The 56,140-nt window shown below is 72.2% G+C and carries 52 protein-coding genes (2 of these 52 running past the window's edge); 23 read left to right on the top strand and 29 right to left on the bottom strand.

The window, feature by feature from the left end; translation table 11 throughout:
- The 3 genes from ACLBYG_RS17285 to ACLBYG_RS17275 all read left to right on the top strand — a co-directional run.
- On the top strand, positions 1-87 hold the end of the coding sequence (locus tag ACLBYG_RS17285; protein ID WP_447682192.1) for a hydroxyacid dehydrogenase. 894 nt of this gene lie to the left of the window's left edge; the window shows 87 of its 981 coding nt (coding positions 895-981); its start codon lies beyond the left edge, outside the window; the stop codon is at positions 85-87.
- 298 nt (positions 88-385) lie between these two features.
- Positions 386-2,731 (top strand): Orn/Lys/Arg family decarboxylase, encoded by a 2,346-nt coding sequence (locus tag ACLBYG_RS17280; RefSeq protein WP_447682191.1) that lies wholly within the window; start codon positions 386-388, stop codon positions 2,729-2,731.
- On the top strand, positions 2,731-3,309 hold the full coding sequence (locus ACLBYG_RS17275; RefSeq protein ID WP_020093947.1) for a GNAT family N-acetyltransferase: 579 nt from the start codon (positions 2,731-2,733) through the stop codon (positions 3,307-3,309). The genes ACLBYG_RS17280 and ACLBYG_RS17275 overlap by 1 nt, the downstream gene beginning before the upstream one ends.
- A gap of 164 nt (positions 3,310-3,473) precedes the next feature.
- Here the strand turns inward: ACLBYG_RS17275 and ACLBYG_RS17270 are convergent, their stop codons facing one another.
- From ACLBYG_RS17270 to ACLBYG_RS17260, 3 genes are read right to left on the bottom strand one after another with little or no spacing between them, the layout of a single operon-like run.
- Positions 3,474-4,046 carry a YceI family protein gene (locus ACLBYG_RS17270; protein WP_447682190.1) on the bottom strand — a complete coding sequence of 191 codons (573 nt, stop codon included), beginning with the start codon at positions 4,044-4,046 and terminating at the stop codon, positions 3,474-3,476.
- Positions 4,043-4,648, bottom strand: a complete 606-nt coding sequence (locus ACLBYG_RS17265) for a cytochrome b (protein ID WP_447682189.1) — start codon at positions 4,646-4,648, stop codon at positions 4,043-4,045. Before ACLBYG_RS17265 ends, ACLBYG_RS17270 begins: the two co-directional genes overlap by 4 nt.
- 16 nt (positions 4,649-4,664) lie before the next feature.
- Positions 4,665-5,285, bottom strand: a complete 621-nt coding sequence (locus ACLBYG_RS17260) for a YceI family protein (RefSeq protein ID WP_447682188.1) — start codon at positions 5,283-5,285, stop codon at positions 4,665-4,667.
- 101 nt (positions 5,286-5,386) lie between these two features.
- On the opposite strand from ACLBYG_RS17260, the gene ACLBYG_RS17255 reads away from it, so the two are divergent.
- Positions 5,387-6,343: a LysR family transcriptional regulator gene (locus ACLBYG_RS17255; RefSeq protein WP_447682187.1), complete on the top strand. Its 957-nt coding sequence runs from the start codon at positions 5,387-5,389 to the stop codon at positions 6,341-6,343.
- Positions 6,344-6,519: 176 nt separating this feature from the next.
- Entirely contained in the window at positions 6,520-6,882 is a 363-nt protein-coding gene (locus tag ACLBYG_RS17250; protein WP_447682186.1) for a hypothetical protein, read from the top strand.
- A 15-nt stretch (positions 6,883-6,897) separates the two neighbouring features.
- Here the strand turns inward: ACLBYG_RS17250 and ACLBYG_RS17245 are convergent, their stop codons facing one another.
- The 3 genes from ACLBYG_RS17245 to ACLBYG_RS17235 all read right to left on the bottom strand — a co-directional run bounded on the left by ACLBYG_RS17245 (position 6,898) and on the right by ACLBYG_RS17235 (position 8,905).
- The gene (locus tag ACLBYG_RS17245; protein WP_244526969.1) at positions 6,898-7,317 is read right to left on the bottom strand and encodes a hypothetical protein; all 420 of its coding nucleotides are present in this window, start codon (positions 7,315-7,317) and stop codon (positions 6,898-6,900) included.
- 485 nt (positions 7,318-7,802) lie between these two features.
- On the bottom strand, positions 7,803-8,009 hold the full coding sequence (locus ACLBYG_RS17240) for a hypothetical protein (RefSeq protein ID WP_042670101.1): 207 nt from the start codon (positions 8,007-8,009) through the stop codon (positions 7,803-7,805).
- A 98-nt stretch (positions 8,010-8,107) separates the two neighbouring features.
- Positions 8,108-8,905, bottom strand: coding sequence for a spermidine synthase (locus ACLBYG_RS17235; protein ID WP_447682185.1), 798 nt, complete (start codon positions 8,903-8,905; stop codon positions 8,108-8,110).
- A gap of 152 nt (positions 8,906-9,057) precedes the next feature.
- Here ACLBYG_RS17235 and ACLBYG_RS17230 point away from each other — a divergent pair, with 152 nt between their 5' ends.
- Entirely contained in the window at positions 9,058-9,309 is a 252-nt protein-coding gene (locus tag ACLBYG_RS17230; RefSeq protein WP_020093955.1) for a hypothetical protein, read from the top strand.
- A 50-nt stretch (positions 9,310-9,359) separates the two neighbouring features.
- Here ACLBYG_RS17230 and ACLBYG_RS17225 read toward each other — a convergent pair whose 3' ends face one another.
- From ACLBYG_RS17225 to ACLBYG_RS17215, 3 genes are all read right to left on the bottom strand, one after another.
- Entirely contained in the window at positions 9,360-9,815 is a 456-nt protein-coding gene (locus ACLBYG_RS17225; RefSeq protein ID WP_447682184.1) for an SRPBCC family protein, read from the bottom strand.
- A gap of 128 nt (positions 9,816-9,943) precedes the next feature.
- Complete coding sequence (locus tag ACLBYG_RS17220) at positions 9,944-10,237, bottom strand: hypothetical protein (protein WP_020093957.1); 294 nt, start codon at positions 10,235-10,237, stop codon at positions 9,944-9,946.
- A 42-nt stretch (positions 10,238-10,279) separates the two neighbouring features.
- Complete coding sequence (locus ACLBYG_RS17215; protein WP_042670095.1) at positions 10,280-11,566, bottom strand: Zn-dependent hydrolase; 1,287 nt, start codon at positions 11,564-11,566, stop codon at positions 10,280-10,282.
- A 471-nt stretch (positions 11,567-12,037) separates the two neighbouring features.
- Between ACLBYG_RS17215 and ACLBYG_RS17210 the strand changes: the two genes are divergently transcribed.
- Positions 12,038-12,628: a PAS domain-containing protein gene (locus ACLBYG_RS17210; RefSeq protein ID WP_056533759.1), complete on the top strand. Its 591-nt coding sequence runs from the start codon at positions 12,038-12,040 to the stop codon at positions 12,626-12,628.
- A 54-nt stretch (positions 12,629-12,682) separates the two neighbouring features.
- On the opposite strand, the gene ACLBYG_RS17205 is transcribed toward ACLBYG_RS17210, so the two are convergent.
- Both ACLBYG_RS17205 and ACLBYG_RS17200 read right to left on the bottom strand, forming a co-directional pair.
- Complete coding sequence (locus tag ACLBYG_RS17205; RefSeq protein WP_020093960.1) at positions 12,683-13,117, bottom strand: GlcG/HbpS family heme-binding protein; 435 nt, start codon at positions 13,115-13,117, stop codon at positions 12,683-12,685.
- Between the two features lie 112 nt (positions 13,118-13,229).
- Positions 13,230-16,535, bottom strand: coding sequence for a DEAD/DEAH box helicase (locus tag ACLBYG_RS17200; protein ID WP_447682183.1), 3,306 nt, complete (start codon positions 16,533-16,535; stop codon positions 13,230-13,232).
- A 321-nt stretch (positions 16,536-16,856) separates the two neighbouring features.
- Here ACLBYG_RS17200 and ACLBYG_RS17195 point away from each other — a divergent pair, with 321 nt between their 5' ends.
- Positions 16,857-19,715 carry a PAS domain-containing protein gene (locus ACLBYG_RS17195; RefSeq protein ID WP_447682182.1) on the top strand — a complete coding sequence of 953 codons (2,859 nt, stop codon included), beginning with the start codon at positions 16,857-16,859 and terminating at the stop codon, positions 19,713-19,715.
- Positions 19,716-19,815: 100 nt separating this feature from the next.
- Positions 19,816-20,121 carry a hypothetical protein gene (locus ACLBYG_RS17190; protein WP_091681020.1) on the top strand — a complete coding sequence of 102 codons (306 nt, stop codon included), beginning with the start codon at positions 19,816-19,818 and terminating at the stop codon, positions 20,119-20,121.
- A gap of 171 nt (positions 20,122-20,292) precedes the next feature.
- Here ACLBYG_RS17190 and ACLBYG_RS17185 read toward each other — a convergent pair whose 3' ends face one another.
- Positions 20,293-21,366 carry a DUF2891 domain-containing protein gene (locus ACLBYG_RS17185; RefSeq protein WP_447682199.1) on the bottom strand — a complete coding sequence of 358 codons (1,074 nt, stop codon included), beginning with the start codon at positions 21,364-21,366 and terminating at the stop codon, positions 20,293-20,295.
- Between the two features lie 159 nt (positions 21,367-21,525).
- Between ACLBYG_RS17185 and ACLBYG_RS17180 the strand changes: the two genes are divergently transcribed.
- Positions 21,526-22,293, top strand: coding sequence for a CDP-diacylglycerol diphosphatase (locus ACLBYG_RS17180; RefSeq protein WP_447682181.1), 768 nt, complete (start codon positions 21,526-21,528; stop codon positions 22,291-22,293).
- 29 nt (positions 22,294-22,322) lie between these two features.
- Here the strand turns inward: ACLBYG_RS17180 and ACLBYG_RS17175 are convergent, their stop codons facing one another.
- Entirely contained in the window at positions 22,323-23,225 is a 903-nt protein-coding gene (locus tag ACLBYG_RS17175) for a LysR family transcriptional regulator (protein WP_091927007.1), read from the bottom strand.
- A 170-nt stretch (positions 23,226-23,395) separates the two neighbouring features.
- Here ACLBYG_RS17175 and ACLBYG_RS17170 point away from each other — a divergent pair, with 170 nt between their 5' ends.
- From ACLBYG_RS17170 to ACLBYG_RS17145, 6 genes are all read left to right on the top strand, one after another.
- The gene (locus ACLBYG_RS17170) at positions 23,396-24,928 is read left to right on the top strand and encodes an ABC transporter substrate-binding protein (protein WP_056533748.1); all 1,533 of its coding nucleotides are present in this window, start codon (positions 23,396-23,398) and stop codon (positions 24,926-24,928) included.
- Between the two features lie 224 nt (positions 24,929-25,152).
- Positions 25,153-26,070: an ABC transporter permease gene (locus ACLBYG_RS17165; protein WP_042669601.1), complete on the top strand. Its 918-nt coding sequence runs from the start codon at positions 25,153-25,155 to the stop codon at positions 26,068-26,070.
- A 10-nt stretch (positions 26,071-26,080) separates the two neighbouring features.
- Positions 26,081-27,016, top strand: a complete 936-nt coding sequence (locus tag ACLBYG_RS17160) for an ABC transporter permease (protein WP_447682180.1) — start codon at positions 26,081-26,083, stop codon at positions 27,014-27,016.
- 155 nt (positions 27,017-27,171) lie between these two features.
- A complete protein-coding gene (locus ACLBYG_RS17155) occupies positions 27,172-28,593 on the top strand; it encodes a M20 family metallopeptidase (RefSeq protein WP_447682179.1) in 1,422 nt (473 codons plus the stop codon).
- Positions 28,594-28,597: 4 nt separating this feature from the next.
- The gene (locus ACLBYG_RS17150) at positions 28,598-30,202 is read left to right on the top strand and encodes an ABC transporter ATP-binding protein (protein ID WP_447682178.1); all 1,605 of its coding nucleotides are present in this window, start codon (positions 28,598-28,600) and stop codon (positions 30,200-30,202) included.
- 188 nt (positions 30,203-30,390) lie between these two features.
- A complete protein-coding gene (locus ACLBYG_RS17145; protein ID WP_447682177.1) occupies positions 30,391-30,735 on the top strand; it encodes a hypothetical protein in 345 nt (114 codons plus the stop codon).
- On the opposite strand, the gene ACLBYG_RS17140 is transcribed toward ACLBYG_RS17145, so the two are convergent.
- From ACLBYG_RS17140 to ACLBYG_RS17090, 11 genes are all read right to left on the bottom strand, one after another.
- Positions 30,708-31,160: a MucR family transcriptional regulator gene (locus ACLBYG_RS17140; protein WP_026605051.1), complete on the bottom strand. Its 453-nt coding sequence runs from the start codon at positions 31,158-31,160 to the stop codon at positions 30,708-30,710. The genes ACLBYG_RS17145 and ACLBYG_RS17140 overlap by 28 nt on opposite strands.
- Before the next feature lie 227 nt (positions 31,161-31,387).
- Complete coding sequence (locus tag ACLBYG_RS17135; RefSeq protein WP_447682176.1) at positions 31,388-32,476, bottom strand: YeiH family protein; 1,089 nt, start codon at positions 32,474-32,476, stop codon at positions 31,388-31,390.
- Positions 32,477-32,644: 168 nt separating this feature from the next.
- Positions 32,645-33,577, bottom strand: coding sequence for an ABC transporter permease (locus ACLBYG_RS17130; protein WP_447682175.1), 933 nt, complete (start codon positions 33,575-33,577; stop codon positions 32,645-32,647).
- Complete coding sequence (locus tag ACLBYG_RS17125; protein WP_447682174.1) at positions 33,570-34,340, bottom strand: ABC transporter ATP-binding protein; 771 nt, start codon at positions 34,338-34,340, stop codon at positions 33,570-33,572. Before ACLBYG_RS17125 ends, ACLBYG_RS17130 begins: the two co-directional genes overlap by 8 nt.
- 155 nt (positions 34,341-34,495) lie before the next feature.
- Complete coding sequence (locus tag ACLBYG_RS17120) at positions 34,496-35,635, bottom strand: amidohydrolase/deacetylase family metallohydrolase (protein ID WP_447682173.1); 1,140 nt, start codon at positions 35,633-35,635, stop codon at positions 34,496-34,498.
- Positions 35,636-35,766: 131 nt separating this feature from the next.
- Complete coding sequence (locus ACLBYG_RS17115; protein WP_447682172.1) at positions 35,767-36,783, bottom strand: ABC transporter ATP-binding protein; 1,017 nt, start codon at positions 36,781-36,783, stop codon at positions 35,767-35,769.
- Positions 36,780-37,793 carry an ABC transporter ATP-binding protein gene (locus ACLBYG_RS17110; protein WP_020093980.1) on the bottom strand — a complete coding sequence of 338 codons (1,014 nt, stop codon included), beginning with the start codon at positions 37,791-37,793 and terminating at the stop codon, positions 36,780-36,782. Before ACLBYG_RS17110 ends, ACLBYG_RS17115 begins: the two co-directional genes overlap by 4 nt.
- Entirely contained in the window at positions 37,793-38,767 is a 975-nt protein-coding gene (locus ACLBYG_RS17105) for an ABC transporter permease (RefSeq protein WP_082558120.1), read from the bottom strand. The genes ACLBYG_RS17110 and ACLBYG_RS17105 overlap by 1 nt, the downstream gene beginning before the upstream one ends.
- Positions 38,764-39,705 (bottom strand): ABC transporter permease, encoded by a 942-nt coding sequence (locus ACLBYG_RS17100; protein WP_020093982.1) that lies wholly within the window; start codon positions 39,703-39,705, stop codon positions 38,764-38,766. Before ACLBYG_RS17100 ends, ACLBYG_RS17105 begins: the two co-directional genes overlap by 4 nt.
- A 290-nt stretch (positions 39,706-39,995) precedes the next feature.
- Entirely contained in the window at positions 39,996-41,582 is a 1,587-nt protein-coding gene (locus ACLBYG_RS17095; RefSeq protein WP_091681066.1) for an ABC transporter substrate-binding protein, read from the bottom strand.
- A 479-nt stretch (positions 41,583-42,061) separates the two neighbouring features.
- Positions 42,062-43,339, bottom strand: a complete 1,278-nt coding sequence (locus ACLBYG_RS17090; protein WP_020093984.1) for a polyhydroxyalkanoate depolymerase — start codon at positions 43,337-43,339, stop codon at positions 42,062-42,064.
- Between the two features lie 282 nt (positions 43,340-43,621).
- Here ACLBYG_RS17090 and ACLBYG_RS17085 point away from each other — a divergent pair, with 282 nt between their 5' ends.
- From ACLBYG_RS17085 to purQ, 5 genes are all read left to right on the top strand, one after another.
- Complete coding sequence (locus ACLBYG_RS17085) at positions 43,622-45,013, top strand: ActS/PrrB/RegB family redox-sensitive histidine kinase (protein WP_020093985.1); 1,392 nt, start codon at positions 43,622-43,624, stop codon at positions 45,011-45,013.
- A gap of 46 nt (positions 45,014-45,059) precedes the next feature.
- The gene (locus ACLBYG_RS17080; RefSeq protein WP_012321283.1) at positions 45,060-45,659 is read left to right on the top strand and encodes an ActR/PrrA/RegA family redox response regulator transcription factor; all 600 of its coding nucleotides are present in this window, start codon (positions 45,060-45,062) and stop codon (positions 45,657-45,659) included.
- A gap of 114 nt (positions 45,660-45,773) precedes the next feature.
- Positions 45,774-46,013: a hypothetical protein gene (locus tag ACLBYG_RS17075; protein ID WP_012321282.1), complete on the top strand. Its 240-nt coding sequence runs from the start codon at positions 45,774-45,776 to the stop codon at positions 46,011-46,013.
- 176 nt (positions 46,014-46,189) lie between these two features.
- Positions 46,190-46,429, top strand: coding sequence for a phosphoribosylformylglycinamidine synthase subunit PurS (gene purS, locus ACLBYG_RS17070; protein ID WP_020093986.1), 240 nt, complete (start codon positions 46,190-46,192; stop codon positions 46,427-46,429).
- Positions 46,429-47,109 (top strand): phosphoribosylformylglycinamidine synthase subunit PurQ, encoded by a 681-nt coding sequence (purQ, locus tag ACLBYG_RS17065; protein WP_447682171.1) that lies wholly within the window; start codon positions 46,429-46,431, stop codon positions 47,107-47,109. The genes purS and purQ overlap by 1 nt, the downstream gene beginning before the upstream one ends.
- 448 nt (positions 47,110-47,557) lie before the next feature.
- On the opposite strand, the gene ACLBYG_RS17060 is transcribed toward purQ, so the two are convergent.
- The 5 genes from ACLBYG_RS17060 to ACLBYG_RS17040 form a co-directional block, all read right to left on the bottom strand.
- Positions 47,558-49,993, bottom strand: a complete 2,436-nt coding sequence (locus ACLBYG_RS17060) for a penicillin-binding protein 1A (protein ID WP_056533724.1) — start codon at positions 49,991-49,993, stop codon at positions 47,558-47,560.
- A gap of 170 nt (positions 49,994-50,163) precedes the next feature.
- The gene (locus ACLBYG_RS17055; RefSeq protein WP_132368571.1) at positions 50,164-51,423 is read right to left on the bottom strand and encodes an N-acetylmuramoyl-L-alanine amidase; all 1,260 of its coding nucleotides are present in this window, start codon (positions 51,421-51,423) and stop codon (positions 50,164-50,166) included.
- Positions 51,424-51,559: 136 nt separating this feature from the next.
- On the bottom strand, positions 51,560-52,012 hold the full coding sequence (locus ACLBYG_RS17050) for a hypothetical protein (RefSeq protein WP_447682170.1): 453 nt from the start codon (positions 52,010-52,012) through the stop codon (positions 51,560-51,562).
- A 397-nt stretch (positions 52,013-52,409) separates the two neighbouring features.
- A complete protein-coding gene (locus ACLBYG_RS17045) occupies positions 52,410-52,766 on the bottom strand; it encodes a phasin (protein ID WP_447682169.1) in 357 nt (118 codons plus the stop codon).
- 330 nt (positions 52,767-53,096) lie between these two features.
- Entirely contained in the window at positions 53,097-54,368 is a 1,272-nt protein-coding gene (locus ACLBYG_RS17040) for a glycosyltransferase (protein ID WP_447682168.1), read from the bottom strand.
- 124 nt (positions 54,369-54,492) lie between these two features.
- On the opposite strand from ACLBYG_RS17040, the gene ACLBYG_RS17035 reads away from it, so the two are divergent.
- On the top strand, positions 54,493-55,758 hold the full coding sequence (locus tag ACLBYG_RS17035) for a glycosyltransferase family 4 protein (protein WP_447682167.1): 1,266 nt from the start codon (positions 54,493-54,495) through the stop codon (positions 55,756-55,758).
- Between the two features lie 211 nt (positions 55,759-55,969).
- Positions 55,970-56,140, top strand: the 5' portion of a protein-coding gene (locus tag ACLBYG_RS17030) for a hypothetical protein (RefSeq protein WP_165923182.1). The gene runs 6 nt beyond the window's last position; the window shows 171 of its 177 coding nt (coding positions 1-171); the start codon lies at positions 55,970-55,972; its stop codon lies beyond the right edge, outside the window.

Genomic DNA, 56,140 nt, shown 5'->3' with positions numbered 1-56,140 from the left:
GCGACCCGCGTGGTCGACGTCCTCGCCGGCCGGCGGCCGGGCGGGCTGGTCAACCCGGCCGTTTGGGAGCGGCGCCGCGGGGTGTGATGGTCCCCCCTCTCCCCGTGCGGGAGAGGGTTGGGGTGAGGGACGAGAGGCTTCGGGATCAAGCACCCGATCGACGCGATTCGAGGGGGAGCCTCATCCGGTGAGGTCTCACCCCTCACCCTGTCCCTCTCCCGCACGGGAGCGGGACCCGCGGCCGATCCTGACGGCGCGGCGGTCGTGGCCGGCCCGGTTCACGGTGTTTCGTCCGGACCGCGACCGCCCGCCGCGCGCCGTGTCATGCAATCGTCGCAGACGGGCCGGAAAGCCACCCGCTGCATCCGAGGCCAGAGAGGGCTCCATGGACTTCCACCGTCGCTTCACGGTCCTGATGTGCGCCCCGGCCTTCGACCCGGACGATCTCGAGGGCGCGCGCGTCAACCAGATCGTGGCGGCCGTGGAGCAGCGCGGATTCGAGGTGGTGCGCGCCCGGCGCGTCGAGGATGCGGCCATCGCGGTCCAGACCGACGCCGCGGTCGGCTGCCTCGTGGTCGACTGGGGCAAGCGCGGCCTCGACGGCAAGGCCGCCGCCCTCATCGACATGATGCGCCGGCGCGGCCTGGAGATGCCGATCGTCATCATGGTCCGCCGCAAGCGGCTGGAGGACATCCCGGTCGAGCTCCTCGACTTCATCGACGGCTACATCTTCCTCGCCGAGGAGACGCCGGAATTCATCGCCCGCGGCCTCGTCAGCCGGGTCACGCAGTACGCCGAGACCCTCAAGACCCCGTTCTTCGGCGCGCTCGTCGACTACGCCGAGAAGGGCAACCAGCTCTGGACCTGCCCGGGCCACAACGGCGGCATCTTCTACAACCGGTCGCCGATCGGCCGGATCTTCGTGGAGCACCTCGGCGAGGCGATCTTCCGCGACGACCTCGACAACTCGGTCCTCGATCTCGGCGACCTGCTGACCCACGAGGGCCCGGCGCTCAAGGCCCAGAAGGAGGCCGCCAAGATCTTCGGGGCGGAGAAGACCTACTTCGTCCTCAACGGCACCTCGGCCTCCAACAAGATCGTCCTGTCCTCCCTGGTGGCCGAGGACGACCTCGTCCTGTTCGACCGCAACAACCACAAGGCGGCCCATCACGGCGCCCTGTTCCTGGGCGGCGGCATCCCGATCTTCCTGGAGACCGACCGCAACGCCTACGGCCTGATCGGGCCGATCTTCCACGAGGCCCTGGACGAGACCCGGATCCGGGAGAAGATCCGCCGCAACCCGCTGGTGACCGACCCGGAGGCGTGGCGCCGGGAGCGGCCGTTCCGCGTCGCGGTGATCGAGCAGTGCACCTACGACGGCACGATCTACGACGCCCAGGAGATCCTGGAGAAGATCGGCCACCTCTGCGACTACATCCTGTTCGACGAGGCCTGGGCGGGCTTCATGAAGTTCCACCCGCTCTACGCAAGGCGCTTCGCCATGGGGCTGACCGGCCTCGACGAGACCTCGCCCGGCATCGTCGCCACGCAATCGACCCACAAGCAGCTCGCGAGCTTCTCCCAGGCCTCGCAGATCCACACCCGCGACGGCCACATCCGCGGCCAGACCCGGCGGGTCGAGCACAAGCGGCTCAACGAGAGCTTCCTCGTCCACGCCTCGACCTCGCCCTTCTACCCGCTCTTCGCCTCCCTCGACGTCGGCGCCCAGATGATGAAGGGCCGCTCGGGCATGATCCTGTGGGACGACACGATCCGGCTCGGGATCGAGTGGCGCAAGAAGGTCCGGGCGATCCGGCGCGAGTTCGAGGAGAACGAGCGCGATCCCGCGCGGCGCTGGTTCTTCGACCCCTTCGTGCCGGACGTGACGGTGAACGTCGACGGCGCGGAGGTGCCGTGGGAGAGCGTGCCGACGGACGAGCTCGCCGCGACGCCGCGCCACTGGGAGCTGAAGCCGGGCGCGCGCTGGCACGGCTTCACCCACGTGGCGCCGGGCTACGCCATCACCGACCCGAACAAGCTCACCGTGCTGACCCCCGGCTTCGACCGGCACACGGGGGCCTACGCCCAGCACGGCGTGCCGGCGCCGATCGTGGCGCAATACCTGCGTGAGAACCGGATCGTCGCCGAGAAGAACGACCTGAACTCGCTGCTCTTCCTGCTGACCCCGGGGGTGGAATCCTCCAAGGCCGGCACGCTGATCTCGGGCCTCGTCGCCTTCAAGCGGCTCCACGACGACAACGTCCCGCTGGAGGAGGCCATGCCGGAATTCGTCAACCGCCGGCCGAACCGCTACCGGGGCGTGCGCCTGCGCGACCTCTGCGGCGAGTTCCACGCCTTCCACCGGGAGGCCGGCACCTCGACGCTGCAGCGGCGGCAATTCGCCCCCGAGCACCTGCCCGAGATGGTGATGCCGCCCAAGCGCGCCGCCCAGCTACTGACCCGCAACAAGGTCGACTACGTGCCGATCGCCGAGGCCGAGGGGCGGATCGCCACCACGCTGATGCTGGTCTATCCCCCGGGCATCGGCACGGTGCTGCCCGGCGAGCGCTTGGACGACCGGGCCAAGCCCATGCTCGACTATTTCAAGATGTTCGAGGCCTCGGCCAACCTGTTCCCGGGCTTCGAGGCCGAGATCCAGGGCGTCTACCGCGAGGTCGACCCGGGCGGGCGGATCCGCTTCCACACCTACGTGGCGCGGGAGGGCGCCTGATGGAGATCGAGGCCGAGACGCCCGGCCTGCTCCCGGCCCGGTCCTGCCCCGACATCGTCATCCGCGCCTCCTCGGACGCCGATGTCGAGGCGATGGTGGCGATCTACGAGCACCATATCGGCAAGGGCGTGACCGATGTCAGCGTCGCCGAGGAGGACCGGCTGCTCCCCGACGACCTGAAGCGGCGGCGCAAGACCATGCGCAAGAAGCGCCTGCCGCACCTCGTGGCCGACCGGGACGGCGCGGTGGCGGGCTACGCCTACGCGGTGCCGTTCCGGAAGCGGCCGGCCTACCGCTACACCCTCAAGCACTCGATCTACGTGCATCCCGACCACCTGCACGCGGGGATCGGCCGGCGGCTGCTGCCGGCCCTGATCGAGGCCTGCGCGGCGGGCGGCTACCGCCAGATGATCGGCTACATCGACGCCGAGAACGCGGCCTCCCTGCGGCTCCACGAGGCCTGCGGGTTCGAGCGGGTCGGCTACCTGCGGGCGGTGGGCTTCAAGTACGGCCACTGGTCGGACAGCGTCATGGTCCAGCGGGCGCTGGGGACCGGGTCGGAGGACCGGCCGGGGTAGCGGGCCGGGACCGGGCGGCCTCCGACGCCCGGCCGCCGTCATCGCGAGCGCAGCGAAGCGATCCAGTCGCGCCACGCTCACGGAGGGCGCGCTGCCCTGGGTCGCTTCGCTGCGCTCGCGATGACGGAGCGCGTGACGTCCGAAGGATCCGACCCGAGCCAACCTCAGTGGCCGGCCTCCGGGTTCGGCGTGGCGACGAGGTCGACCTCGACGCCGACCTCGAGCGCCACCCACTGGCCCGAGGCCCAGGCCCCCTGCCCGACGCCGAACTCGGTGCGGACCAGGCCGACGCGCCCCGCGGCGTGCGCCGCGCCGCCCTCGAGGGTCAGGTGGAACGGCAGCGTCACGGGCCGGCTCGTGCCGCGGATCGTCAGCGTCCCGACCGCCGCGTAGTCGCCCTGCCCCTTGTCGACGAAGCGGGTCGCCTCGAAGCGCGCCTCGCTTCCCGCCTTGATGTCGAACCAGTCCTTCTGCGGAAGGGCCTCGTCGCGCTGGACGTCCCCGGTCCGCGCGCTGGCGAGGTCGACCAACACGAGCGCGTGCCCCGTCTCGGGCTTGGCGGGGTCGAAATCGATGTCGGCCTTGAACCGCTCGAACCGCCCGGTGAACGGGACGCCGACCTGCACGCCGGAGAACCGGATCGCGCTCCTGGCCGGATCCACCGCCCAATCGGCGGCGGCGGCCGGCAGGGTGACGGCCTGGAGAGCCGCCAGCAGGCAGAGGTGACGCGCGTTCATCGGGTCGGCTCCACGGTCGGGGTGGGTAACCACCGACGCCCCGGCAGCATGCGGCGCAGCACGTCGTCGCGCAGGAGGAGGTGGTGGCGCAGGGCCGCCGCCACGTGGACGGCGAGCAGGGCCGCCAGGAACCACGCCCCCAGGGCGTGGACCCGCTTCAGGACGGCCTCGGCGGCGCCCGGGTCGGGGACGAGGGCCGCCAGCGGCATGTGCGGCCAGGGCACGATCCCGTACAGCACCGTCGGGATGTTGAACGGCGACAGCGAGACCACGGCCCAGCCGGTCAGGGGCAGGCCGACGAGCAGCAGGTACAGCAGGTGATGGGCCGCCGCGGCCGCCCGGCGCTCCCGCGCCGGCATCCCGGCCGGGTGCGGCGGCGGCCGGTGGGTCAGGCGCCAGAGGACCCGCAGGGCCGTCAGTGCCAGCACGGTGATCCCGACCGACTTGTGCCACTGGTAGAGCTGGAACTGGCGCAGCGGCGCCAGGGCCGCGTGCGTCATCGTCAGGCCGAGGCCGATCAGGACGAGCACGCCCAGCGCGCTCGCCCAGTGCAGCAGGATCGCCACGGCGGAGTACCGCCGCGCGGAAACCCCTCGCGCCATGGCGGATCCTCCCAGGTCAGTCCTGCTTCTCGAAGGCGCCCGCGATGGTGAGGTGCAGTTCGTCGCCGATCAGCGGCACGTAGGTCTTCACCCCGAACTCGGAGCGCTTGAGCGTGCCGGTGGCCTCGAAGCCGACCGTGTACTTCTTGCTCAGCGGGTTCACGCCGGCGCCGACCAGGGTGACGTCGAGGGTCACCGGCTTGGTCACGCCGTGGAGCGTCAGTTCGCCCGTCACCTTCGCGTGGTCCTTGCCGGCCGGCACGACCTTGGTGGACACGAAGGTCATGTCGGGGAACTTGGCGGCGTCGAGCCACTGGTCGCCCTTGAGCTCGTCGGTGAGCTTGGCGCTGGTCGTCGTCACCGAGGCGACCGGGATCTTCACCGAGAGCTTGGCGGCGGCCGGGCTCTTCGGCTGCAGCTCCAGCGTGCCGGACACGTCCGAGAAGCCGCCGGCGTAGTTCGAGAAGCCCATGTGGGAGACGCGCCAGCCGACCTGGGTGTGGCCGGGATCGACCGCGTAGGTGCCGGCCTGGATCTGCGCCGGGTCGCGGGTCGGTGGGGTCTGGGCCAGCGCGGGGGTGGCGACCGGGGCGGCGACCAGCAGGGCCAGCAGGCCGGAGGCGAGAATCGACTTCAAGGGTGTCTCCTGCAGAGCAGACGGCCGAGCGCGATTCGCTGCGCCGCAGCCGCCGTGTAGACCCGTTCACGGCACCGGTTGAGCCTGCTATCCGGAACCCCATGGTTGCGAGAACGGAAACCTTCCGGGGCGGGCTCGACGACGTGCGGGCCTTCTGCGCCGTCGTGGATCTCGGCACGGTGACGGCCGCGGCCGCGACGCTGCAGGAGACCAAGGGCAGCGTCAGCCGTCGGATCTCCCGCTTGGAGCGGGCTCTGGGCGTCCGGCTGATGGCCCGGACCTCCCGGGCGGTCTCGCCGACCGCCGAGGGCCTCGCCTTCTACGCCAAGGCCCAGGAGAGCCTGACGCTCCTCGACGAGGCGACCGAGACCGCCCGCGACGCCCGCACGGTGCCGGCCGGGCACCTGCGGATCACGACCTCGATCGATTTCGGGATCGAGGTGATGCCCGAGATCGTCGCGAGCTTCCGGGCCGCCTACCCGCAGATCACCGTGGAGATGCTTAACACCGACGCGCGCCTCGACCTCGCGGCCAACCGGATCGACCTCGCCCTGCGGCTGGGCGGCGCGGAGGAGACCGGCTACCGCGCGATGGTCCTCGCGACCCTGGCGCTCGCCCTCTACGCCGCCCCCGCCTACCTGGAGCGCCGCCCGGCCCCGGCAGACCTCGCGGGCCTGCGCGACCACGACCTGATCCTCGCCCGGGAACGGATCGGCACGGCCGGGCTCACCCTCTCCGACGGGCAGGGCCGCACGGAGCCGCTCTCGCTGAGCCCGGCGATCCGGGTCAGCGACTTCGCGACCGCGCTCCGCCTCACCCTCGCGGGCGCCGGGATCGGCCATCTCCCGAGCCTCGTGGCCGCCCGGGCCGTGGAGGCCGGGCAGATCGTGCGCGTGCTCGGGCCCTGGGCGACCCGCAGCAGCACCTTGCGCGCCGTCACCCTGGCCGGGCGCGAGCTGCCGGCCCGCGTCCAGGTCTTCCGCGAGCATGTCCGGACCGTCCTGGCCTCGCGTGGATGCCCCCGCGACAGCGCAGGATCAGACGGCGAATACAGATAAATAGATTTCTTTATCTGTATATGCGCTCTACAGCGGCCCAACTCGATAAATTTTTACCGGATATCGTAGCGCCCGGTTGAGAGGCTGCGCGCATGCTGCGACGCGGCGGCAAGCTCGGCCGCACGGCCAGGGCCCCGAGGGTCCGGCCCGCAGCGCGTCACGTCTGGATCTCGGTCATGTCCCTCCGCAGCCGGTGCCTGCGCGCCCTCGTGTTCGCCGGGATCCTGGCGCTGATCGGGACAACCATCGGTCTCGGGACGGCCCGGGCCTCGCTGCCGGCCACGACGCGGATCGTGCTGCAGAAGGCGGGCCGGTACATGCCGACCGACCTGTACCTGCGCCGCGGCGACACCGTCGCCCTGCGCAACGGCGACGCGCGCCTGACCCACCACGCCTTCATCGAGGCGGACCGGTTCTCGTTCGACGCCGGCACTCAGGAGCCCGGCACCGAGACGCGATTGACCCTGGCCGAGCCGGGCGATTTCGTCATCCAGTGCGGCATTCATCCGAAGATGAAGCTCACCCTCCACGTCGAGTAGGCCTTCGGGAGCCCTTCAGCCGTCGCGGCCGAACCCGAGACCGCGGATGATGTCGCCGATGGGATCGATCTTCTGCGACGGTGCGGCCGCCGGCGCGGGCTGCGGCGCCGCGGCGGTGACGGTCGGCCGGTCGGATTCGGCGGTGCGGACGAGGGCGGCGTGGCGGAGGCGGGCCGCCCGGTGGACGCCGCGCTCCGTCCCCTTCGCGCGGTGCGCCGCGGTCCTGCGCGGCGGCCCGGCCGGGCGCGCCATCTCGGCGGGGAGCGGGGCAGCCGGCATCGCAGTGTCCGGGACCGTCGCCGCGACCCGCGGCGCCGGGGCGGCTGCCAGGGCACCCGTGGTCTCCGGCGCGGCGAGCTTGGCCGGCGGGTCGACCCAGGCGCTCCGCGTGACCGGTGCGGCGGCCGGCTTCGAGACCGGCGCGGCGTCCGTCACGGCAGGACGCGCGGGACGCGTCTGCACCTCGTAATTGCCCGGATGCAGAATATGCGCGGCCGCCACCAGCCCGAATACGGCAACGGCAGTCGTCCCAAGTGTGGAGCGATAGTGTTCCATGGCGGAAAAACGTACCGCCAAGCTCCGGGTTCCGCGCGGTCGAGACGTCGGGGCGCGGTCCGCGCGGCGGGTCGGCCGGCGGAAAGAAAAAAGGCCACTCCCGAAGGAGCGGCCCGAAGTCTAGGGAGGAAACGCCCAAGAAGGGCAGCGGGATCGCGACGCCATCGCCATCCCGCAGCGCAAAGATAGGATACCGCATTGCGGCATGCAACGGATCGGGCGCCGCGGAGGCATGCATATGTACCCGGGTCAGACCGCACACCCATGCGAGCTACGCATGGCGCCGCGCCGGCCCACGAGCGGGCCAGGATCACGGGACGCGATACCCTTCGGGCGGACCTGAAACCGGGTCCCGCGCGGCGGGTCTAGGCGCCGCCGGACCGGCCGTCCTGGCCGATCAGGCGCTCGACCTCGGCTTCCGCGACGGCGCGCGCCGCGTGCTCGGAGGTGTGCGGGCGGTACGACCCCCGGACCAGCTTGCCGCGGTCGCGGATCGCCCAGGTGAAGTGACCGGGATCATGCCGGCTCGGCCTGACCTCGACCGTGTAGAGATGCCCGCCCGTCGCACCCATGCCGGGAATGTGCGGAGGCGTCCCGCGCCGGGACAGGGGGTGCGACCGTGCGCGGCAGCCCCGTCCTCCGGACCGCCGCAGCCCGCGCTGAAGCCGCCCTAGCGTCCCGGCCGGCGCCGGCCCTGGGCCGGTCCGCGCGGTCTCGGGCCGCTCGCCACCCGGTCGTCGCCCGGCCTCCCGTCGCTCTGACCCGGGCCCTCGACCCGGCCCTCGACCCGGCCCTCGGTCCGGGTCCCGAGCCAGACCACGTGCTTCGGGCCGCTGCCCCGGCCGCTCGCGTGGACGCGCTGCTCGTCGACCGCGAAGCCGGAGCGCTGCAGGCGGCTCTTGAACTTCCGGTCCGGGGCGCCCGACCAGACGCCCAGGATGCCGCCCGGCCGCAGGGCCCAGCGGGCGCGCTTCAGCCCCCAATTGTCGTAGAGCCGGTCGTTCGCCTTGCGCATCAGCCCCTCCGGGCCGTTGTCGACGTCGAGCAGGATCGCGTCGTAGCGCTCCGGTCCGGCCTGGATCAGGCGGTTGACGTCGGCCTCCTGCAGGTCGACCCGCGGATCGTCCAGGCAGCCGGCGAAGACGTGGGCGAGCGGCCCCCGGGCCCAGGCGACCACGGCGGGCACCAGCTCGGCGACCACCACCTGCGCCTGCGGCCCGAGGCCCTCGAGCGCCGCCCGCAGGGTGAAGCCCATGCCGAGGCCGCCGATCAGGACCCGGGCGCGGGGCCGGTCCTGGAGCCGCGCGCAGGTCATCGCCGCGAGCGCCACCTCCGAGCCGCTGCGCCGGTTGTTCATCAGCTCGATCGTATCGGCCATGATGGCGAACTCGTCGCCGCGCCGCATCAGGCGCAGGTCGGTGCCGCCGCCGGGCACGGATCCGGTATCGAGATGAACCCAGGGTATCACGCGCGCGTCCTCGTTTGCCGGCGCCCTGTCGTGCGGGCGGCGGAGGGATCGCGGCGGGGGCGGGGCGGCGCGCGGGCCCGGCCGTGCGCGCCGCGCACCCCCGCCCGGCACCGCGCCTTGCCGCGACCGATTCCGGCGGCGTATCAGCACCTATGGCCAAGCGCATCAAGTCGAGACCGCAGGAGCGGGGCTCCGTTCTGTTCGATATCGTCTTCGCGGACGGGTCCCGGGCCTCGAACCGGCGCGTGCCGGCCGAGATCCTCGGCGGCCTCGACGGCGACGAGCCTGCCCGACAGCTCATCGCCGAGCAGGAGGAGGAGATCGCCCGCAAGGCCGGGCGGCCGGGGCGCGCGATCGAGAGCCTGACCCGCTCGCCGATCGTCAAGCCGAAGCCGGTCGCCTGACCGGCGGCCCGGTGCAGGCCGGAGTGGTCCGGAACGGCCGAGACCGGCCCTCAGGCGCTCTCGGCCAGCCGGCGCGCGACCTCCTCGCGCAGGGCCTCGTTCATCGCGGTGAAGCGGGCCTGCATGCGCGTCCGCAGCCACGGGAACAGGCCGGGGGCGAGCAGGCCCGCGACGGTCTCGGCCTGGACGAGGCGGACGCCGTCGGCGGTCTCGGTGATCCGGATCTCGTGCTCGCCGACGAGCAGGGGCGGGATTGGGAGGCCGCCGCGCCACGTGAGCCGCCGGCCGGGCTCCCAGCAGGTCACCGTCACCTGGCGCGCCCGGTAGGCGCGGCCGTTCAGGGTCCGCTCCAGGCGCCAGCGCGCGCCCTCGCGCAGGCGGCCCTCGGCCTTGCGGATGTACGGGTTCCAGGCCGGGTAGGAATCGAGGTCCGTCAGCACGGACCAGACCAGTCCGGCCCGCGCGGGGATCGCGATCTCCGTGCTGCTGATCCGAGCGCCCGTCATCCGTCCCTCCCGGCGATCCGGCGACCGTTCGCGCCGGCCGCTCCCGCTCTCCGAGAACGCGCACCGCCCGCTCCGCGGTCCAGACCGCGGCGCAGACCGCGGTTCAGCCGGCGAATCCAGCGCGCGGCTCAGACCGCGCCCTCGACCACCTCCAGCGCCCGCAGGATGGCGAAGCCGATCCGCTCGGCCTCGGCCTCCGCGTCGGCGGGGAGCAGCGCCACGGTCTCGACCCCCGGCTCGTCCTCGGGCCCGACCACGATGCGGATGACGTCGCCCTCGACCGCCGACGGGTCGTGGATCAGGCCGACCCGGTGGCCGGCCCCCGTGCCGAAGACGCGCAGGGGCGCCTGGGCCGGATCGGGCTCCGGCGCCGGGTTGCGGGGGACGCCGAAGGCGGGGCGGATGACGTTGTCGTCGGACATGCGGGAACCCGGTCTCCGTTCGTGCGCGTCCGGCGGCGCGGCTCATTCCGGCCCGGTCCGGGGACCGGCGAGGCCCGCCGTCGCCAGCACGGCGTCGGCCAGAACCTCCAGGCCGGCCCCGGCCCAGGCCGGCGTGATGCTCTCGGCCTCGTTGTGGCTGATCCCGCCGTGGCAGGGGCAGAACACCAGGGCCGCCGGCACCGCGCGGGCGCAGTAGACGGCGTCGTGGTAGATCGCGGTCGGCATCCGCGTCCAGGCATGGCCCCGCGCCTCGGCCGCCGCCTGGACACGGTCCACCAAGACCGGGTCGAACGGGGTCGGGGGCGCGCGCCAGAACTCCGCGACCTGGACGGTGACGCCGCGCTCCGCCGCCAGGGCGTCGGCCCGGGCCCGGATCCGCGCCCCCATCGCCTCCAGCTGCGCGGTGTCGCCGTGGCGGGTGTCGAGGCTGAACCAGACCCGGCCGGGCGTGATGTTGCGGCTCGCCGGCTCCGCGCGCAGCACGCCGACGGTGGCGCGGCCGCGCTCCCCGCCCGCGCCGACCGCCGCCTCCGCGATGCCCTCGAGCGACGCGATCAGCGCCGCCGCGGCCATCATCGCGTCGCGCCGGCCCGCCATGGGGCTGCCGGCATGGGCCTCCTCGCCCAGCACGGTGATCTCGTACCAGATCTGGGCGAGGGCCCGGTCGACCACTCCGACGGTGAGCCCGGCCTCCTCCAGGCGCTTGCCCTGCTCGATGTGAAGCTCGAAATAGGCGCCGATCTCCCGCAGGGCGGCCGGGTCCGCCGTCCCCTGCCAGCCGATGCGCCGCAGCTCGTCGCCGAAGGCGTGGCCCGCGAGGTCCCGGGTCGCCAGGATGTCGGCCTCCGGGACGATGCCCATGGCGACGCCGCTGCCGCTCATCGGCGGCGCGAAGCGCGCGCCCTCCTCGTTGCACCAGTTGATCAGCAGGAGCGGCGCCTCGGTCTCGATCCCGGCCTCCTGCAGGGCGCGCATGATCTCCAGCCCGGCGAGGACGCCCAGCGGCCCGTCGAACTTGCCCCCGGTGGGCTGGGTGTCGAGGTGGCTGCCGACGGCGACCGGCTTCCGGCCCGGATCGCGCCCGGGCCGGTGGAAGACCATGGTGCCGACCCGGTCCACGGTGAGCGTCAGCCCCGCCGCCTCGCCCCAGCGCTGGAACAGGGCGCGCCCCTCGGCGTCGCGGTCGGTCAGCGCCTGCCGGTCGTTGCCGCCGTTGGGCAGCGCGCCGATCCGGGCGAGCTCCATCAGGCTGTCCCAGAGCCGCTCCCGCGAGAGCGGGAGGTTGGTGCGGTTCACCGTGCGGTCCATGGCGTCTCTGCTGCTGGCCTCCCGGCGGGATTCCTACCGGAAGGTGCAGGTTACGGCGCAGCGGCAACCCGCACCAGGGCGGGCCCGGCGCGAGCCACGGGCTTCGCGGGCCGGCGGCGCCCGATGGCACCCGATGGCGCCCGACGGTGGAGCGATCCACGGGCCGAAGTGCGGATTCCCGCCGGATCGCGGCGTCTACCGATCATTTGTGATCGAACTGTCCGCGCGGCGGCGCTGTGAATCCGGTCTTTGCGCCGCGCCTGAGCGGCCCTGCATTATCGAGAACGGGATTGTCCGGAACCGAAGTCTTGATCATCCGCAATGCAACCCGGTGGCGGGGGGCCGCGACGCCGTGTCAAAAGCCGTTCGCGCAGCCGATACTGGACTTCGGGCTCGCGGACAGCATGTGTTGCGGATCAGTCTGTCCGCCATCGTACAATCGTCGATTGTAGCCAGTTCGGAGGGGATTCCATGGTGCTGGCTTCCACGACAGCCTCGGCCCTGCAGGCCGCCGGATTCATCGGGATCTGGGACACGGACGTCCGGGCCGGCCGGTCGATGCTGGATTCGGGCGCGGCCTCGCTGATGGCGGGGGATCCGGGGCTCGCCGGGACGCCGCTGCCGCTGGACGCGGCCCTCGGCCGGATCCACCCGGCCGACCGGGACTGGGTGTTCGGCCGGATCCGCCACGTCCGCCAGACCGGCGGCCCGGTCTCCCTCGAGTTCCGCGTCGTGACCGGGGCGGGCGAGATCCGCTGGATCCTCAACCGCGGCTGCCTGACGCCCGATTCGGACGGCCTGCTGCGCGGGCGCGGCGCCTACATCGACGTCACGGACCTCCACCGGCACGGGATCCAGTCCGGGGCCATGAACGGAGCCGTGAACAGCCCTATGAACGGCGTCACGCACGGCACCACCGACGGGGCGGACCTGAACGCCGCGGCCGACCACGGCATCCAGATCCACGCGGCGCTGGAGCGCCACGGCGACCCCTATCTCCGCTCGGTCTCGGGGATGCTGCTCCACGGGATCGGCCGCGCGCTGGCGCGGCGCGACCCCTGACGCGCCGCCTGGGAAGAGGCCCTGGGAAGAGCTCCCGGGAAGAGCCCCGGCCGCTCAGGTCCGCCAGGGATGGGCCGGCAGCTCGGTCCGGCCGATGGCCTTGGCGCCGGCCTCCGCGACGGTGTGGTCGTTCTCGACCGTCGAGCCGCTGACCCCGATGGCGCCCGACATGACGCCGTCGGCGTCGACGATCGGGATCCCGCCCGGGAAGGTGATCAGCCCGTCGTTGGAGTGCTCGATCCCGTAGAGCGGCCCGCCCGGCTGCGACAGCTGGCCGATCTGGCCGGTCATCATGCCGAAGAACACCGAGGTCTTGGCCTTCTTCTGGGCGATGTCGATCGACCCGACCCAGGCATCGTCCATGCGGTGGAACGCCTTGAGGTTCCCGCCGGAATCGACCACCGCGATGCACATCTGGGTGCCGAGCTCCACGGCCTTGGCGCGGGCGGCCGCGATCGCCTTCTCGGCCTGCTCGATCGTCACGTGCATGGGACACTCCCGTTCGCGTTGTTGGCGCGACAGCCTGTGGCGGTTTGAAGCGGTCGATGCAAGATCAACCGCAGATCGGCATCACGCTCGACTGGCGCGCTCGGGCCTTTGCTCAGGCCTCACGTTCCCGGGCGGCGCGGATCCGCTCCAAGAGGTCGGTCGCGAGCGCCGCGCGGGCGGCGGCATCCGGGCAGGGCCGCTTCCACACCACCCGCCCGTCGCGGAGCACGATCCCCGCCTCGGCGGCCATCGCGGTCAGCGGCCGGTCGGGCCGCAGGTCGGCCGCGACGCCCTGCGGCCCGCCCCGGAGCCGGGCGACGCCCAGCGCGCAGCAGGACGCGCGCAGCCGCGCGAGGTCGAACAGGGCGAGCACCGGCGCGGGGGCCGCGCCGAACCGGTCCTCGACCTCGCCGGCGAGCGCCTCGATCGCCTCGGGCTCGCGGAGGCGCAGCAGGCGCGTGTAGAGGCTGAGGCGGATCTCGGGCTCCGGAACGTAGTCCTCGGGGATCCGGCTCGGCAGGCCGAGCTCGATCTCGGGGCTCCAGTCCTCGGCGCGCTCGCCCTTGGCGGCGGTGAGCGCCAGCTGCAGCAGGTGCTGGTAGAGGCCGAGCCCGACGAGCTTGGCGTGCCCCGCCTGATCCTCGCCGACGAGGTCGCCGGCGCCGCGCAGGTCGAGGTCCCGGGCGCTGACCGCGAAGCCGGCGCCGAGGCGGTCGAGGGCCTCCAGGGCGCGCAGGCGCTGCAGCGCCGCCGCCAGCGGGGGCGCGGCCGGGTCGCTAAGCAGGTGGACGGTGCCGCGGCGCTGGCCGCGGCCGACGCGGCCCCGGAGCTGGTGGAGCTGTGCCAGCCCGAACCGGGCGGCCTCCCAGACCAGCATGGTGTTGGCCCGCGGCACGTCGAGGCCGCTCTCCACGATCGCGGTGGCGAGCAGGACGTCGCCATCGCCCTCCGCGAACCGGACCATGACCTCGTCCATGGCGGAGGGCTTGAGGTCCCCGTGCGCCACCAGGATGTCGAGGCCCGGCACGAGGGCGCGCAGGCGCTCGGCCATGGGGCCGATGTCCTCGATCCGCGGGCAGACCACGAAGCTCTGGCCGCCTCGGCGGTGCTCGCGGACGAGGGCCTCGCGGACCGCCTCGGCGTCGAAGGGCGCCACCACGGTCCGGACCGGCTGGCGCAGAGCCGGCGGCGTGGCGAGCACGCTGAGACTCTGGAGGCCGACGAGGGCCGCCTGGAGGGTGCGGGGGATCGGCGTCGCGGTGAGCGTCAGCACGTGGCCGCCATCCGCGAGGCGGCGCAGGTCGGCCTTCATCTTCGCGCCGAAGCGCTGCTCCTCGTCGATCACGGTCAGGCCGAGATCCGCGAACGCCACCCCGCTGCCGGCGAGCGCGTGGGTGCCGACCACCAGCCGGATCGAGCCGTCCGCGAGCCCCGCCTTGACGCGCTTGGCCTCGGCCGGCGCCACGAGGCGCGAGAGCTGCGCCACCTCGACGCCGAACCGGCCGAAGCGGCGGCGCAGCGTCTCGGCGTGCTGGCGCGCCAGCACGGTGGTGGGGGCGATCAGCGCCGCCTGCCGGCCGGAGAAGATCGCGGCCGCGAGGGCCCGGAGCGCCACCTCGGTCTTGCCGAAGCCGACATCGCCGCAGACCAAGCGGTCCATCGGCCGGCCGGAGGCGAGGTCGGCCATCAGCGCGTCGACCGCCGCCCCCTGGTCGGGGGTCGGGGCGAAGCCGAAGCCGGCGGCGAACCGCTCCATCTCGCGGGCCGGCGGCGCCAGGACCGGCGCCTCGGTCTCCCGGCGGGCCCGGGCGGCCTCCAGCATCAGGCGGGCGGTCCGCGCCATGGTGGCCTCGGCCTCCAGGCGGCGCCGCGGCCACGTGCCGCCGTCGAGCTTGTCTAGGGTGACGGCGTCGGGCTCCGACCCGTAGCGCCAGATCCGGTCGGCCTGCGTGACCGGCACCATCAGGATCGCGTCGCCGGCGAAGCGCAGGCGCAAGGCCTCGGAGGGCTCCCCGTCCTGCGCGGCACCCGGCGCGGAGACCGGCTCCAGCCCCTCGAACACGCACAGGCCGTGGTCCCGGTCGACCGCCACGTCGCCGGGGCGCAGGTCGACCTCGCCCATCGGCAGGATCGCACGGGCGGCCCCGGTCACGGCGGCCTCCGGGCCGAACAGGTCGGCCGCCGCGATCACGGTGGCGCCCTGCTCGGGCACCCGGAAGCCGGCCGCCAGCGGGGCCTCCAGGGCGAGGACGTCGCCGGGCGCCGCCTCGGCGACGTCGGCCCAGGCGTCGATCAGGCGGATCGGGCGCTCGGCGATCTTGCCCGCCTGGCGCACGAGGCGTCGGAGCGGCCGGACCGAGCCGGCGAGCACGACGACGTCGCCGGCCTTCAGACGGGCGCGCAGGACCTTGGCGAAGGCCGTGCCGGGCCGGCGCTCCCCGGCGAAGCGCGGCATGGCGCGGGGTTCGCCGGCCGCCTCGGTGGCGGCGAGCCGGCCGCGATCCGCCACGACGGCGCGCCACGCCTCCGGCGTCAGGTAGAGGCCGGTGCCGGGCCCCGCCGGCGCGTCGCGGGTCTTCAGCCGGCCCCGGGCCTCGTCCATCTGCTCGAAGAAGGCGTCGATCCGGGCCTGCGTGCCGTCCTCGACCGCGAGGCGCGCCTCGGGCACGTAGTCGAGGAGCGTGACGAGGCGCGGGTAGTAGCGGTCCAGGCGGTGCTCCTGGCCGGTGAACGGCTCGAAGCTCTGGCCGGAGCCGGGCTCCAGGACGATCTCGGTGGCCGGGTCGATGACGAGTTCGTCGGCCTCCGCCACCGAGCGCTGCGAGATCGGGTCGTAGGAGCGGATCGCGGTGACGCGGCCCGCCGCGTGCTCGATCCGGCAGGGAAGCGGCGCGGCGGCGGGGAACACCTCCACGGTGCGCCCGCGGACGGCGATCTCGCCGGGCTCGTCGACCCGCTCGTCGAGGATGTAGCCGAGGCGCTTGAGGTCGGCGGTCGCGGCCGCGACGTCGAGGGGATCGCCGACCCGGAGCGTCACGCGGGCCGAGGCCCAGGTTTCCGGCGGCGGCACGCGCTGCACGAGGGCGGGGGCGGTCGTCAGCACGAAGTCCGGCAGCGCGTCCCGGTCGGTCAGCCAGCGCATCACGGCGGCCCGGGCGCCCATCGTGGCCCGCGACGGCGAGGCGTGGTCGAAGGGCAGGCAGTCCCACTCGGGATAGACCGCGACCCGCGCGTCGGGATCGAGCGCCCGCAGGGTCGCGGCGAGGTCCTCGAGGCGGCGGGCGTCCCGAGCGACGTGCACCACCGGCCCGGGCCCCTCGGCGAAGGCCAGGAGCGCCACCGCCAGGGCGCCGGTGGGCATCAGCGGCGCGTCCTCCTGCCCCTGCCGGGCGCCCGCCTTCGTCCTGCGCTTGGCCATGCCTGATCCGAATCCATCCCCCGTGAGCCGGCAACGCCGCACCGGCCCCGCGGGCTCCCGGCCGCGGCGATCCGATCCACAGCCGCCGCGCGCGGCCCGCCCGAGCTCTTCGCGGAGCCCGCGACGGGCGAGGCAGGAAGAGATCCCGGCGGGCGCCCGAAGCCCGGTCGGCCGGACCAGCAAGACTTGAACGGCGCGCGTGAAATCGTACCCCCACCGATGATCCGGCGGGACTGTCTAGTCTTGAACGATCGCGGAATGCTTGCCCTGGTCCCGCCGCCGGACGCGCGATGCAGAGTTTCACTAGGGAGAAGCGAAAGCTTGAGCTATGACGGCTCCGTGTCGCCGAACGAGACAGTATCCCGACCGTCGGGTTTCGAGCCCCAGCATCCCCAGCGGCTCGCCGCCTTGCGCGCCTACGCGATCCTCGACACGCCGCCCGAGCGCGCGTTCGACGAGATCGCCGAGATGGCCGCCCAGGCCTGCGGCACGCCGATGGCCCACATCAACTTCGTCGACGCCGACCGGCAGTGGATCAAGGCCGCGTTCGGCCACGCCGCGCGGGCGATGCCGCTCGCGTTCGGCTTCTGCACCGAGGCCATGCGCGCGGACGGCGCCCTCGTGCTGCCCGACCTGACCGCGGAGCCGGAGAGCGCCGCCAACCCCCTCGTGACCGGCGACCCGCACCTGCGCTTCTACGCCGGCGTGCCCCTGGTGACGCCGGACGGCTGGGCCATCGGGACGCTCTGCGTCCTCGACCGCGTCCCGCGCACGCTGACCGACCAGCAGCTCTTCATCCTGAAGGCGCTCGCCCGGACGGTGATGACGCAGCTGGAATCCCGGAACGCCGAGGCGGCCCTGCGCCGGAACGAGGAGCGCTACCGCTCGCTGTTCACCTTCATCGATGCCGGCTTCTGCCTGATCGAGATGGAGTTCGCCGACGGCGACCGGCCCGTCGACTACCGCTTCCTGGAGGTCAACCCCGCCTTCGAGCGACAGACCGGCCTGCGGGCCCCGGTGGGCCGCCGGATGCGGGACCTCGCCCCCGACCTCGAGCAGCACTGGTTCGACCTATACGGCCGGGTCGCCCTGACCGGCGAGCCGGTCCGATTCGAGCAGGCCGCCGCGGCGCTGGGCCGCTGGTACGACGTGCACGCCTACCGGGTGGACGGGCCGGCGCGGAACCGCGTCGCGATCCTGTTCAACGACATCACCGAGCGCCGCCGGAGCGAGAACGCGCTCCGGGCCCGGGAGGCGGAACTCCGGCTGGTCGCGGACGCGATGCCGGTCCTGATCGCCTTCATCGACCGCGACCTGACCTACCGGTTCGCGAACGCCGCCTACGAGACCTGGACCGGCCAGGCGCCCGACGCCGTCGTCGGGCGGACCGTCGGCGACCTCCTCGGCCCCGGCGCGTTCGAGGCCCGGCGCGCCGGCATCGAGCGGGCGCTCGCCGGTCAGGAGGTCCGCGAGGAATGGGCCTGGACCTTCCCGAACGGCCAGGCCCGGATCGCCGACACCCGCTACCTCCCGCGCCGCGGCCCGGACGGACGCGTCGACGGGTTCTACGTCTTCGCCCACGACGTCTCCGAGCGGAAGCGGAACGAGGTCCTGCTCCAGTCCCGGGCGGAGCATCTGGAGGCGCAGGTCGCCGCCCAGACCCGCGACCGCGACCGGGTCTGGACGCTGTCGCCGGTGCTGAAGCTCGTCTCGGACCGGACCGGGCGGGTCCAGTTGGTGAACCCCTCGTGGAGCCGGGCGCTGGGCTGGTCGGAGGCCGAGACGGTCGGCCGACCGGCCCTGGACTTCCTCGCCCCCACCGAGCGCGCGGCGGCCGAGGCGGCGCTGCGCCCGCTCTGCGCGGACAGCCGGGTCGAGGATATCGAACTGGCCTGCCTGACCCGCGCCGGCGACCGGCGGCGGGTGCTCTGGACCGTCGTTCCGGAGGACGGGCTGTTCTACGGCTTCGGGCGCGACATCACCGAGCAGCGCCAGGCCGAGGAGGCGCTGCGCCAGTCGCAGAAGCTCGAGGCCATCGGCCAGCTCACCGGCGGGGTGGCGCACGACTTCAACAACCTCCTGACCATCATCCGGTCGTCCGTGGAGTTCCTGCGCCGGCCGGACCTGGCCGAGACGCGCCGGCGCCGCTACCTCGACGCCGTCTCCGACACCGTCGACCGGGCGGCCAGGCTCACCGGCCAGCTCCTCGCCTTCGCCCGGCGCCAAGCGCTGAAACCCCAGGTGTTCGACATCGGCGCGCGCCTGCGCAGCATCGCCGACATGCTCGATTCGGTCACCGGCGCGCGCATCCGCGTGGCCATCGACCTGCCGGCGACGCCCCGCTACGTGCGCGCCGACCAGAGCCAGTTCGAGACCGCGCTGATCAACATGGCGGTCAACGCCCGCGATGCCATGGACGGGGAAGGCAGCCTGACCCTGCGGCTGGAGGGCGATAGCCCGATGCCGCCGATCCGCGGGCATGCCGGCGCGAAGGGACCGTTCGTGGCCGTGCGGGTCTCCGATACCGGCGCCGGCATCCCGGACGCGGATCTGGGACGGATCTTCGAGCCGTTCTTCACCACCAAGGAGGTCGGCAAGGGTACCGGCCTCGGCCTCAGCCAGGTCATCGGCTTCGCCAAGCAGTCGGGCGGCGACATCGACGTGGCGAGCGCGCTCGGCCACGGCACGACCTTCTCGCTCTACCTGCCGCAGGTCGCCGCGCCCGCCGCCGTGTCCGAGGCCGACCGCGAGGCCCGCCCGGAGGCGGAGCCGCGGCGGGGCCTATGCATCCTCGTCGTGGAGGACAATCTCGGGGTCGGGCGCTTCTGCACCCAGATCCTGGAGGATCTGGGCCACGCGCCGGTCTGGGCGAAATCCGCCGAGGAGGCGCTGGCCGAACTCGACCGGGCGCCGGACCGGTTCGACGCGGTCTTCTCCGACGTGGTCATGCCGGGGATGGGCGGCTTCGCCCTCGCCCGGCAGCTCCGGACCCGCCGCCCCGACCTGCCGGTGGTGCTGACCTCGGGCTACAGCCACGTCCTGGCCGAGGACGACGCCCACGGTTTCGCCCTCCTGCGCAAGCCCTACTCGGCCGAGCAGCTCGCCCAGGTCCTCTCCGAGGCGGCGCGGCGGGGCGGGCAGCCGGACGCCCGCGCACGGCCGGAACCCGCTTCCGATTAACAGTCTTCGCCAGAATTCATCGGCGCATCATCCGGAAATCTTCACGCAGACGGGATCCGGATGTAGTCTATCCCCATCCACCACCGGGGCCTCGACCGCCATGCCGCTGACCGGACGTTTCTGGTTCCGCCGGACCTGGACCGGCAAGCTGGTCCTGCTCGTCGAGGAGGAGCGCGGGCGCTGGTTCCGGCGCCGCCTCGGCCGCACCTTGCGCTGGCGCGACGCGCGGCTCCTCGATCTGGCCGAGGGGCCCCTGCGGGGGCTCATGACGCTGGAGCGGACCTACCGCGCCGAGTTCGGCCCCGGCGAGCCGCGCCGCCCCGCCGGCCTCACGGCGGTCCCGGGCGGGCGGGCCCTGCCGCGCGGCGGGCCGGAGCCAGGAACAAGGCCGTCCCTGTCGGGTTGACGGCAGGCAAGACAGCGACGGCGTCGCTGTCTTGCAGCCCCTCGTGGGCGTTTCCTCCCTAGACTTCCGGACCGTTCTCCTGAGGGCGGTCCTTTTTTTGTTGTCGTCGGTCAGTCGCCGGGCAGTCGTCGACATGGCCCGCGACGGACAGATCTCAAGAATCTCTCAGATTTACTTCCCGCCGTCCCGGGCCTCGCCCAGAGCAACGGTCCCGGTACCGGTCTCGGCACCGGCCTCGAGGGCCAGCAGCGCGAAGGTCGCGAGCCAGTGCTCGCCCATGTAGTCGCCGGTGACGTGCGGGAGCCCGGCCGCGAGGTGCGCCTCCGCGGCCGCGCGGAGCGGCGGCCGACGGGGATCGTCCGGGCCGAGGGACGCGGCGAGCGCGCGGAAGCACCACGCGCGGCTGAGGTTCAGCCCGTCGAGATGGGCGATCTTCCCGTCGGAGCGGTCGGTCACGCCCGCGGGGCGGAACAGGGTCGCGGGCCGGGACGCCGCGAGACCGGGCAGGAACCGGTCGAACCAGGGCGCGAAGCGGGCGGGCGGCAGCAGCCGGCGCATGCACTCCGCCTCGATCAGCGCCGAGGAGAGGAAGTCGTCGCCGCCGGGCTCGCCCCAGGCCGGGCAATCCGCGTCCTCCCCGTACCAGCCGACGGCGGTGTCGTGCAGCAGAGTGGTCAGCCCGGCATCCCCCGCGCCCTCCGCGTAATCGGCCGCCAGGCGCAGCGCGAAGGCGGTGTTGAAATGGGTCCCGACCCGCACCGGGTAGGACGCCACCGGCAGGAACTCCGCGAAGCGCCGGACGATCACCGCGGCCAGCGGCGCCAGGGCCTCGGACCAGCGGCGTTCGGGGAGCGCGGCGAGTTCGTGGGCGAGCTTCAGGAGCCAGCCCCAGCCGTAGGGCCGCTCGAAGCCCCTAGCGGTCGGGGCGGCGAAGTAGGCGCATTCCCCCGCCACCGTCGCGGGAGTCAGCTGCGCGTCGAGCCGGGCGCGGATCGCCGGGGCCTGCGGGCCGTCCGGGAACAGCCGCAGCACCCGCGCCAGCAGCCACGTGCCGTGGACGCAGGAATGCCAGTCATAGCTGCCGTGGAAGGCCGGGTGCAGGGCCGCGGGGGTGCGGGCATCCGCCGGCCCGGCCAGGACGTGGCCCGGCTTGTTCGGATACTCGCGGCCGACATGGCCGAGGGCGACGGCGGCGAAGCGCGCGGCGATGTCGCGGGTGAGCGTGGGAGCGGGCGCGGGCGTCATCGCGGCATTCCGGCGGGCGTTCTGCGGGGACTCGGCGACCGCCGGCATAGCGGGTTTCCCGGCACGGCGTCAGGGCTCGCGGATCCTTTGCCGGCACGGCCCCGGATCGGCTATCGCGGTGAGGCCGGGCCGGACGCGCCGGCCTCACCGGGAGCCCCCATGCGCCGCGCGCCGCCCGCCGCCCTCCTCGTCGCGGCTCTGGCGGCCGCCGCGGCACCGGCCGCCGCCGCGCCGGACCCGAGCCGCGACGTGCTGTGGGCCGCCCTGAAGACCTGCGTCCTCGCCAAGCGGCTCGCCAACCGGACCTTCCCGTGCCTGTCGGTCGATCTCGGGGACGGTGACCGTCCCGGCTCGGCGGTCCTGCGCGCGCCCGGCGAGCCGACCCACAGCGTCGTCATGCCCACCGACACCGTGCCGGGCCTGGAGGCGCCGGTCCTGCGGGGACCGCGCGGTGCCGCCTACTGGCGGGCGGCCCTGGCGGCGCGGCCGCTCGTGTCGGACGTGCTGAAGGGGAGGCTCACCCCCGCGGAGGTCGGGCTCGCGGTCAACTCGGCTCGGGGCCGCAGCCAGGACCAGCTCCACATCCACCTCGACTGCCTGAAGCCGAGCGTGCTCAAGGCGATCCGGGCGCACGGCCGGCAGGTCCGCCACAGCTGGGGCCGCTTCCCGGTGCCGCTGGCCGGCGACCGCTACTACGCCCTGCGCGTGCCGGAGGCGGAGGCCGCGCAGTTCAACCCGTTCGCGGCCCTGCACACCCTGCCGGGCGCCCGGCCGGACCTGCACCGGACGAGCTTCGCGGCGCTCGCCACGCCCCCGGGCGATCCCGAGCCGGGCTACATCCTGCTGGCCTACCGGGCGCCGAGCGCCAGCGCCGAGGACGTGATGGACCACAGCTGCACCGTCGCTGCGTCCCGCGGCGGCGCCTGAGCGCCCGCGGGCCGAGCGCGTCGAGGGTGTCACGGCGAGCGCGGGGGTGGCAGCGCGTCGAGCAGCTGGCGCAGGAATGCCCGCACCGCCTTCGGCAGCCGCCGGTCGCGCATCGCCTGGATCTTCACGCTCCGGGCGAGGCTCGTCCGGGACTGGATCGGCAGGCTGACAAGCTCGTTGAGCCGCAGGGGCGTCTGCACCGACAGCGCCGACATCAGGGCGATGCCGCGGGAGCGCCGCACGAAGGGCAGCAGCGCCGAGAGCGTGTTGGAGGTCAGCACCGGCTCCACCGCGATGCCCTCGTGCGCGCAGGCGGCGTCGAAGACCTGCCGCAGGGTCGTGTCCCGGGTCGGCAGGGCGACGGGATACTCCAGCAGGTCGACGAGGCGCAGGGCCGGCGCCCGCGCGAGGGGATGGTCGGGCGCGGCCAGCGCCAGCATGTCGACCTGCCCGTCGTAGAGCACCTCGACCTGCGCGGTGGGTGTCAGCGCGAAGGTGATCCCGAGATCGGCATCCCCCACCGACACCGTCTGGGTGACCTGGGCCGGGGGTTGGACCGTGACCTCGAAGCGGATGCCGGGATGGGCCGCGTGGAAGGCCGCGATCGCGTTCGGCACGATGTCGAGGGAGAAGCCCTCCGAGCAGGCGACCCGGATCAGCCCGCGGGCGAGCCCCTCCAGCTCCCGGATCTCGGTGACCACCTGCTCGGAGCGGATCAGCACCTGATGGGCGTGCTGCGCCAGCAGCTCACCGGCCGGGCTCGGCACCATGCCGCGCGGGCGGCGCTCGAACAGCACGCAGTCGAGCTCGGCCTCCAGGTTGGCGATCTGCCGGCTGATCGCCGAGGCCGCGACGTTGAGCTGGGACGAGGCGGCCGCGATCGACCCGGTGCGGGCCACGGCCAGGAAGTAGCGCAGGCCCGTACTCTGCATTATCGTGCTCGATGCGCTGTATGGTGCTGTGCACATTGCCGATATGGCAACGCAGCACTCGCTAAATTCTACTTGTTGCGATCCCAGATGCACAACACCATGGCAGGGTGAAAAACGCGGCAGCCGCGGAACCGTCCGCCGGGCCTGTCCGCCGCGCCGTCGGAGCCTGCATGCCGCTACGGACCCTCACCCGAGCCGCCACCCTGGCCGCCTCGTTCGCGACCCTGATCGCTGCCCACCCGGCGCTGGCCGGCAAGGCCAACGACACATTGGTCTACGCGTCGGACAGCGAGCCCGAGAACGTCAGCCCGTACCACAACAGCGCCCGCGAGGGCGTGATCCTGGCCCGGAACTGCTGGGACACGCTGCTGTACCGGGATCCCAAGGACGGCACCTACAAGCCGTTCCTGGCGACCGCCTGGAAATGGGCGGACGACACGACCCTCGACCTCACGATCCGCGAGGGCGTGGTCTTCCACAACGGCGACCCGCTCGGGCCGGAGGACGTGGCCTTCACGTTCAACTACGTGCTGACCCCCGAAGCGCGCACGGTCACCCGCCAGAACGTCGACTGGATGAAGTCGGTGGAGGTGACCGGCCCGCACAGCGTGCGCATCCACCTGAAGGCCCCGTTCCCGGCGGCGCTGGAATACCTCGCCGGCCCGACCCCGATCTTCCCGGCCAACTACTTCAAGAAGGTCGGCCTCGACGGTTTCGCCAAGGCGCCGGTCGGCAGCGGCCCGTACCGGATCACCAAGGTCGACAGCGGCCGCGGCGTCTCCATGGAGCGGTTCGACAAGTACTGGGCCGAGAGTCCTCTGGGTAAGCCGAAGATCGGCAAGCTGCAGTTCCGCGTCATCCCGGACGGCGAGAGCCGGATGGCCGAGCTGATGACCGGCGGCGTCGACTGGATCTGGCGGGTGCCGAGCGACCAAGCCGAGCAGCTGCGCGCCGCGCCCAACATCACGGTCCTCAATTCCGAGACGATGCGGGTCGGGTTCCTGCAGTTCGACACGCTGGGCCGGGCGAAGGAGAACTCGCCGCTCAAGGACGTGCGCGTCCGGCAGGCGATCTCCTACGCCATCGACCGCAAGGCGATGGTCGACAACCTCGTGCGCGGCGCCTCGCGGGTGATGAACGCGCTGTGCTTCGTCGACCAGTTCGGCTGCACCGACCAGGGGGTGATGCGCTACCCCTACGACCCCGCCAAGGCCAAGGCGCTGCTCAAGGAAGCCGGCTACCCGAACGGGTTCGAGATCGACCTCGGCGCCTATCGCGAGCGCGACTACGCCGAGGCGGTGATCGGCTATCTCGGCGCCGTCGGCATCAAGGCGCGGCTCAACTACCTGCGCTACGCGGCGTTCCGCGACGCGCTGCGGGCCGGCAAGACCTCGATCGGCTACCAGACCTGGGGGTCGTTCTCGGTGCTCGACGTCTCGGCCTTCGACGGTGTGTATTTCCGCGGCGGCGAGGAGGACCTGACCAAGGATCCGCAGGTGATCGCCGACCTGCAGGAGGGCGACAGCTCCATGGATCCCGAGAAGCGCAAGGCCGCCTACGCCAAGGCGCTCCAGCGGATCGCCGCGCAGGCCTACGCGCTGCCGATGTTCTCCTACTCGACCAACTACGCCTTCACGTCGGACCTCAACTTCACCGCCCAGCCCGACGAGGTGGCGCGCTTCTACGCGGCGTCGTGGAAGTGATGATGGTGGCCGTGGCGCGCCGCTTTTCCCCTCCCCCTTGCGGGGAGGGGTCAGGGGTGGGGGTGGTGCAGACGGCACCGCTCCGCTTGATCCTGAACCACCACCACCTCCGGCTCCTCCCCGCAAGCTTGAGCGATCCCGGGCAAGCCCGGGATCGCCAGGGGAGGAGAGAACGCTCCGTCATGATCCGACGTGATCGACGGGAAACAGCAGGAGCCTGAGCCATGCTGGCCTTCACGTTCCGGCGCGTGCTGGTCGCCCTGGCGGTGGCCTTCACGGTCTCGGTGGCGAGCTTCCTGCTCCTCCACCTCTCGGGCGACCTCGCCACGGCCATCGCCGGCCCTGAGGCCACCGGGCCGCAGATCGCCCAGATCCGCCAGGATTACGGCCTGGACCAGCCGCTGCTGACCCAGTTCCTCACCTGGGGCTGGCGGGCGCTGCACCTCGACTTCGGCAATTCCTTCTACTTCCGCGAGAGCGTGATCGACCTGCTGGCCGCCCGCCTGCCGATCACCCTCTATCTCGGCATCATCGCGCTGGCCGTGGCGCTGTTCGTGGCCATTCCCCTCGGCGTCGTCGCCGCCGTGAAGCGGGACACGTGGATCGACCGGACGGCGCTCGCCGTCTCGGTGCTGGGCCAGGCGATGCCGAGCTTCTGGTTCGGCCTGACGCTGATCCTAATCTTCTCCGTCAACCTCCGCTGGCTGCCGGTCTCGGGCAACGCCACCTGGAAGAACTTCGTCCTGCCCGCAGTGGCGCTCGGCTACTACGCGATGCCGGCGGTGATGCGGCTCACCCGCAACGGCATGCTGGAGGTGCTGGCCTCCGACTACGTCCGCACCGCCCGCGCCAAGGGGCTGCCGCCCCGGAAGATCCTGGTGCGGCACGCGCTGCGCAACGCCGTGATCCCGGTGATCGCCCTGTCGGCGGTGCAGTTCGGCTTCATGCTCGGCGGCTCGATCGTGATCGAGGCGGTGTTCTCGCTCCAGGGCCTCGGCCAGCTCGCCTGGGAATCGATCGCCCGCAACGACTTCCCCGTCGTCCAGGCGATCGTGCTGGTTCTGGCCATGATCTACATCGGCCTGACCCTGGCGGCCGACCTCTTGAACGCCTTCCTCGACCCGCGCCTGCGCCAGTCGTGAGGATCCGCCGATGAGCCTCCCCCCCGACACGGCGGCGCTCGCCGCCCCCGCCCTGCCCCCGGACGCGCCGGTCGCGCTCGCGCCGGTCCCCTCCCCGACCCGCCTGATCCTGCGGCGGGGCCTGCGCCACACCGGCTTCCTGATCGGGGCCGGGATCCTCGGGCTGATCGTGCTAGCGGCACTCGCCGCCCCGCTCATCGCGCCGCACGACCCCTACGCGCAGGACGTGTCCCGCCGCCTGATCCCGCCGATCTGGCAGGCCAAGGGCACCTGGGAGCACGTGCTCGGTACCGACAAGCTCGGCCGCGACTACCTGAGCCGCCTGCTCTACGGCGGCCAGATCTCCCTCCTGATCGGGATCTCGGCGGCGCTGATCTCCGGGCTGATCGGCACCACGCTCGGCCTGTGCGCCGGCTATTTCGGCGGCTGGGTCGATTCGGTGGTGAGCTACGTGGTGACCACCCGGCTCGCCATGCCGGTGGTGCTGGTGGCGCTCGCCATGGCGGCGCTGGTCGGCGGCTCCCTGAAGGTGGTGGTGCTGGTGCTGGGCTTCCTGCTCTGGGACCGCTTCGCCGTGGTGACCCGGGCCGCGACCCAGCAGATCCGCAACCAGGACTTCATCTCGGCCGCCCGCGCCGCGGGGCTGACCGACCTGCGCATCATTCGCCAGGAGATCCTGCCCAACATCATGAACGCCCTGATCGTCGTGGCGACCCTGGAGATGGCCCACGCGATCCTGCTGGAGGCCGCCCTGTCGTTCCTCGGGCTCGGCGTGCAGCCGCCCCTGCCCTCCTGGGGCCTGATGATCGCCGAGGGCAAGCAGTACATGTTCTTCCAGCCCTGGGTGATCACCATCCCAGGCGTGGCGCTTCTCCTCCTCGTGCTGGCGATCAATCTCTTAGGTGATGGCCTGCGCGACATCACCGCCCCCGAGGCACGCCATTGATGCCGTCGTCTTTGCGAGCGCAGCGAAGCAATCCAGGGCGGCGCCACGCTGCCGGGAGGTCCCGCTTCCCTGGGTTGCTTCGCTACGCTCGCAATGACGGGTGGGGCCGCCCGCGCGAACAAATGACACCCCTTTCCTTCGCCTGAGATCACACCATGACGCGAGACGCCGCCATCGCGCGCGCCACCGAAGCCTTCGATTCAGGCGCGTTCCTCGCGCTCCTGCGGGAGGCGGTGGCGATGCCGACCGAGAGCCAGGCCCCCGGCCAGGAGGCGGCGCTCCGCGCCTATCTCGACGCCTTCATCGCGCCGCTGATCGCCCGCCTCGGCTTCGAGACCCCGAAGATCTTCCCCAACCCCGACGGGGTGCACGGCCCGTTCCTGATCGCCGAGCGGCGCGAGGGCGTGGACCTGCCGACCGTGCTGATCTACGGCCACGGCGACACGGTGCGCGGCTATCCCGAGCAGTGGCGCGAGGGCCTCGGCCCCTGGGAGATCGTGGTCGAGGGCGACCGCTGGTACGGCCGCGGCACCGCCGACAACAAGGGCCAGCACGTCCTCAACCTCGCCGCCCTGGAGCAGGTGATCGCGGCGCGCGAGGGCCATCTTGGCTTCAACGTGAAGCTGCTGATCGAGATGGGCGAGGAATCCGGCTCCCCGGGTCTGCGGCCGTTCTGCCGGGAGCAGGCGGAGGCTCTCCGGTCCGACGTGCTGATCGCCTCGGACGGGCCGCGGCTGAACGGCGAGCGCCCGACTCTCTTCCTGGGCTCCCGCGGCGCCTACAATTTCGAGCTGAGCCTGAACCTGCGGGAAGGTCCGCACCATTCCGGCAACTGGGGCGGCCTGCTGCGCAACCCCGGCACGGTGCTGGCCTCGGCGATCGCCTCAATGGTCGATGCCCGCGGCAGCATCCTGGTGGAGGCCCTGCGGCCGCCGCCGATCCCCGAGGGCGTGCGCGCGGCGCTCGCCGACATCCGGGTCGGCGAGGATCCGACCGCGCCCACGATCGACACCGACTGGGGCGAGCCGGGCCTCACCCCGGCCGAGCGGGTCTTCGCCTGGAACACGCTGGAGGTGCTGGCCTTCAAGACCGGCGACCCGGACGGGCCGCTCAACGCCGTGCCGCCCCACGCCAAGGCGACCCTGCAGCTGCGCTTCGTGGTCGGCACCGACTGGCAGAACCTGATCCGGAACGTGCGCGCCCATCTCGACGCGCACGGCTTCCCGATGATCGAGGTCCGGCCGGCCCGCGCCGCGGAAGTCTTCCAGGCGACGCGGCTGCCCGTGGAGGATCCCTGGGTCGAGTGGGCGCTCCAGTCGATCGAGGCGAGCAGCGGAAAAAAGCCGGCGCTGCTGCCCAATCTCGGCGGCTCGCTGCCGAACGACGCCTTCTCGGAGATTCTGGGCCTGCCGACCCTCTGGGTACCGCATTCCTACCCGGCCTGCCGCCAGCACGGGCCCGACGAGCACATGCTCGCCTCCGGCACCCGCGAGGGCCTGGCGATCATGGCCGGCCTGTTCTGGGATCTGGCCGAGGCCGGACCCGACATCCTCCGCCGCCGCACAGCGAGGGCCTGACACGATGAGCGAGCCGGTCGTCCGCATCCGCGATCTGACGATCGCGCTCCCCAAGGGCGCCGATCGCCCGCACGCGGTCGAGGGCCTGAACCTCGACCTCGAGGCCGGGAAGATCCTGTGCGTCGTCGGGGAATCGGGCTCGGGCAAGTCGATGAGCGCCTACGCGCTGACCGGCCTCCTGCCCCGGGCGCTGAAACCCACCGCCGGCACGATCCTGTTCGAGGGCCGGGATCTCCTGACCCTCGACGAGCCCGCTTGGCGCAGCTTGCGCGGCCGGCGCATCGCCATGGTGTTCCAGGAGCCGATGACGGCGCTGAACCCGGTGATGCGGATCGGCGACCAGATCGCTGAGATGTTCGAGGCGCACAACCTGCTCACCCGCAGCGAGCGCTGGGCGCGGGCAGTGGCGCTCGCCACCGAGGTCGGGCTTCCCAACCCCGAGGAGGCGGTGCGGGCCTACCCGCATCAGCTCTCCGGCGGCCAGCGGCAGCGGGCGATGATCGCCATGGCGCTGGCGCTGGAGCCCTCGGTGCTGGTCGCCGACGAGCCGACCACGGCGCTGGACGTCACCACCCAGGCCCAGATCCTCCGGCTGATCCGCGACCTGCAGCGGAAGCGCGGGATGAGCGTCCTGTTCATCACCCACGATTTCGGCGTGGTGGCGGAGATCGCCGACCACGTGGCGGTGCTCCAGCGCGGACGGCTGGTCGAATCCGGCACCGCCGAGGCCGTGCTGCGCAATCCGCAGGCGCCCTACACCAAGGCGCTGCTCGCCGCCGTCCCGAGCCTGACGCCGCCGCCGCGCCCGCCCCTGGAGGCGGCCCCGGTCGCGCTCTCCGTGAACCGGTTGTCCAAGACCTATTCCGGGCGCTCCGGCCTGTTCGGCAAGCCGCGGGTCGTCGCGGCCGTCAAGGAGGTCTCGTTCGACGTCCGCCGCGGCGAGACCCTGGGGATCGTCGGTGAATCCGGCTCCGGCAAGTCGACCACGGCGCGGCTCGCGATCCGCCTGATCGAGCCCGACGGCGGCACGGTCCGGTTGGGCGAACTCGACTACACAGTGCTCAAGAGCGGTGACCTGCGCGACAAGCGCAGCCGGATCCAGATGATCTTCCAGGACCCGTTCGCGTCGCTGAACCCGCGGCGCACCGTGGAGCAGATCATCACGGCGGGCCCGATCGCCCACGGGGTCCCGGCCGCCGAGGCCCGGGAGCGGGCGCGCAGCCTCCTCGACCTCGTCGGTCTCGATCCGAAGGCCGCCGCCCGCTACCCCAACGCCTTCTCGGGCGGGCAGCGCCAGCGCATCGGCATCGCCCGAGCGCTCGCGATGGAGCCGGACGTGCTGGTGGCCGATGAGGCGGTCTCGGCGCTGGACGTCTCGGTCCAGCGGCAGGTGCTGGACCTGCTGGAGGACCTGAAGCAGAGATTGTCGCTGGCGATGCTGTTCATCACCCACGATCTGCGGGTGGCCGCCACGATCTGCGACCGGATCGCCGTGATGCACCGCGGCGCCATCGTGGAGATGCGGGGCACCGCGGACCTGTTCGCCGCGCCGGAGCACGCCTACACCCGCACCCTGCTCGCCGCGGTGCCGGGCGCGCGCGCCTCCTGAGCCGTTCCGGCCCCGGACGGGCCAATCTGGGACGCAGAGACAAGTTTTTTGGACGGGACCGCCCTGTCCGGATCCTGCAAGTTCAGTAGGATAGCGCCGTTGTCGAGGGTGGAGCACCCCGGCGGATCCACGGCTGCACCCGCTATCCGTCCCCGCCCGCACCTCGCACGGGGACAGGGCTATCGAGCGTGTCGATCTCAGACAAGACCGACGACATCCGGCCGAACCGCAAGCGCAGCGAGACGAATCTGCCGCCGGTGCTCCGCCGCGGGCGCGAGCACCGGATCGTGCGCTGGATCGGCGCCGCGAACCGCAAGGCGCCGCGCCCCGCGGAGGAGCCCGCGGCCGCGGACAACCGGGTGATCAAACTGAGCTGGGCCGACACGTTCGGCCGCCCGGGCCGCGCCGAGCCCGGCCGATCCGAGCCGGCCCCCGCGCAGGTGCTGCCGTTCCAGGGGCGGCGGAGCGAGACCGCGCCGCGCGCGGCCCCCTGCCGCGCCGCCGATCAGCCGCCGGTGCCCGTCCTGCGCTGATCGACGCGCCCGCCGGGCACGCCGAGGCCGATCGCCTTCGCCAGCGCGGAGCGCTGCGCGGCGTAGCCCGGCGCCGTCATCGGGTAATCGTCCGGCAGACCGTAGCGCTCGCGGTACCGCTCCGGCGTCAGGCCGTGGGCGGTGAGGTGGCGCTTCAGGGTCTTGTAGGTCCGGCCGTCGATGAAGCTGACGATCCCGTCCTCCTGGACCGACTTGCGGATCTGGGCCGGCGTCGGCCGCTCCACGGCCGGCTCGACCGCGGCCGCCGGCGCCTGCCCGTCGAGGGATGCCAGGGCCGCGTGCACGCTCGCCATCAGCTCGGGCAGGGCCGTCGGCGGAACGGAATTGTTCGAGACGTAGGCGGCGACGATCTCGCCCACCAGCGTGACCAACCTGAGGCTGTTCTCGGGATTCTTTTCAGGCACTGCGCGAGTCCACACGAAGCTTTCGACGACGATGCCTGCGGTTCCAAAGCAAAAACCGCGTATGTGTCAAGACGGTCTTGACTGAGGGATGATCACCCGAAGCGCTTTTCGGTGCGGATGGGCCGGATCGCCGGCGCGAAAGGCTCCGGTCACCTGCACAAAGGTGCCGATGGAATGCCTGTTACACGCGTCGGGAGCGCGCGCGGCGGGAAAGACCGCGCGCGGCGTCACCCGATCCCGAGGGCGCGGATCAGCGTCAGGCTGAGGGCGATCAGGACCGCCAGGGAGGCGGTGACCGCGAGGGTGACCCGGCCGCCGACCCGGGCCAGGACCCGGACGTCGACCCCGAGGCCGAGGGCGGCCATGGACAGGACCGTGAGCACGCCGGCGAGCTGGGTCAGCGGCTTCACCGCCGGGTCCGGGACGAGGCCCAGGGAGCGCAGGGTGGCCAGCGCCAGGAAGCCGAGGATGAACCAGGGCACCAGCTTGGTGAAGCCTGGACGGGACGGCGGCGGCGGCGCCCCCGCCGCCTGCGGCAGACGCGGGGCGATCAGCGAGAACACCACCACGACCGGGCCGAGCATCAGCACCCGCACCAGCTTGACCAGGGTGCCGACCTGGGTCGACAGCAGGCTCACCGGGACGGTCGCGGCCAGGACCTGCGGCACCGCGTAGACGGTGAGCCCCGCCAGCACCCCGTACTGGTTGTCGGTCATGCCCGCGAGGGGCACGAACAGCGGCAGCCCGAGCACCATCAGCACGCCGAGGACGGCGGTGAACGCGATGGCGGCGGCGATGTCCTTCGCCTCCGCGCCGATCACGGGCGCGACCGCCGCGATGGCCGAGTTGCCGCAGATGGCGTTGCCGCAGGCCACCAGGATCGCCATCCGGGCCGGCAGCCCGAGCGCCCGGCAGATCGCCACGCTGGCGGCGATGCCGAGCACCACGGTCCCGACGATGCCGGCCAGCAGCGCCGGGCCGGAGGCGAGGATCGCCCCGAGGCTCAGGGAGGCGCCGAGCAGCACCACGGCGACCTCGAGGAGCTGCTTGGCCGAGAAGGCGATGCCGGTGCGGAACTGCGCCGGGGGCGTCCAGGCGGTCCGCACCGCGATGCCGATCAGAATCGCCAGGACCAGGGCCTCGATGTAGGGGTGACCGGCGACCCGCTCCTCCACCGCCTGCGCGGCCATCGCCACCGCGGTGATCACCGCGCACAGGCCGATGCCGGGCAAGACCGAGGCGGCCGTGTCCGACCGGCCACCCCGGTCGGGGCGGGCCGGCGTCGGGGCCGTCTTGGATGGGGCGTCAGGGCTCACGGGAACGGGCTCCGGGGGTCGTCAGCGGAGCCTATAGGAAGAAAACGTTCGCCGCACCGTCGCAACAGAGAAGTTCGATCTCTATTCGAGCAACATGCGAGAAGACCCGTCTCCGCAGAGATCAGGGCCGGCCTCGGGCGAAGCACTCCGCCCGAGGCCGGCCCCCGCTCAGGCCTGCATGCCCCAGCGCTGGACGGTGCGCCGCTCGATCGTCTGGAAGATCAGGTTCTCGACCACGAGACCGATCAGGATCACGGTGAGCAGCCCGGCGAACACGTTCGGGATGTCGAGCATGTTCTTGTTCTCGAAGATGAACCAGCCGAGGCCGCCCGCCCCGGACGACACCCCGAAGACCAGCTCGGCGGCGATCAGGGTGCGCCACGCGAAGGCCCAGCCGACCTTCAGGCCGGTGAGGATCGAGGGAAAGGCCGCCGGGATCAGGATCTTGCCGATCAGCCGCGGGCCCGACAGCCCGTAATTGCGTCCGACCATCTTGAGCGTGCGGCTCACCGACAGGAAGCCCGAATGGGTGTTGAGGGCGATCGCCCAGGTCACCGAGTGGACCAGCACGAAGATCAGGCTGCCGTTGCCCAGGCCGAACCAGATCAGCGCCAGGGGCAGGAGCGCGATCGCCGGCAGCGGGTTGAACATCGACGTCAGCGTCTCGAGCAGGTCGGTCCCGATCCGCGACGCGATGGCGACGCCGGTGAGCACGGTCGCCAGGGCGACGCCGGCGGCGTAGCCCATGAGCAGCACCTTCAGCGAGCTCCAGGCCCGGGCCGGCAGCGTGCCGTCCGCGATGCCCCGGAAGAAGGCCTCCACGGTCGCCGTGAAGGTCGGGAACAGGAGGTCGTTGTCGAGATAGCGCCCGTAGGCCTCCCAGATCCCGGCGAGGAGCACGAGGATCACGATCTTGCGCAGCCACGCCTGGTTGTAGAGGCGCTCGGTGATCGACAGCGGCTTCTCCACCACCGCGGCGCCGTGGGCGTGGCCGGTCTCGCGCACGATCTCGGGCCGGCCGGACGGCGGCAGGGCCGCGAGGCGCGGCGCCGGACCCGTCCCGGCCAGCGGGGCGCCGCTCAGGGCTTGCGCGCTAGACATTCTCCGCCTCCTGGATCTCTTCCGAGAACAGCATGTGCTGGATCCGGCCCTCGAGCTGCAGCGCCGCCTCCGGCGATTCGGCGCTGTTGAGCTCGGCCTTCACCTCGCCGGGATGGGGCGAGAGCAGCAGGATGCGCGAGCCGACCTTGATCGCCTCGGGGATCGAGTGGGTGACGAACAGGACGGTGAAGCGCGTGCCCTCCCACAGGGCGAGCAGTTCGTCCTGCATGCGTCGCCGGGTGAGCGCGTCGAGCGCCGCGAAGGGCTCGTCCATCAGCAGGATGTCGGGCTCCATCGCCATGCCGCGGGCGATGGCGACGCGCTGCTTCATGCCGCCCGACAGGGTGTGGGGGTAGCTGTCGGCGAACTTCGTGAGGTTGACCTTGTCGATGTAGAGGTTCGCCCGGTCCAGGGCCTCGCGACCCTTCAGCCGGCCCGAGGCCTCGAGGGCGAAGACCACGTTCTGCCGGACCGTCTTCCACGGCAGGAGCTGGTCGAATTCCTGGAACACCATCATCCGGTCGGGGCCGGGCTCGGTGACCGAGCGCCCCTTCAGGCGGATCTCGCCCTCGGTCGGCGCCATGTAGCCGCCCACCGCCTTGAGCAGGGTCGACTTCCCGCATCCGGACGGCCCGAGCAGCACGAAGCGGTCCCCGGGCCAGACCCGGAAGCTCACCCGGTAGGTGGCCGTGACGAGGTGCTCGGGCGTCTTGTAGCGGAGCGTGACGCCGTCGACCTCCAGCAGAGGCTGACCCGTGTCCATCCATCCTCCCTGGCGCCGCGGTTTGAACCGCGTTTCGCTGAGGGCCGGAGATGGTCCGCCCCTCACGGGAAAGTGTATCGGCCCGCGGAAGAGGCTGTAAAGGTCGATATTTTGTATGCGATGGGATCTTCGTCCCGATCGTCAGGCCCGACGGGTCAGGCCGGGTGCCACCACCGGCCCTTCAGCACCACGCCCTCGGCGGTGATCCGCCGGTCGCCCGCCATGTGCTCGCCGCGCGTGTCGACGTAGTCGAACGCGCCATCCCGCACAGCCAGCACCGTGGCGTCGCCGAGCGCTCCGACCTTCAGGGTCCCGTACTCCATCCGCTTCAGCGCCACGGCGGCGTTCACCGTGGAGGCGGCGACGACCTCGGTGAGGCTCATGCCGAGGCAGAGCATCTTCGACATGGTGGTGACCTGGTCGAAGGCCGGCCCCTCGATGCAGAGCTGGTGCACGTCCGACGAGATCGTGTCGGGCAGGAAGCCGCCCGCCAGCATGGCCCGCGCCGTCCTGAAGGCGAACGAGCCCTTGCCGTGGCCGATGTCGAAGATCACGCCCCGCGCCCGCGCCTCGCGGAGCGCCGGCTTCACGGCGCCCTGGGCCGTGATGGGCGAGTTCGGGAAGGGCCGGAACGCGTGGGTCAGCACGTCGCCGGGCCGCAGCATGGCCAGCACCTCCTCGTAGCTCGGCGGCGGCTCGTCGATATGGGCCATCAGCGGCAGGCCGGTCTCCTCGGCGACCTGCAGGGCGATGTCGAGGGGCGCGGTGCCCTGGTCGCCCGAGGCGTGGCGCCCGACCCGGACCTTGATGCCGACGATCACGTCCCGGTTGGCGTCGGCGACCTCGACCGCCTCCCGGGGCGCCATGAGCCGCGGATCCTCGCTCTCGCCGACCATGATGGTCTTCGAGAAGCCGAAGATGCCCGCGAAGGAGACGTGCAGGTAGGCGAGGATCCGCGCCTGCGACCGCTCGATCACGTGGCTGCGGAAGCCCGCGAAGTTGCCGGGCCCGGCGCTGCCGGTATCGACCGAGGTTGTCACCCCCGAGGTCCGGCAGAATTCGTCGGCGTCGATGCCGAGCGAGGTGCCGCCCCAGTAGACGTGGGTGTGCAGGTCGATCAGGCCCGGCGTGACGATGGCGCCTTCCATGTCGCGCACCTGCGTGCCCGGTCCGGCCGGCAGGTCGCGGCCGAAGCCCGAGACCCGGCCGTCCGCGAAGGCGACGTCGCAGAGCCCGTCGTGGTTCTGCGACGGGTCGATGACCCGCGCGCCCTTCAGGATGAGGTCGTGCTGCACGGTTGTCTCCAGAAGCCGTCTGCAGGGATCCGATCCGTCATCGCGCGCAGCGAAGCGACCCAGGGATCCGCCACGCTCGGGGATCGCGCGCCGCACTGGCTTGCTTCGCTGCGCGCGCAAAGACGGCGCCGTCAGGCCGCCCGGGCGGGGGCGGCCGTGTCGTTGAGGTGGCAGGCGGCGAAGTGGCCGGCGCCGACCGCGTCGAGGCCCGGCACCTCGGTCCGGCAGCGGTCGAAGGCGTGCGGGCAGCGGGTGTGGAAGCGGCAGCCCGACGGCGGGTTGATCGGGCTCGGCACGTCGCCCTTGAGCACGATGCGGGTGCGCCCGGCCCCGGGCTCGGGGATCGGCACCGCCGAGAGCAGCGCCTGCGTGTAGGGGTGCTTGGGCGCGAGAAAGAGATCGCGGCGCGGCCCGATCTCGACGATCTTGCCGAGATACATCACCGCGACGCGGTGGGTCATGTGCTCGACGATGGCGAGGTCGTGCGAGATGAACAGCATCGCGAGGTCGAGCTCGCGCTGCAGGTCGCGCAGCAGGTTGACGATCTGCGCCTTCACCGAGACGTCCAGCGCCGAGACCGCCTCGTCGCAGATGATCAGGTCCGGCTCGGCGGCGAGCGCCCGGGCGATGCCGATGCGCTGGCGCTGCCCGCCCGAGAACTCGTGCGGGAAGCGCCCGAGCGCCTCGCGCGGCAGGCCGACCCGCTCCATCAGGCTGGCGAGGCGGGATTCGAGGTCGGCGGCGTTGCGGGCCAGCCCGAAATTGCGGATCGGCTCGGCCAGGATCGCCCGCACCCGCATCCGCGGGTTGAGCGACGAGAACGGGTCCTGGAACACCATCTGGATGTGGCGCCGCAGGGGCCGGAGCGCTCCGGCCGAGAGGTCGTCGATGCGGCGCCCGTCGAGCACCACCTGGCCGGCGGTGGGCGCGTAGAGGCGCATCAGCGCCTTGGCGACGGTGGACTTGCCGCAGCCGGACTCGCCGACGAGCGAGAGGGTCTCGCCCCGGGCTACCGTGAAGGACAGGCCGTCCACCGCCTTGAGCACGCGCTTGGACTGGCCGAACAGGCCGCCGCCGAGGGCGAAGTGCTTCTTGAGGTCGTTGACCTCCAGCAGGGTGCGGGCGGCGGGTGCGGGCGTGGCGCTCATGCCGCGAGGGCGTCCTTCGGCGCGTAGTGGCAGGCGGCGAGGTGGCCCGGCGCCTTCGGCTCCAGGGCCGGCGCGTAGGCGCGGCACAGGTCGGTGACGTCCGGGCAGCGCCCGGCGAAGACGCAGCCCTCGATTCGGCCCTTCAGGCTCGGGACCATGCCGGGGATCTCGGCGAGCCGCGCGTCGGCGCCGTGCTCGACGGCGCCGAGCTTCGGCACCGCCCCCATCAGGCCGCGGGTGTAGGGGTGGCGCGGCGACCGGAACAGCTCGCGGACCGGCGCCTCCTCGACCTTGCGGCCGGCATACATCACCACCACCCGGTCGGCGACCTCGGCCACCACGCCGAGATCGTGGGTGATCAGCATGATCGCGGCCCCGACCCGGGCCTTCAGGTCGCGCATCAGGTCGAGGATCTGGGCCTGGATGGTCACGTCGAGCGCCGTGGTCGGCTCGTCGGCGATCAGGAGCTTCGGCGAGCAGGCGAGCGCGATGGCGATCATCACCCGCTGGCGCATGCCGCCGGAGAGCTGGTGCGGGTATTCCCGCACCCGGCGCCGCGGCTCGGGGATGCCGACCAGCGTCAGCATCTCCACGGCCCGCTCCTCGGCCTCCCGGCGGCCGAGCCCCTGGTGCAGCCGCAGGGTCTCGCCGATCTGGCGGCCGACCGTCAGCACCGGGTTCAAGCTGGTCATCGGCTCCTGGAAGATCACGCTGATGTCGTTGCCGCGGATCTTGCGCATGGCGCTGTTCGGCAGGTCGAGGAGGTTCTTGCCCTCGAACTTGATGGCGCCGGCGATGCGGGCCGGCGGCTCGGGCAGGAGCCGCAGGATCGACATCGAGGTCACCGACTTGCCGCAGCCGGACTCGCCCACGATCGCCAGGGTCTCGCCCGACTGGATCGCGAACGAGACCCCGTCCACCGCCCGGTTCACCCCGTCGGGGGTGCGGAAATGGACCTGCAGGTTCTCGATCGACAGGAGGGGGGTGCCGCTCATGCTGCCGGTCCTCATCAGACGTCTTTCGCCATGCGGGGGTCGAGGGCGTCGCGCAGGCCGTCGCCGACGAGGTTCACGGCGAGCACCGTCATCGAGAGGAAGATGGCCGGGAACAGGATGATGTAGAACTTCACCTGCCAGAGGGCCCGGCCCTCGGCCATGATGTTGCCCCAGGAGGGCGTCGAGGGCGGCACGCCCGCGCCGATGAACGACAGGATCGCCTCGGTGATCATCGCGGAGGCGCAGATGTAGGTCGCCTGCACGGTCATGGGCGCCAGCGTGTTGGGCAGGATGTGGCGCCAGATGATCGCCGGCATCCGGGTGCCGGTGGTGACTGCCGCCTCGACGTAGGGCTGCTCGCGCAGCGACAGCACCACGCCGCGCACGAGGCGGGCGACGCGCGGGATCTCCGCGATGGTGATCGCGATGATCACGTTCTGGACCGAGCCGCGGGTGAGTGCCATCAGCGCGACCGCGAGCAGGATCGGCGGGATCGACATCATGCCGTCGACGACCCGCATGACGATCCCGTCGAGCCAGCGCACCATACCGGAGACGAGGCCGACCGCGAGCCCCGCGACCGAGGCGAGGAACGCCACCGAGAAGCCGACCAGCAGCGAGACCCGGGCGCCGTAGACCACCCGCGAGTAGACGTCGCGGCCGAGCATGTCGGTGCCGAACCAGTACTGCGCCGACGGGGCCCGGGTGCGCTTGGCGGGCGCCAGGGCGGTCGGGTCGACGGTGCCGAGATAGGGGGCCAGCACCGCCATCAGGAAGACGATGAGGAGCAGCACGCCGCCGACCACGATGGTCGGGTTGCGGCGCACATAGGTCCAGACCCGGCCCCGGCGCTTGCGGGCCGGGATGACGTCGGGCAGCGGCGCCGCGACGGCGAGGCCCGGCGGCGGGGGCGCCTTGGGGGTGATCCCCTCGGGCGGAGCGCCCGCCTGCGGGGCGCTGCTGGGGAAGGGCGCGACGGTCGCGGTCAATAGCGGATCCTCGGGTCGAGCACGGTGTAGAAGAGGTCGATGGCGAGGTTCACGAGCACGTAGACGAAGCTGAACAGCAGCACGACGCCCTGGATGACCGGGTAGTCGCGCCGCAGGATCGCGTCGACGGTGAGGCGCCCGAGGCCGGGGATCGCGAAGACCGTCTCGGTCACCACCGCACCGCCGATCAGCAACGCGATGCCGATGCCGATCACGGTGACGATCGGCACCGCGGCGTTCTTGAGAGCGTGGACGAACAGGACCGGCCCCTGCGACAGCCCCTTGGCCCGGGCCGTGCGCACGTAATCCTGCTGGAGCACGTCGAGCATGGTCGCGCGGGTCACCCGGGCGATCAGCGCGATGTAGACGAGGCCGAGCGTCACCGCCGGCAGGATCAGGTTGGACAGCCAGGGCCACACGCCCTGCTCGATCGGCGTGTAGCCCTGCACGGGCAGCCAGCCGAGCTCGAGGGCGAAGACGTAGGCCAGGATGTAGCCGACCACGAAGACCGGCACCGAGAAGCCCGTCACGGCGAGCCCCATCACGAGGCGGTCGATCAGGCTGCCGGCCTTCCAGGCGGCGACGACGCCCAGCGGCACCGCCACCACGATGGCGAAGACCAGGGTGACGAGCATCAGCGAGACGGTGGGCTGCACCCGCTGGCCGATCATGGTGGTGACCGGCAGGTTGGTGAAGATCGAGGTGCCGAGATCCCCGTGGAGGATCTGCCAGGACCATTCCCAGAACCGCACCAGGAACGGCCGGTCGAGGCCGAGCGTGGCGCGGATGCGGGCGACGTCGTCGGGGGTCGCTTGGTCGCCCGCGATGATCGCCGCCGGGTCGCCCGGGGCGAAGTAGAGGAGGCTGAAGACGAACAGCCCGACCACCGCCATGACCGGGATGGTGGCGAGGATGCGCCTGCCGATATAGCCGAGCATGGGGCCTCGCTAGGCTGTGGGCGGGAGGGCGCGGCGGGTGCGGCCGCCCCTGCCCCCCTCGCGGGTGCCGACCTTCACGCGTCCGGGTCGGGCGCGAACGCCGGCGGCGGAGCGCGACGCGCCCCCGCTCCCGTGCGGGAGAGGGACAGGAGAGGGGACCCGCGCCCGGTCCCGCGCCCGGTCCCGCGCCCGGTCCCGCGACCGCGTTGCCGAGCGCGGTATCCGCAGCCGGGAGCCCGCCCGAGAGACCGGGCGGGTCGGGCGACCCGATGTGGCGAGAGCGGGCGCCATCACGCCTTCGACACGCCCCAGGTGAAGGGGATCGGCCCCTTCACGATGCCCGAGACGTTCTTGCGCCACGCCTGGTAGCCGAGGAAGAACCCGGTGGGCACGTAGACCACGCCCTCGCAGGCGGCGGCGTTGACCTTGTCGATGGCGGCCTTCTCGGCGGCCGGGTCGGCGGCGTCGAACCACTCGGCGATGGCGGTCTCCACCGGCGGGATGTTCGGCCAGCCGAACCACGCCTTGTCGCCGCTCGCCCGCACCGCCGGGTAGCCCGCCGGATTGATGCAGTCGGCGCCCGCGTGCCAGGTGTGGAACATGTTCCAGCCGCCCTGAGACGGCGGCGCCTTGGAGGCCCGGCGGGTGCCGGTGGTGCCCCAATCGGTGGCGACGAAGTCGACGTTGAAGCCCATCTTCTTCAGGAGGTCGGCGGTGATGTCGCCCTGCGCCTTGGTGATCCCCTGGTCCTGGGCCACGATGCAGACCACCGGCTCGCCCTTGTAGCCGGCTTCCTTGAGCAGCTTCTGGCCGAGCTTGATGTCACCCTTGCCGACATTGCCGCCGCCCGCCTCGCTGTAGAGGGGTGTGCCCGGCGTGAAGAAGCCCGGCAGCGTCTTCCACAGGCTGTCGTCGTCGCCGACGATCGCCCGCATGTAATCCTCCTGGCTCATCGCGGTCATGACCGCCTGACGGATCTTCGGGTTGTCGAAGGGCGGGTGCAGGTGGTTCATCCGGAACGACCCGACATTGCCGAGCGGGTCGGCGATGTCGACGTTGAGGTTGCTGTTCTTGCGCAGCAGCGGCACGAGGTCGGAGATCGGGTTCTCCCACCAGTCGACCTCACCGTTCTGCAGGGCCGCCGACGCGGTGGCGGCGTCCGGCATGATCACCCACTCGACACGGTCGACCAGCATGCGCTTGCCGCCCGCGAGCCAGGAATTCGGCTCGTCGCGGGGCTTGTAGTCGGTGAAGGTCTCGAACACCGCCCGGGCACCCGGCACCCACTCGTTGCGGACGAACTTCATCGGGCCCGAGCCGACATACTCGGTGATCTGCGTGAACGGGTCGGTCTTGGCGATCCGCTCCGGCATCATCAGCGCCATCGGCGCGTTGGTCTTGCCGAGCGCGTAGAGCAGCTTCGGGAACGGCTTCTTCAGGCGCCACTGGAAGGTCCTGTCGTCGGTCGCCGCGAGGTCGTCCTGGATGCCGCGGATCATCAGGCCGATCGGGTCCCGGGCCATCCAGCGGGTGAGGCTCGCCACCACGTCCTTGGCGAGAACCGGCTCGCCGTCGTGCCACTTCAGGCCGGGACGCAGCCGGAAGGTCCAGGTCAGCTTGTCGCCCGAGACCTCCTCGGACTCGACCATCTGGCGCTGCGGCTTCAGCTGCGCGTCGACGCCGTAGAGCATGTCCCAGACGAGGGTGCCGGCGTTGCGCACCACGTACTGGGTCCCCCAGATCGGGTCGAAATTCGCGAGGTTCGCCTGCGGCACGAAGCGCAGGACCTTGCCCCCCTGCGCCAGGGCCGGCCGCGCGAGCTGCGGCGCAGCCAAACCGAGCGCAGCCGAACCCTTGAGAAAGGTCCTGCGGTCCATCGTCTTCTCCCTGGCGGTGCGGATCTCAAGCATCGGTCGCCGGCCCACACCTTGCGGGCGAGTTTGAACGGTTCTGATGCGCGGGCGCAATGGCCCGTGGTGACAACGACGTCCGGGCGCGCGTCCGCATCGCCGCCGGCCTCGGGGCGACGGCGGCATGGAGAGGGGCTGTGTCGGTGCGGCTCGAACTCACGGGCCGCGTCTCGCAAGGCCCGCGCCAGCCCGGCCGGCACTGCGTTATGTATTCATGATCGCGGAGCGCGCGGCGTCTCGGTCGACATGTCCCGCACCGTCATCGCGAGCGCAGCGATGACGGCTATGCCGACTTCATCGATCGGAAACGGGATCGCACAGCGTTTCGCAGCTCGGGATCGAGCGTGAGGCCGGAGATCCCCTCGCCCTTCGGCCTGCGCTGTGTGAGTCCGCGAGCCCCCCGCGGAGGAGGGCCAGCCGGGGCGGCGGGCACCGGAATGGACGCCTCAGCCCACCTGCCGCAGGTGGCCGCCCCGCGCGCCCGGAACCGCCTGCATGGCGCGGATGAAGGCCGCGATGCGGGGGGCGATCACCGACCGGTAGCGCGAGCCGTTGAACACCCCGTAATGGCCGACGCCGGCCTGGAGGTGGTAGGCCTTGCGCGCCTCCGGAAGGTTCGGCGTCAGGTCGAGGGCCGCCTTGGTCTGGCCGACGCCGGAGATGTCGTCGTTCTCGCCCTCGACCGCCAGGATCGCGCAGCGGCGGATGGCGCCGAGATCGACCGGCGTGCCGCGGTGCGTCATCTGTCCCGTCGGCAGGGCGTGGTCGACGAACACGGTCTGCACGGTCTGGAGGTAGTACTCGGCCGTCAGGTCCATCACGGCGAGGTACTCGTCGTAGAACTCGCGGTGCTTCTCGGCCGAGTCGCCGTCGCCCGTCACCAGATGGTCGAACATGTCCGAATGGGCGGTGACGTGGCGGTCGAGGTTCATCGCCATGAAGCCCGACAGCTGCAGGAAGCCCGGATAGACCCGGCGCCAGGCGCCCGGGTAGATCGGCGGCACGAGGCTGATCGTGTTCTGCTCGAACCACTTCTGGCCGCGCTCCTGCGCGAGGCAGTTGACCGCGGTGGGCGAGCGGCGGGTGTCGATCGGGCCGCCCATCAGGGTCATGGAAGTCGGCACCGCCGGCTCGTCGGCCGCCTCCATCAGCGCCACCGCGGCGAAGACTGGCACCGCCGGCTGGCACACCGCCATGACGTGCAGGTCCGGCCCGAGAACCGCGAACATCTCCTGCAGGTAGTCGATGTAGTCGTCGAGATCGAACTGGCCCGCGAAGAGCGGCACCATCCGGGCGTCGGTCCAGTCGGTGATGAACACGCGATGGTTCGGCAGCATCGCCTCGACGGTGCCGCGCAGCAGCGTGGCGTAGTGCCCCGACATCGGCGCGACGATCAGCAGCTTGGGCTGCGGCTCCGCGGGGGCCGCCGGGAACGCGCGGTCGAAGGCGATCAGGCGGCAGAACGGCCGCTCCCAGACCACCCGCTCGGTGACCGGGACCGCCGCGCCGTCCACCACCGTCTCGGTGAAGCCGAAGGCGGGCTTGCCGTACTGGCGGGTGACGCGCTCGAACATCTCGCAGCCGGCGCTGACCGCGCGGGCATAGGGTCCGTAGGCCAGGGGATTGCCCGGCATCTGCAGCCCGTAGCGGGTGAGGTCGGCGGCGACGCGGGCGGGTGCCATCAGGGCGCGCGCGCCCTCGTACAGGGAATAGGCCAGCAGCATCGTCACCTCGCGGTCTCGCTCCGGCCGCGGGCATCGAGCCGCGCGGCCCATACCCCCTGCAACCCGAGTCGGTAGGATAATGCTCCACCCTGAACGCGGGCGGAACATCCCGGAGCTGCGGCGACTTGCCTGTGACCACGTCCGCGGGCGATCGTCCGCCAGCGACGACGTGTCCGGGGCGGTGAGCCGGGATTCCCATCGCCGCGTCATGCGAAGGGAGTCCACGGGACGCCGCGCCGGCGGGTCCGTCCGGCGACGCACCGATACAGCCCATTACAGCCCATGCCCGATACCGATCTCAGCGGCCTCGGTCGCGACGCGCGACACCTGCGGCTCGACACCTTCGTCCGCCTGCGCTGGCTCGCCATCACGGGCCAGAGCGCGGCGGTCGTCGGGGCGCAGTTCGGCCTCGGCCTGCCGCTGCCGTTCGGCTGGTGCTTCCTGGTGATCGCCACCTCGTCCTGGCTGAACCTCGCCCTGCGGATCCGCTTCCCGGCGAGCTACCGGCTCAGCGACGATTCCGCGGCCCTGCTCCTCGCCTTCGACATCGTGCAGCTCGCGGCCCTGCTGTTCCTCACGGGCGGGCTCCAGAACCCGTTCTCGCTGCTGTTCCTCGCCCCGGTGCTGATCTCCGCCACCGCCCTGCCCCCCGAGCGGACCCTGGCGCTGGGCCTCCTGGCGGTGGGTCTCGCGACGCTGCTCGCCCTGGTGCACCGGCCCCTGCCCTGGTTCGCGGACGGGCGGATCGAGCTGCCGTTCCTGTACGTCTCCGGCGTCTGGACCGCGATCCTGCTCGGCACCGCCTTCACGGGCGTCTACGCGTGGCGGGTCGCCGAGGAGACCCGGCTCCTCGCCCAGGCGCTCGCCGCCACCGAGCTGGTGCTCGCCCGCGAGCAGCACCTGTCGCAGCTCGACGGGCTCGCGGCCGCGGCTGCCCACGAATTGGGCACGCCGCTGGGCACGATCATGGTGGTGACCAAGGAGCTGATCCGCCAGCTCGGCCCCACCGCCTCGCCGGCGGTGGCGGAGGATCTCAACCTGCTGCGCGAGCAGGTCGACCGCTGCCGCGGCATCCTCGGCAAGCTGACCTCCCTCGACGGGGACGGGGCCGGGGCCGGCTTCCTGGAGACGGTGACGTTCAGCCACCTCGTGGAGGAGCTGGTGGCGCCGCAGCGGGCACTCGGCGCCGCCCTCGCCGTCACCAGCGCCGGCGAGGGGCCGGAGCCGGCCTGCCGGCGCAACCCGGGCGTCATGTTCGGGCTCGCCAACATCCTCGACAACGCCGTCGACTTCGCCGAGGCCGGCGTCACCGTCGAGGGGCGCTGGACGCCCGACCGGGTCTGGATCGAGATCCGCGACGACGGCCCGGGCTTCTCCAGCGAGGTGCTGCTGCGGGCGGGCGAGCCCTACGTCACCACCCGCAGCCACGACCGGCCGCAATCCGGCGGCACCGTGGGGGCCGGCCTCGGCCTCGGGCTGTTCATCGCCAAGACCCTGATCGAGCGCTCGGGAGCGCAGCTCGCCCTGATGAACGTCGCGGCGCCGGACGCCCACGGGGCGATCGTGCGCGTCTCCTGGGCCCGGCACATCTTCGAGCGCGGCGCCGCGCCGCGACATTCTCCGGAACTCAGTATCCGCGCCCCCCTGCCACCGGGCGATGCCGTACCTATATGAGGGACAGACCAAGAACCCGACGACAAAAACCCGAAAGGAGTGCCGGATGCTCACGCAGCCCGGGACCTCGGCGGCGACCGACCCCGCCGTGATCAACGATGCCGATCCGCTGGCCGCCTTCTCCGACCGCAGCCTGCTGATCGTCGACGACGACAAGCCCTTCCAGACCCGCCTCGCGCGCGCCATGGAGAGCCGCGGCTACCACGTGCAGGTGGCCGACAGCGTCGCGGACGGCGTCTCCGCCGTCGAGGCGCGCGCGCCCGCCTTCGCGGTGATCGACATGCGCCTCGGCGACGGCAATGGCCTCGACGTGATCGCCCGCCTCAAGGAGCGCCGGCCCGAGGCTCGCGGCGTGATCCTCACCGGCTACGGCAACATCGCCACCGCTGTCACCGCGGTGAAGCTCGGCGCCTTCGACTACCTCGCCAAGCCCGCCGACGCCGACGAGATCCACGGCACGCTGATGGCGCAGCCGGGCGAGCGGGCCGACCCGCCCGAGAACCCGATGTCGGCGGACCGGGTCCGCTGGGAGCACATCCAGCGCGTCTACGAGCTGTGCAGCCGCAACGTCAGCGAGACCGCCCGGCGCCTCAACATGCACCGGCGGACCCTGCAGCGGATCCTGGCCAAGCGCGCGCCGCGCTGAGGCTGGACCGCTCCGGCGCCGTCCGGTCGGTTGCATCGCCCCGCCTCTGTGGGCTAGCTGCGCGGGTCCCGGACGGTTCGTCCGGGGCCCGAAATCTTTTCGAGGGCGGATCTCGTGAACGGGCGCAACGCCATCACCATCATCAGCATGATGGTCCTCGTCGGCACCGAGGTGTTCGCCGTGGCCATCGCGGCGGGCTGGGCCATCGCGGGCATCTTCGATCTCGGCGACCGGGTCGGGCACGTCCTGATGGGGCTGTTCAGCCTGTTCGCGGCCTGGATCATGCTCCAGCTTTGGCGCCGGGCGACCAGCATCGAGCCCCTGCGGGGCCCGGCCCCGGCGGCGCATCGCTGAACGAGCGCCCGCGGGCGGCTTCTTCGTTCAAGTTGCATCCAGCGGCGGAATGATCCCTATGCGTGCGGCGTGTTCGACAGTGCGCCGGCCTTCCTGTTAGAAGCGAGCGGCGACGGTCTGTGTGACGTTGTCGCAGGTCACACCCCCGTCCCGACACGCGTGAGACCCGTAGATCCATGAAAGCCCGTATCATCGTCACCCTGAAGACCGGTGTGCTGGACCCGCAGGGCAAGGCGATCGAGGCCGCCCTCAGGTCCCTCGGCATCGAGGGCGTCGACGGCGTCCGGCAGGGCAAGGTCTTCGACATCGAGGTGTCGGCGGCCGACGGCGCCGCCGCTGAGGCGACGCTGCGCACGGCCTGCGAGAAGCTCTTGGCCAACACCGTCGTCGAGAACTACGCGATCGAGATCCTCTGATGCACGCCGCGGTCGTCGTCTTCCCGGGTTCCAACCGCGAGTCGGACGTCGTCCGGGCCCTGCGGCGCTCCGGCGCGCAGGTGAGCCTCGTCTGGCACGCCGACCACGCGCTCCCCGCCGGCACCGACCTCGCCGTCCTGCCCGGCGGCTTCTCGTACGGCGACTACCTGCGCTGCGGCGCCATCGCCGGCCGGGCCGCCGCCATGGACGCGGTCCGGGCCCACGCGGCCCGCGGCGGCCTCGTGCTCGGGATCTGCAACGGCTTCCAGATCCTGTGCGAATCGGGCCTGCTGCCCGGCGTGCTGATGCGCAACATCGACCGGCGCTTCATCTGCCACCGGCAGACGCTCCGGGTGGAGCGCACCGACACCCGCTTTACCAGCGCCTACACGCAGGGCCAGGTGATCGACGTCTGCGTCGCCCACGGCGAAGGCAACTACTTCGCTGATCCCGAGACGCTGGCGCGGATCGAGGGCGAGGGCCGGGTCGCCTTCCGCTACTGCGACGCGACCGGGACGATCACCGTCGAGGCGAACCGCAACGGCTCCCTCAACGCCATCGCGGGCGTCCTGTCGGAGACCGGGAACGTCCTCGGGATGATGCCGCACCCGGAGAACTTCGTCGAAGATCTGGTCGGCGGGACCGACGGGCGCGGGCTTTTCGACAGTCTGGCGGCCTGAGATCGTCGCGCGAAAATTTGTCTTAACCCGGCATTAAGGTTTTCGAGGCATAAACAGGCATCCAGTGATCTGGATGTCGAGTTGGACATGTTCGTCCGCTCTGTTTTGATGCCTCCCTGATGACTCCTTGAGCCGCTCCCTCCGGGGCGGCTTTTTTCTGTGCGCCTGCGGAGCGCGACGCGGGTCGGTGCCGAGGGGCAGGCCCCGCACGAGAACGGCCCGCGCGGACTTGGCCGCCGCGCCTTCCGGCCCTTCGGGCAAAGCTGCGCGATCCCGGACGGCGTCGGTCGCGATCGCGGGCCTCTCGACCCGGCGATGACCCGTCCGTCGCACCGTCGCCCCGGATCCGTAACGCGAAAGCCCAGGCCGGAGGACCCGACCTGGGCTGAGAGCGATCTTGGCCGGAAGCCCTCTCGGCCGAGAAGGAGTTGGGCGGGGGCGAGCCGCCTCAGTACAGCCCGCCGGCCTGCGCGGCCCGGTCGGGATCGGGCGCGACCGCCGCCGGGGCGGCCGCCTGGCCGCCACCGCCGCCGGAGGACGGCGCCGAGTAGGAATCCGGCGGCGCGGTGCCCGGCTTGAACGCCTCCAGGATCGTCCCGGCGCCCTCCCCCGAACCGGCGCGGGTGCCGCTCGCGAGGTTGATGCGGATCAGCTTGATGCCCGGGGGCACGCGGAACGGCGTCGGCGGCTTGTCCTTGAGGGCCGTCTTCAGGAACTCCAGGGCGATCGGCGCCGCCAGGCCGCCGCCGGTGGCGCGGTCGCCGAGCGAGCGGGGCTTGTCGAAGCCGATATAGATGCCGACCGCCAGGTCCGGCGAGAAGCCCACGAACCACGCGTCCTTGGCGTCGTTCGTCGTGCCGGTCTTGCCGGCGAGCGGCTTGCCGATCTGCTTCAGGATCGTGGCGGTGCCGCGCTGGACCACGCCCTCCATGATCGAGACCATCTGGTAGGCGGTCAGCGGGTCGAGCACCTGCTCGGAATCGTCCACCAGCTTCGGTTCGTCCTGGCCCGACCACTTCTCGGCGTCGCAGCCGATACACTTGCGGTTGTCGTGCCGGTAGATCGTCTCGCCGATGCGGTCCTGGATCCGGTCGATCAGGGTCGGCCGGATGCGCCGGCCGCCGTTGGCCAGCATCGAGTAGGCGGTGACCATGCGCATGACCGTGGTCTCGCCCGCGCCGAGCGACATGGGCAGCACCGGCAGCATGTCGTCGTAGACGCCGAAGCGGCGGGCGTACTCGGCGATGAGCGGCATGCCGACATCCTTGGCGAGCCGGACCGTCATCAGGTTCTTCGAGTGCTCGATGCCGTAGCGCAGGGTGTGCGGGCCGCCCGACTTGCCGTCGTAGTTCGAGGGCGTCCAGGCCTCCTGGCCGGGGCCGGCCTCGATGGTGATCGGGGTGTCTTGGATGATCGAGGCGGGGGTGTAGCCGTTGTCCAGCGCCGCCGAGTAGACGATCGGCTTGAACGAGGAGCCGGGCTGGCGCATCGCCTGGGTGGCGCGGTTGAACTCGGACTCGTCGTACGAGAAGCCGCCGACCATCGCGTGCACACGGCCCGTGTTCGGGTCCATGGCCACGATGGCGCCGGAGACCTCGGGCTTCTGGCGCAGGCGGAACTGGCCGCGGCCGCCGTCCATCGCCTCGACATAGACCATGTCGCCGGGCTGGAGGTTGGCGCGGCCGGCCCAGCGCATGCCCTCGGGGACGATCACGCCGGTCTCGCGGTCCTTGCCGACCTGGCCGGAGGCCTCGCGCCGGGGCTGCAGGCCGATCTGCACGCCGCCGCCGCCGTTGCCCAGCACCACGGCGAGCCGCCAGGGCGCCACGTCGCCGAGCGCCGGAACCTCGGCCGCCGCCATGCCCCAGTCGCGCCCGGTCAGGTCGACCTTGGTGACCGGACCGCGCCAGCCATGGGCCTGGTCGTAGCGCACGAGGCCGTCGACCAGCGCCTTGCGCGCCCAGGCCTGCATCTTCGGGTCGAGGGTCGTGCGCACCGAGAGGCCGCCCTCGTAGAGCTTCTTCTCGCCGTAGCGCTCGGAGATCTCGCGGCGGACCTCCTCGGTGAAGTAGTTGGCGTTGGCGGCGTTCGGGAAGGCGACGCGCGGGTTGACGCCGAGCGGCATCTTCTTGGCGGACTCCGCCTCCTCCCGGGTGATGTAGCCGTTCTCCGCCATCAGGCGGATGATCTCGTTGCGGCGGTCGAGGGCCGCCTGGGTCTTGCGGTAGGGGTGGTAGTTGTTCGGCCCCTTCGGCAGGGCGGCGAGGTAGGCCGCCTCGTTGATGGTCAGCTCGTGGACCGACTTGCCGAAATAGTCGAGCGCCGCGGCCGCGACGCCGTGCAGGTTGCGGCCGGGCACGATCGTGCCGAGGAAGATCTCGTTGAGGTAGAGCTCGAGGATCTTGTCCTTCGAGTAGGCCGCCTCGATGCGGAGCGCCAGCAGCGCCTCCTTGATCTTGCGGTCGTAGGTCTGCTCTGAGGAGAGCAGGAAGTTCTTGGCGACCTGCTGGGTGATGGTCGAGGCACCCTGCCGCTTGCCCGACTTGGCGTTGGTCAGGAAGGCGCGCACGATCCCCTCGGGGTCGATGCCGCCGTGCTTGTAGAAGTTCTTGTCCTCGGCCGACAGGAAGGCCGCCACGACGATCTTCGGCATCGCCTGGATCGGCAGGTACAGCCGGCGCTCGCGGGCGTACTCGGCCAGCAGCGAGCCGTCCGCCGCGTGGACGCGGGTCATCACCGGCGGCTCGTAATTGGAGAGCGCGGCGTGGTCGGGCAGGTCCTGGCTGTACTTCCAGTAGAAGTAACCGCCCACCGCCGCGCCGACCACGAACAGCACCGCGGCGGCGCTGAACAGGATCCCAAAGAAACGGAGGATCAGACGCATCCGGTGTTCCGCTCGTCGCTGGCCCGGCCGAATGCCGGAATCGGCTCATCCGGCGCGTGCACCCCGCGCGCTGCGCGGCCGGCCCCCGGACGGTCCCGTGAGACCCCCTCGGAATGCCGGTTTCGGCGGCCGTGCGACGGGGCGTCGGACGTCCCGTATCGACACTCTATCTATGGTGAAACTGGGGCGGCGGCGGCCGCGCGGCGCGTCGGGGCCGGCCGGCCGAGCGTGGCGCGGTTGGTGAAGAACTGGTCGATCGCCTTGGCCATGGAGCCGGTGACGTCGGCCCGCCACTCCGGCGATTGCAGCATCTCCAGGTCGCGCTTGCTGGAGAGGTAGCCGAGTTCCACGAGCACGCTCGGCACGTCGGGGGAGCGCAGCACCACGAAGCGCGCCTCGCGGTGGGGCTTGGCGCTCATCTTCATCACGGGGGCGAGCTGGCCCATCAGCGTGCGGGCGAAGCCCGACGAGAAGCCCCGCGTCTCGCGCAGGGTCAGCTCCTGCAGGATGTCGGCGATGTCCGGCGGCGCCTCGGCGGCGTCGACGCCCGCGGCGGAATCCGCCCGGTTCTCGCGCTCGGCGAGCTTGGCGGATTCGGCGTCCGTGGCCTTCTCGGAATTGGTGTAGATCGTGGCGCCGCTCACCTGGGGTGCCGCCGAGATCGAGTCCGCGTGGATCGACACGAACAGGTCGGCCCTGGCGTCGCGGGCGAGGCGCACCCGCTCGGCCAGCGGCACGAACACGTCGCGGTCGCGGGTCATCCGGACCCGGTAGCGGCCTCCCGCCTCCAGCTTCGCCACGAGGGCCTGGGCGAAGCCGAACACGATGTCCTTCTCGAACACGCCGCCCACCGCGATGGCGCCGGGATCGGTGCCGCCGTGGCCGGCATCGACCATGATCAGCGGCCGCTGGTCGGCGGGCTCCGGCGCAGCGGCGCGGGCCTGGGCGGGGGCGGGATCGGCGGTGGCGGCGGCCTTGCGGAACGCGTCGCGGTCGGCGCGCTGCAGCGGGATCGTGAGCAGCACCGCGCCGTCACGCGGCCGCGTCGCGGTCTCGATCTTCCCGACGATGGCGGGCGCGGTGAGGTCGATCACGATGCGGGACCGCCCGGGCGCGAACAGGCCGTAGCGGAAGCTCTGCACGAGGCCGTCGCGGCGGCTGCCGGTCCCTGAATCGAGCTGGAAGTTGACCTCGGGCAGGTCGATCACCGCCCGGTCGGGCCGCTCCATCACGAAGCCGCGGGCCTCGACGGCCCGGGACAGCGTCAGGGTGAGGCGCGTGGTGCCGGCCTGGCTCGCGACGTCGGCCCCGATGGCGACGGCCGGCTTCTCGCCGTTCTGCGCGGCAGCCGGCATCCCCGCCAGCGCCGGCAGGAGCGCGACGGCGAGGCGGAGCCATGCGGAACGGATCAGGCGCGCGCAGTTCGGCATCGGTCCGGTGTCGTCTCCCGTGCCCTCCGTTAAGGCATGGGACCGGCTTGGTTAACGGGTCGTTGCCGCCGCGGGTTCGATCGGCCCGGCCTTGTGGCCGGGATGCGACAAGTCCCGGCCGCCCGGGCGCCGCGCCTCAGCGGTACGCGACGACCCGGCTCGCCTGCCCGACCACCGTGACCCAGCAGGTCAGGGACGCGTCGGCGGCCCGCTGGACCTCGCCGACCTGCAGGCGGATGACGTCGGCCGGCGAGCGGGCGCCCGAGAGCGCCCGCAGATGCGCGACGGCCGCCTCGCCCTCGCCGCGCACGTAGCGGGCGATGATCGAGCCGATCTCGATGACGTCGAGGCGGTCGGGGGTGAAGCTGATTCGGTTCGCGGCCGCGGCGCGTCCCGGACCCGCGCCCGGCACCGGCGGGGGGGCGATGTCGATCACCGCCCCGGTTCCGGACTCGGCTTCGGACCGGGCTTCGAACTCGGCTTCGGACGTCGTCGCGGCGGCTGTGGCCACCGGGCCGGACGGGACGTCCACCGCGCCGTCGGGCGCGGTCTCGGCTTCGGACGCCCCGCCGGGTGCCGCGGCGGTCATGACCGCGTCCTCCGTCTCGGCGCCGGTCCGGACGGCCTCGGCGAAGTGGTCAGGCGATTGGTCAGGCGCCGGAGCGGGCGCTTGATCGGGTTCATCCGCCGCGATCGGGACGTTCGCGGCCGGGATCTCGGGGTTGGCCGACGCGTCCTGCAACGGCTGGGGCGTCCCGGCGGGACGGCTCCTCGGTCGACGCGGCTTTCCCATCGCGCGATCTCCTCCTGTCGGCGTCGGCCCGTCCCGACGGAGCGGCGGCCGGAGGTCGTGCGCGGCCGGCTCGCCGGCGGTGTCGGCGCCGGGCCCGTGACGCCCGGGCGTCAGAGCGGGGGATCCGGCGGGCCTGGACGGCCCTGCCGGATCCCGGTCTTCGTGCCCCGATCGCGGACCGGGGCGGCCGGCCTCAGCGGGCGGCGGCGTTCTGCGCCAGGGTGCCGTAATCCTTGGCCTGGGCCTGGAGCGCGGCGAACTGGCTGCGGACGAACTCGGACTGGAGCTCGAACGCCTCGCGGAGATCCTTCGTGCGCACCAGCTTCTGGGCGAAGTCGAAGGTCGCGTTGGCGTTGGCCTGGGCGTGATCGAACCCCTTCGCGACCGCGGCGCTGAGGGTCGACTGGAAGGTCTGGCCCGCGGCCTGGACCTGCTCGGCGGCCTTCACGGCGTTCGCCATCATGGTGCCGACGGCGGTCCGGGCCTGATCGACGCTCTTGTCGGCGAAGTCGCGCATCTCGGTCGGGATCTCGAAGTTCGGGGTCTGCATCGATGTCTCCAGCATCATCCTTGGAGCGGGACGCCGCATGCGTCCGCGTTGACGCCCCTCTATATGTTGCACTGCAACAAGAAGTCAAGTGCAGGTTCGGGGCGCGCTCACGGATCCGGATGCCCGATAAAGTTCCGATCCGATGATGTCACGAAGTCATCGGCACAGTGCCGCGGCCCGATAGCAGGTTGCGAGCAAGCTACACCATTGACTCAGTCGGCTAAGATTGCTGATCCCGGCGGAAACCCGATTGGCAAAAAACTATCTCCCTGTCCAGAGGGGCGCGAACGGATCGTGAATTCTTCTGGTATACCGAGCGAACCGGAGGAGTCAGGACTGTTGCTCCAGGGCGAGCCGGGGCGGATGCTGCATCGCACCGGCCGCCGATTCGGCTAGGCCGGCATAGAGCGCGCGGAGCGCCGCCGTGTGCGCCGCCAGACCCATCGGGGCCACCCGGAAGAGGCGGCGCGCCTCGGCCCCGAGGGCGGCCGCGAGGGCGTCGTCCCGGAGCGCAGCGAACGCCTCGGCGAGAGGCGCGATCTCCGGCGCGACCACGAAGCCGGTCCGGCCGTGCCGGACCTTCTCGGCGGCGCCGGAGCGGTCGGAAGCCACGACCGGGATGCCGGCCGCCAGCGCCTCGTAGACCGTGAGCGGCCCGGTCTCGTACCAGCGGGAGGGCGCGGCGAGCGCCCGGGCGCGGGCCCGGAGCGTCGCCCAGACCGCCTCGGGCCGCTGCCAGCCGATCACCTCGACGCCGTCCCGGGCGCGCAGCTCCGCCTCCAGGGGCCCGGCGCCGATGAACAGGGCCGGGAGCCCGGCGGCGCGGGCGGCGTCGGCCACGAGGTCGGCGCCCTTCTCCCGGGTGAGGCGCCCCACATAGGCGACGGCGTCGCCGCGGGCGGGCTCGGCCGCCGGCCCCTCCGGGAGCCGGACGGGGTTGTCGATCCGGTGATGCGTCAGGGCGTAGCCGCCGAGGAGGGCGCCGAGCCGCTGGCGGCTGGCGTCGCAGACATGGACGACGTGGAGCGGGCGGCGCCGGCTGGCCCGGCCGACGACCTGCCGCAGCGCCGCGGCGCGGGCGACGCGCACGGCCTTGTGCACCCGGCTGCGCGGGTCGCAACGCGCCGCCAGGCAGGCGGCCGACAGGGGCGTGAGCCCGCAGGGCTCGGCCCGGTCGAAACGGTAGTAGACGCCGTTCGGGCAGGCCAGGGCGTAGTCGTGCAGCGTGACGACCAGCGGCACCCCGGTCTCCGACAGGACCGGGACGATCGCCGGCGACAGGGTCCGGGTCCACTGGTGCAGGTGGATGCAGTCCGGCGACGCCGCGAGGCCGGCGAGGGCGGCGGCGAGCTGGCGGGCGGCGGCCGCGTGCCAGATCCCGGCGGCCGCGGCCCGCGCGGCGCCGAGCGACCAGATGTCGGGCAGGCCGAGGTCGATCCGGCGGATGCCGGCATGGTCGAGGAGCGGGTCGACGGGACCCGGGATCGCCTGGATGTAGGTGACGCCGAGGCCGGCCTCGGCGAGCCCGCGAGCCGATTCGAGCGCGACCTTCTCGGCGCCGCCGCTGGCGGCCGCGAACTCGGCCAGGATCACGACGTGCACGGTGAACCCTCCCGGGGATCGATCGCTCTCGCGCGCCGGGAGGATGGGGCAGACCGGTTTACGGGCGATCAACCGCGGCCGGATACAGCTGTCGGTCCCGGATCGCAGCGGCGGAAGTCCTGACGTGCACGTCGTCCTCGTCGCAGACCACGCCGCGATTAACGGCGGCCAGGCCAAGGTCGCCATCGAATCCGCCCTGGGGCTCGCCGCCCGGGGGGTCAGCGTCAGCCTGTTCGCCGCGGTCGGCCCGGTGGACCCGCGGCTCGAGCCGGCCGGCGTCCGGGTGGTCTGCCTGGACCAGGACGACGTCACCACGGCGCGCAGCAAGCTCGCCTTCGCGGCCCAGGCGATCTGGAATGGGCCGGCCTGCCGCGCCCTGGCGGCGGAACTCGCCGCCTGCGATCCCCGCGACACGCTGGTCCACGTCCACGCCTTCGCCAAGGCGCTGTCGCCGTCGATCGGCACCGCGCTCCGGGCGTCCGGCCTGCCCTGCCTCTACACGATGCACGAGTTCTTCCTCGTCTGCCCGACCGGCGGCTTCTACGCCTACCCGGCGCAGCGGATCTGCCACCGCACCCCGATGTCGCCCGCCTGCATCGTGGCGAACTGCGACGCGCGCAGCTACCCGCGCAAGGTGGCCCGGATGGTCCGCCACACCGGCCTCGCCCACGTGGCCCGGCTGCCGGAGCTGTTCGCCCACGTCATCACGATCAGCGACCTGCAGGAGAGCGTCGTGCGGCCGCTCCTGCCCCGCGGCACCGCCTTCCACCGGGTCGACAACCCCATCGCGGTGGCGCCGGCGCCGGTCCACGACGGGCCGCCGGGCGACTTCCTGTTCGTCGGGCGGATCTCCACCGAGAAGGGCGCGCCGATCTTCGCCGAGGCGGCCCGCCGGGCGGGCGTGCGGGCGGCCTTCGTGGGCGACGGCCCCGAGCGGGCCGACCTCGCCGCGCGCTATCCCGAGGCGGTGATGCTCGGCTGGCGCGACGCCGCGGCCGTGCAGGCGCTGATGCGGCGGGCACGGGCGCTGGTCTTCCCGAGCGTCTGGTACGAGGGCCAGCCGCTCACCGTTTACGAGGCGCTGGCCTGCGGCGCGCCGGTGATCGTGAGCGACGCCTGCGCGGGCCGCGAGGCCGTGGCCGACGGCGAGACCGGATTCTGGTTCCGCTCGGGCGACCCGGACGACCTCGCCGCGCACCTGCGCCGCCTGACCGACGACGGCCTCGCCGCCCGGATGGGCCGGGCCGCGCACGAGCGCTACTGGGCCGCGCCCCTGACCCTGGACACCCATCTCGACCGTCTCGAGGCCGTCTACGGGACGGTCCTGCGCGAGGCCGCGGCCCGCGTGCCGGCCCGCGGCTCGCTCGGGCGGCCGTTCGCGACCGCCTGAGGACGATTCCGGTGCGCACGTCCTCGCGAGCGCGGCGGAGCAATCCAGGGCAGCGGGTCGCCTCGGCACGCGGCGCGGTCCTGCGTCGCTCCGCTGCGCGCGCGATGACGGGGCGCACCGATCAGGCCCGAAAGATCGGAAACACCCGCCCTCCCTCGCGTTGATGCCCACCGGCACCCTTGCGTGCCTCCGTCACGGACGAGCGAGCGACATGGCCGAGACCCACAAGCCGAACGAGACCAAGCCGGGCTTCCAGCAGGGCAGCGCCAAGCCGGGCGACGCCAAGAACCCCGACAACAAGCAGGAGAAGCTGAACGAGCGCCTGGACGACGCCCTAGAGGAGACCTTCCCGTCGAGCGACCCGGTCTCGGTGAAGGTCACC

Source organism: Methylobacterium sp. D53M (genome assembly GCF_053345625.1).
The sequence above is the reverse complement of the archived record's forward strand: the minus strand, read 5'-3'. Positions and strand labels throughout refer to the sequence as shown.

What these genes read in the sequence shown, in the direction of transcription:
- ACLBYG_RS17175 (WP_091927007.1), bottom strand. Translation starts at nt 23,225, where the DNA reads ATGCAGAGTACGGGCCTGCGCTACTTCCTGGCCGTGGCCCGCACCGGG.
- ACLBYG_RS17190 (WP_091681020.1), top strand. Translation starts at nt 19,816, where the DNA reads ATGCCGCTGACCGGACGTTTCTGGTTCCGCCGGACCTGGACCGGCAAG.
- ACLBYG_RS17240 (WP_042670101.1), bottom strand. Translation starts at nt 8,009, where the DNA reads ATGGGTGCGACGGGCGGGCATCTCTACACGGTCGAGGTCAGGCCGAGC.
- ACLBYG_RS17280 (WP_447682191.1), top strand. Translation starts at nt 386, where the DNA reads ATGGACTTCCACCGTCGCTTCACGGTCCTGATGTGCGCCCCGGCCTTC.
- ACLBYG_RS17225 (WP_447682184.1), bottom strand. Translation starts at nt 9,815, where the DNA reads ATGACGGGCGCTCGGATCAGCAGCACGGAGATCGCGATCCCCGCGCGG.
- ACLBYG_RS17090 (WP_020093984.1), bottom strand. Translation starts at nt 43,339, where the DNA reads ATGCTGCTGGCCTATTCCCTGTACGAGGGCGCGCGCGCCCTGATGGCA.
- ACLBYG_RS17055 (WP_132368571.1), bottom strand. Translation starts at nt 51,423, where the DNA reads ATGCCGAACTGCGCGCGCCTGATCCGTTCCGCATGGCTCCGCCTCGCC.
- ACLBYG_RS17255 (WP_447682187.1), top strand. Translation starts at nt 5,387, where the DNA reads ATGGTTGCGAGAACGGAAACCTTCCGGGGCGGGCTCGACGACGTGCGG.
- ACLBYG_RS17160 (WP_447682180.1), top strand. Translation starts at nt 26,081, where the DNA reads ATGAGCCTCCCCCCCGACACGGCGGCGCTCGCCGCCCCCGCCCTGCCC.
- ACLBYG_RS17085 (WP_020093985.1), top strand. Translation starts at nt 43,622, where the DNA reads ATGCCCGATACCGATCTCAGCGGCCTCGGTCGCGACGCGCGACACCTG.
- ACLBYG_RS17180 (WP_447682181.1), top strand. Translation starts at nt 21,526, where the DNA reads ATGCGCCGCGCGCCGCCCGCCGCCCTCCTCGTCGCGGCTCTGGCGGCC.
- ACLBYG_RS17125 (WP_447682174.1), bottom strand. Translation starts at nt 34,340, where the DNA reads ATGGACACGGGTCAGCCTCTGCTGGAGGTCGACGGCGTCACGCTCCGC.
- ACLBYG_RS17275 (WP_020093947.1), top strand. Translation starts at nt 2,731, where the DNA reads ATGGAGATCGAGGCCGAGACGCCCGGCCTGCTCCCGGCCCGGTCCTGC.
- ACLBYG_RS17205 (WP_020093960.1), bottom strand. Translation starts at nt 13,117, where the DNA reads ATGCACGTGACGATCGAGCAGGCCGAGAAGGCGATCGCGGCCGCCCGC.
- ACLBYG_RS17210 (WP_056533759.1), top strand. Translation starts at nt 12,038, where the DNA reads ATGGTGCTGGCTTCCACGACAGCCTCGGCCCTGCAGGCCGCCGGATTC.
- ACLBYG_RS17270 (WP_447682190.1), bottom strand. Translation starts at nt 4,046, where the DNA reads ATGAACGCGCGTCACCTCTGCCTGCTGGCGGCTCTCCAGGCCGTCACC.
- ACLBYG_RS17170 (WP_056533748.1), top strand. Translation starts at nt 23,396, where the DNA reads ATGCCGCTACGGACCCTCACCCGAGCCGCCACCCTGGCCGCCTCGTTC.
- ACLBYG_RS17150 (WP_447682178.1), top strand. Translation starts at nt 28,598, where the DNA reads ATGAGCGAGCCGGTCGTCCGCATCCGCGATCTGACGATCGCGCTCCCC.
- ACLBYG_RS17200 (WP_447682183.1), bottom strand. Translation starts at nt 16,535, where the DNA reads ATGGCCAAGCGCAGGACGAAGGCGGGCGCCCGGCAGGGGCAGGAGGAC.
- purS (WP_020093986.1), top strand. Translation starts at nt 46,190, where the DNA reads ATGAAAGCCCGTATCATCGTCACCCTGAAGACCGGTGTGCTGGACCCG.
- ACLBYG_RS17165 (WP_042669601.1), top strand. Translation starts at nt 25,153, where the DNA reads ATGCTGGCCTTCACGTTCCGGCGCGTGCTGGTCGCCCTGGCGGTGGCC.
- ACLBYG_RS17080 (WP_012321283.1), top strand. Translation starts at nt 45,060, where the DNA reads ATGCTCACGCAGCCCGGGACCTCGGCGGCGACCGACCCCGCCGTGATC.
- ACLBYG_RS17185 (WP_447682199.1), bottom strand. Translation starts at nt 21,366, where the DNA reads ATGACGCCCGCGCCCGCTCCCACGCTCACCCGCGACATCGCCGCGCGC.
- ACLBYG_RS17115 (WP_447682172.1), bottom strand. Translation starts at nt 36,783, where the DNA reads ATGAGCGCCACGCCCGCACCCGCCGCCCGCACCCTGCTGGAGGTCAAC.
- ACLBYG_RS17050 (WP_447682170.1), bottom strand. Translation starts at nt 52,012, where the DNA reads ATGACCGCCGCGGCACCCGGCGGGGCGTCCGAAGCCGAGACCGCGCCC.
- ACLBYG_RS17110 (WP_020093980.1), bottom strand. Translation starts at nt 37,793, where the DNA reads ATGAGGACCGGCAGCATGAGCGGCACCCCCCTCCTGTCGATCGAGAAC.
- ACLBYG_RS17130 (WP_447682175.1), bottom strand. Translation starts at nt 33,577, where the DNA reads ATGTCTAGCGCGCAAGCCCTGAGCGGCGCCCCGCTGGCCGGGACGGGT.
- purQ (WP_447682171.1), top strand. Translation starts at nt 46,429, where the DNA reads ATGCACGCCGCGGTCGTCGTCTTCCCGGGTTCCAACCGCGAGTCGGAC.
- ACLBYG_RS17155 (WP_447682179.1), top strand. Translation starts at nt 27,172, where the DNA reads ATGACGCGAGACGCCGCCATCGCGCGCGCCACCGAAGCCTTCGATTCA.
- ACLBYG_RS17230 (WP_020093955.1), top strand. Translation starts at nt 9,058, where the DNA reads ATGGCCAAGCGCATCAAGTCGAGACCGCAGGAGCGGGGCTCCGTTCTG.
- ACLBYG_RS17060 (WP_056533724.1), bottom strand. Translation starts at nt 49,993, where the DNA reads ATGCGTCTGATCCTCCGTTTCTTTGGGATCCTGTTCAGCGCCGCCGCG.
- ACLBYG_RS17220 (WP_020093957.1), bottom strand. Translation starts at nt 10,237, where the DNA reads ATGTCCGACGACAACGTCATCCGCCCCGCCTTCGGCGTCCCCCGCAAC.
- ACLBYG_RS17100 (WP_020093982.1), bottom strand. Translation starts at nt 39,705, where the DNA reads ATGCTCGGCTATATCGGCAGGCGCATCCTCGCCACCATCCCGGTCATG.
- ACLBYG_RS17265 (WP_447682189.1), bottom strand. Translation starts at nt 4,648, where the DNA reads ATGGCGCGAGGGGTTTCCGCGCGGCGGTACTCCGCCGTGGCGATCCTG.
- ACLBYG_RS17250 (WP_447682186.1), top strand. Translation starts at nt 6,520, where the DNA reads ATGTCCCTCCGCAGCCGGTGCCTGCGCGCCCTCGTGTTCGCCGGGATC.
- ACLBYG_RS17215 (WP_042670095.1), bottom strand. Translation starts at nt 11,566, where the DNA reads ATGGACCGCACGGTGAACCGCACCAACCTCCCGCTCTCGCGGGAGCGG.
- ACLBYG_RS17045 (WP_447682169.1), bottom strand. Translation starts at nt 52,766, where the DNA reads ATGCAGACCCCGAACTTCGAGATCCCGACCGAGATGCGCGACTTCGCC.
- ACLBYG_RS17095 (WP_091681066.1), bottom strand. Translation starts at nt 41,582, where the DNA reads ATGGACCGCAGGACCTTTCTCAAGGGTTCGGCTGCGCTCGGTTTGGCT.